At 38.4% G+C, this 57,671-nt stretch carries 50 protein-coding genes and 9 tRNA genes (1 of these 59 running past the window's edge); 42 read left to right on the top strand and 17 right to left on the bottom strand.

Annotation, left to right across the window (positions count from 1 at the left end):
• Positions 1-533: the start of an NAD-dependent DNA ligase LigA gene (gene ligA / locus AC4IF5_RS19530; protein ID WP_490737474.1), read on the bottom strand. The gene continues 1,471 nt to the left of window position 1, outside the view; 533 of the gene's 2,004 nt are visible here — the first part of the coding sequence; its start codon is at positions 531-533; its stop codon lies beyond the left edge, outside the window.
• A 270-nt stretch (positions 534-803) separates the two neighbouring features.
• Here ligA and AC4IF5_RS19525 point away from each other — a divergent pair, with 270 nt between their 5' ends.
• The 8 genes from AC4IF5_RS19525 to AC4IF5_RS19490 all read left to right on the top strand — a co-directional run bounded on the left by AC4IF5_RS19525 (position 804) and on the right by AC4IF5_RS19490 (position 14,050).
• A complete protein-coding gene (locus tag AC4IF5_RS19525) occupies positions 804-3,890 on the top strand; it encodes a TonB-dependent receptor (RefSeq protein WP_490737472.1) in 3,087 nt (1,028 codons plus the stop codon).
• Positions 3,891-4,014: 124 nt separating this feature from the next.
• Positions 4,015-4,761 (top strand): glycerophosphodiester phosphodiesterase, encoded by a 747-nt coding sequence (locus AC4IF5_RS19520; RefSeq protein WP_490737470.1) that lies wholly within the window; start codon positions 4,015-4,017, stop codon positions 4,759-4,761.
• A gap of 425 nt (positions 4,762-5,186) precedes the next feature.
• Positions 5,187-8,159, top strand: a complete 2,973-nt coding sequence (locus tag AC4IF5_RS19515; protein ID WP_490737468.1) for a SusC/RagA family TonB-linked outer membrane protein — start codon at positions 5,187-5,189, stop codon at positions 8,157-8,159.
• A 10-nt stretch (positions 8,160-8,169) separates the two neighbouring features.
• Positions 8,170-9,615 (top strand): SusD/RagB family nutrient-binding outer membrane lipoprotein, encoded by a 1,446-nt coding sequence (locus tag AC4IF5_RS19510; protein ID WP_490737466.1) that lies wholly within the window; start codon positions 8,170-8,172, stop codon positions 9,613-9,615.
• 85 nt (positions 9,616-9,700) lie between these two features.
• Entirely contained in the window at positions 9,701-11,266 is a 1,566-nt protein-coding gene (locus tag AC4IF5_RS19505) for a calcineurin-like phosphoesterase C-terminal domain-containing protein (protein ID WP_490737480.1), read from the top strand.
• Positions 11,267-11,451: 185 nt separating this feature from the next.
• Entirely contained in the window at positions 11,452-12,165 is a 714-nt protein-coding gene (locus AC4IF5_RS19500) for a 3-ketoacyl-ACP reductase (protein WP_490737464.1), read from the top strand.
• 196 nt (positions 12,166-12,361) lie between these two features.
• Positions 12,362-13,189: a 50S ribosomal protein L11 methyltransferase gene (gene prmA, locus AC4IF5_RS19495; RefSeq protein WP_490737462.1), complete on the top strand. Its 828-nt coding sequence runs from the start codon at positions 12,362-12,364 to the stop codon at positions 13,187-13,189.
• Between the two features lie 12 nt (positions 13,190-13,201).
• Entirely contained in the window at positions 13,202-14,050 is an 849-nt protein-coding gene (locus tag AC4IF5_RS19490) for an SH3 domain-containing protein (RefSeq protein ID WP_490737460.1), read from the top strand.
• A 222-nt stretch (positions 14,051-14,272) separates the two neighbouring features.
• On the opposite strand, the gene AC4IF5_RS19485 is transcribed toward AC4IF5_RS19490, so the two are convergent.
• From AC4IF5_RS19485 to AC4IF5_RS19470, 4 genes are all read right to left on the bottom strand, one after another.
• Positions 14,273-14,346, bottom strand: a tRNA-Arg gene (locus AC4IF5_RS19485).
• A gap of 18 nt (positions 14,347-14,364) precedes the next feature.
• Positions 14,365-14,439: transfer RNA gene (locus AC4IF5_RS19480), tRNA-Pro, on the bottom strand.
• Positions 14,440-14,535: 96 nt separating this feature from the next.
• Positions 14,536-14,609 (bottom strand) — tRNA-Arg (locus tag AC4IF5_RS19475).
• 18 nt (positions 14,610-14,627) lie between these two features.
• Positions 14,628-14,702: transfer RNA gene (locus tag AC4IF5_RS19470), tRNA-Pro, on the bottom strand.
• A gap of 325 nt (positions 14,703-15,027) precedes the next feature.
• Between AC4IF5_RS19470 and AC4IF5_RS19465 the strand changes: the two genes are divergently transcribed.
• On the top strand, positions 15,028-15,552 hold the full coding sequence (locus tag AC4IF5_RS19465) for a thermonuclease family protein (protein WP_490737458.1): 525 nt from the start codon (positions 15,028-15,030) through the stop codon (positions 15,550-15,552).
• 118 nt (positions 15,553-15,670) lie between these two features.
• Here the strand turns inward: AC4IF5_RS19465 and AC4IF5_RS19460 are convergent, their stop codons facing one another.
• Entirely contained in the window at positions 15,671-16,495 is an 825-nt protein-coding gene (locus tag AC4IF5_RS19460; RefSeq protein ID WP_490737457.1) for a 5'-nucleotidase, lipoprotein e(P4) family, read from the bottom strand.
• A gap of 242 nt (positions 16,496-16,737) precedes the next feature.
• On the opposite strand from AC4IF5_RS19460, the gene AC4IF5_RS19455 reads away from it, so the two are divergent.
• Positions 16,738-17,100: an LIC11966 family surface protein gene (locus AC4IF5_RS19455; RefSeq protein WP_490737478.1), complete on the top strand. Its 363-nt coding sequence runs from the start codon at positions 16,738-16,740 to the stop codon at positions 17,098-17,100.
• A 251-nt stretch (positions 17,101-17,351) separates the two neighbouring features.
• Here the strand turns inward: AC4IF5_RS19455 and AC4IF5_RS19450 are convergent.
• The 3 genes from AC4IF5_RS19450 to AC4IF5_RS19440 all read right to left on the bottom strand — a co-directional run bounded on the left by AC4IF5_RS19450 (position 17,352) and on the right by AC4IF5_RS19440 (position 17,618).
• Positions 17,352-17,425, bottom strand: a tRNA-Arg gene (locus AC4IF5_RS19450).
• Positions 17,426-17,443: 18 nt separating this feature from the next.
• Positions 17,444-17,518: transfer RNA gene (locus AC4IF5_RS19445), tRNA-Pro, on the bottom strand.
• Between the two features lie 15 nt (positions 17,519-17,533).
• A tRNA-Ser gene (locus tag AC4IF5_RS19440) sits at positions 17,534-17,618 on the bottom strand.
• Between the two features lie 135 nt (positions 17,619-17,753).
• Between AC4IF5_RS19440 and AC4IF5_RS19435 the strand changes: the two genes are divergently transcribed.
• The 4 genes from AC4IF5_RS19435 (at position 17,754) to AC4IF5_RS19420 (ending at position 22,408) form a co-directional block, all read left to right on the top strand.
• The gene (locus tag AC4IF5_RS19435; protein WP_490737455.1) at positions 17,754-18,779 is read left to right on the top strand and encodes an N-acetylmuramoyl-L-alanine amidase; all 1,026 of its coding nucleotides are present in this window, start codon (positions 17,754-17,756) and stop codon (positions 18,777-18,779) included.
• A 71-nt stretch (positions 18,780-18,850) separates the two neighbouring features.
• Positions 18,851-20,251, top strand: coding sequence for an aspartate ammonia-lyase (gene aspA, locus AC4IF5_RS19430; protein ID WP_490737453.1), 1,401 nt, complete (start codon positions 18,851-18,853; stop codon positions 20,249-20,251).
• A 76-nt stretch (positions 20,252-20,327) separates the two neighbouring features.
• A complete protein-coding gene (locus AC4IF5_RS19425) occupies positions 20,328-21,182 on the top strand; it encodes a glycosyltransferase family 2 protein (RefSeq protein WP_490737451.1) in 855 nt (284 codons plus the stop codon).
• A gap of 179 nt (positions 21,183-21,361) precedes the next feature.
• Positions 21,362-22,408, top strand: a complete 1,047-nt coding sequence (locus tag AC4IF5_RS19420) for a hypothetical protein (RefSeq protein WP_490737449.1) — start codon at positions 21,362-21,364, stop codon at positions 22,406-22,408.
• A 42-nt stretch (positions 22,409-22,450) separates the two neighbouring features.
• Here AC4IF5_RS19420 and AC4IF5_RS19415 read toward each other — a convergent pair whose 3' ends face one another.
• From AC4IF5_RS19415 to AC4IF5_RS19405, 3 genes are all read right to left on the bottom strand, one after another.
• Positions 22,451-23,929, bottom strand: a complete 1,479-nt coding sequence (locus tag AC4IF5_RS19415) for a lipopolysaccharide biosynthesis protein (protein WP_490737447.1) — start codon at positions 23,927-23,929, stop codon at positions 22,451-22,453.
• A 9-nt stretch (positions 23,930-23,938) separates the two neighbouring features.
• Positions 23,939-24,733: an FkbM family methyltransferase gene (locus AC4IF5_RS19410; RefSeq protein WP_490737445.1), complete on the bottom strand. Its 795-nt coding sequence runs from the start codon at positions 24,731-24,733 to the stop codon at positions 23,939-23,941.
• Positions 24,734-25,066: 333 nt separating this feature from the next.
• Positions 25,067-25,744: a DUF2461 domain-containing protein gene (locus AC4IF5_RS19405; protein ID WP_490737443.1), complete on the bottom strand. Its 678-nt coding sequence runs from the start codon at positions 25,742-25,744 to the stop codon at positions 25,067-25,069.
• 378 nt (positions 25,745-26,122) lie between these two features.
• Here AC4IF5_RS19405 and AC4IF5_RS19400 point away from each other — a divergent pair, with 378 nt between their 5' ends.
• The 7 genes from AC4IF5_RS19400 (at position 26,123) to AC4IF5_RS19370 (ending at position 33,255) form a co-directional block, all read left to right on the top strand.
• Positions 26,123-27,820, top strand: coding sequence for a DEAD/DEAH box helicase (locus AC4IF5_RS19400; RefSeq protein WP_490737441.1), 1,698 nt, complete (start codon positions 26,123-26,125; stop codon positions 27,818-27,820).
• A gap of 152 nt (positions 27,821-27,972) precedes the next feature.
• Positions 27,973-28,611, top strand: coding sequence for a DUF47 domain-containing protein (locus AC4IF5_RS19395; RefSeq protein ID WP_027374906.1), 639 nt, complete (start codon positions 27,973-27,975; stop codon positions 28,609-28,611).
• 13 nt (positions 28,612-28,624) lie between these two features.
• Positions 28,625-29,767 carry an inorganic phosphate transporter gene (locus AC4IF5_RS19390; RefSeq protein ID WP_490737438.1) on the top strand — a complete coding sequence of 381 codons (1,143 nt, stop codon included), beginning with the start codon at positions 28,625-28,627 and terminating at the stop codon, positions 29,765-29,767.
• Positions 29,768-29,961: 194 nt separating this feature from the next.
• A complete protein-coding gene (locus AC4IF5_RS19385; RefSeq protein ID WP_490737436.1) occupies positions 29,962-30,933 on the top strand; it encodes a polyprenyl synthetase family protein in 972 nt (323 codons plus the stop codon).
• 77 nt (positions 30,934-31,010) lie between these two features.
• Complete coding sequence (locus AC4IF5_RS19380; RefSeq protein WP_490737434.1) at positions 31,011-31,961, top strand: GSCFA domain-containing protein; 951 nt, start codon at positions 31,011-31,013, stop codon at positions 31,959-31,961.
• Positions 31,962-32,501 carry a DUF4269 domain-containing protein gene (locus AC4IF5_RS19375; RefSeq protein WP_490737432.1) on the top strand — a complete coding sequence of 180 codons (540 nt, stop codon included), beginning with the start codon at positions 31,962-31,964 and terminating at the stop codon, positions 32,499-32,501. It begins immediately after the preceding gene.
• A complete protein-coding gene (locus AC4IF5_RS19370) occupies positions 32,494-33,255 on the top strand; it encodes a TatD family hydrolase (protein ID WP_490737430.1) in 762 nt (253 codons plus the stop codon). The genes AC4IF5_RS19375 and AC4IF5_RS19370 overlap by 8 nt, the downstream gene beginning before the upstream one ends.
• A 54-nt stretch (positions 33,256-33,309) precedes the next feature.
• Here AC4IF5_RS19370 and AC4IF5_RS19365 read toward each other — a convergent pair whose 3' ends face one another.
• The 4 genes from AC4IF5_RS19365 to AC4IF5_RS19350 all read right to left on the bottom strand — a co-directional run bounded on the left by AC4IF5_RS19365 (position 33,310) and on the right by AC4IF5_RS19350 (position 37,243).
• Positions 33,310-34,614, bottom strand: a complete 1,305-nt coding sequence (locus AC4IF5_RS19365) for a DEAD/DEAH box helicase (RefSeq protein ID WP_490737428.1) — start codon at positions 34,612-34,614, stop codon at positions 33,310-33,312.
• Positions 34,615-34,916: 302 nt separating this feature from the next.
• A complete protein-coding gene (obgE, locus tag AC4IF5_RS19360; protein WP_490737427.1) occupies positions 34,917-35,900 on the bottom strand; it encodes a GTPase ObgE in 984 nt (327 codons plus the stop codon).
• Positions 35,901-35,956: 56 nt separating this feature from the next.
• Entirely contained in the window at positions 35,957-36,535 is a 579-nt protein-coding gene (locus tag AC4IF5_RS19355) for an adenylate kinase (RefSeq protein ID WP_490737425.1), read from the bottom strand.
• A gap of 153 nt (positions 36,536-36,688) precedes the next feature.
• Positions 36,689-37,243, bottom strand: a complete 555-nt coding sequence (locus tag AC4IF5_RS19350) for a phosphoribosyltransferase (RefSeq protein ID WP_123275533.1) — start codon at positions 37,241-37,243, stop codon at positions 36,689-36,691.
• A 195-nt stretch (positions 37,244-37,438) separates the two neighbouring features.
• Here AC4IF5_RS19350 and AC4IF5_RS19345 point away from each other — a divergent pair, with 195 nt between their 5' ends.
• On the top strand, positions 37,439-39,031 hold the full coding sequence (locus AC4IF5_RS19345; protein ID WP_490737422.1) for an ABC-F family ATP-binding cassette domain-containing protein: 1,593 nt from the start codon (positions 37,439-37,441) through the stop codon (positions 39,029-39,031).
• A gap of 82 nt (positions 39,032-39,113) precedes the next feature.
• Here the strand turns inward: AC4IF5_RS19345 and AC4IF5_RS19340 are convergent, their stop codons facing one another.
• Complete coding sequence (locus AC4IF5_RS19340) at positions 39,114-40,061, bottom strand: alpha/beta fold hydrolase (RefSeq protein ID WP_490737420.1); 948 nt, start codon at positions 40,059-40,061, stop codon at positions 39,114-39,116.
• 227 nt (positions 40,062-40,288) lie between these two features.
• Between AC4IF5_RS19340 and AC4IF5_RS19335 the strand changes: the two genes are divergently transcribed.
• The 20 genes from AC4IF5_RS19335 (at position 40,289) to AC4IF5_RS19240 (ending at position 57,652) form a co-directional block, all read left to right on the top strand.
• Positions 40,289-41,575, top strand: a complete 1,287-nt coding sequence (locus AC4IF5_RS19335) for an adenylosuccinate synthase (protein WP_490737418.1) — start codon at positions 40,289-40,291, stop codon at positions 41,573-41,575.
• A 382-nt stretch (positions 41,576-41,957) separates the two neighbouring features.
• Entirely contained in the window at positions 41,958-42,803 is an 846-nt protein-coding gene (locus AC4IF5_RS19330; RefSeq protein WP_490737416.1) for an energy transducer TonB, read from the top strand.
• A 167-nt stretch (positions 42,804-42,970) separates the two neighbouring features.
• A complete protein-coding gene (locus tag AC4IF5_RS19325; protein WP_490737414.1) occupies positions 42,971-43,744 on the top strand; it encodes a ParA family protein in 774 nt (257 codons plus the stop codon).
• Between the two features lie 69 nt (positions 43,745-43,813).
• On the top strand, positions 43,814-44,704 hold the full coding sequence (locus tag AC4IF5_RS19320; protein WP_490737412.1) for a ParB/RepB/Spo0J family partition protein: 891 nt from the start codon (positions 43,814-43,816) through the stop codon (positions 44,702-44,704).
• Positions 44,704-45,342 carry a DUF5683 domain-containing protein gene (locus AC4IF5_RS19315; RefSeq protein ID WP_490737410.1) on the top strand — a complete coding sequence of 213 codons (639 nt, stop codon included), beginning with the start codon at positions 44,704-44,706 and terminating at the stop codon, positions 45,340-45,342. The genes AC4IF5_RS19320 and AC4IF5_RS19315 overlap by 1 nt, the downstream gene beginning before the upstream one ends.
• A gap of 58 nt (positions 45,343-45,400) precedes the next feature.
• Complete coding sequence (gene dapB / locus AC4IF5_RS19310; protein ID WP_490737408.1) at positions 45,401-46,102, top strand: 4-hydroxy-tetrahydrodipicolinate reductase; 702 nt, start codon at positions 45,401-45,403, stop codon at positions 46,100-46,102.
• Between the two features lie 132 nt (positions 46,103-46,234).
• Positions 46,235-47,878, top strand: coding sequence for a signal peptidase I (gene lepB / locus AC4IF5_RS19305; RefSeq protein WP_490737406.1), 1,644 nt, complete (start codon positions 46,235-46,237; stop codon positions 47,876-47,878).
• Between the two features lie 60 nt (positions 47,879-47,938).
• The gene (locus tag AC4IF5_RS19300) at positions 47,939-48,559 is read left to right on the top strand and encodes a WbqC family protein (RefSeq protein WP_490737404.1); all 621 of its coding nucleotides are present in this window, start codon (positions 47,939-47,941) and stop codon (positions 48,557-48,559) included.
• 73 nt (positions 48,560-48,632) lie between these two features.
• A complete protein-coding gene (locus AC4IF5_RS19295; protein WP_490737403.1) occupies positions 48,633-50,318 on the top strand; it encodes a S8 family serine peptidase in 1,686 nt (561 codons plus the stop codon).
• A gap of 123 nt (positions 50,319-50,441) precedes the next feature.
• Positions 50,442-50,933 carry a hypothetical protein gene (locus AC4IF5_RS19290; protein WP_490737402.1) on the top strand — a complete coding sequence of 164 codons (492 nt, stop codon included), beginning with the start codon at positions 50,442-50,444 and terminating at the stop codon, positions 50,931-50,933.
• A gap of 25 nt (positions 50,934-50,958) precedes the next feature.
• Positions 50,959-51,648, top strand: a complete 690-nt coding sequence (locus tag AC4IF5_RS19285; RefSeq protein WP_490737401.1) for a YiaD family glycine zipper/OmpA-like lipoprotein — start codon at positions 50,959-50,961, stop codon at positions 51,646-51,648.
• Between the two features lie 107 nt (positions 51,649-51,755).
• Entirely contained in the window at positions 51,756-52,643 is an 888-nt protein-coding gene (locus tag AC4IF5_RS19280) for a decaprenyl-phosphate phosphoribosyltransferase (protein WP_490737400.1), read from the top strand.
• Positions 52,640-53,959: an FAD-binding oxidoreductase gene (locus AC4IF5_RS19275; protein ID WP_490737399.1), complete on the top strand. Its 1,320-nt coding sequence runs from the start codon at positions 52,640-52,642 to the stop codon at positions 53,957-53,959. Before AC4IF5_RS19280 ends, AC4IF5_RS19275 begins: the two co-directional genes overlap by 4 nt.
• Positions 53,959-54,684 (top strand): SDR family NAD(P)-dependent oxidoreductase, encoded by a 726-nt coding sequence (locus tag AC4IF5_RS19270; RefSeq protein ID WP_490737398.1) that lies wholly within the window; start codon positions 53,959-53,961, stop codon positions 54,682-54,684. The genes AC4IF5_RS19275 and AC4IF5_RS19270 overlap by 1 nt, the downstream gene beginning before the upstream one ends.
• Positions 54,685-54,688: 4 nt before the next feature.
• A complete protein-coding gene (locus tag AC4IF5_RS19265) occupies positions 54,689-55,276 on the top strand; it encodes an HAD family hydrolase (RefSeq protein WP_490737397.1) in 588 nt (195 codons plus the stop codon).
• Between the two features lie 24 nt (positions 55,277-55,300).
• Positions 55,301-55,768 (top strand): hypothetical protein, encoded by a 468-nt coding sequence (locus AC4IF5_RS19260; protein WP_490737396.1) that lies wholly within the window; start codon positions 55,301-55,303, stop codon positions 55,766-55,768.
• Between the two features lie 2 nt (positions 55,769-55,770).
• Positions 55,771-56,946 (top strand): cysteine desulfurase family protein, encoded by a 1,176-nt coding sequence (locus AC4IF5_RS19255; RefSeq protein ID WP_490737394.1) that lies wholly within the window; start codon positions 55,771-55,773, stop codon positions 56,944-56,946.
• Between the two features lie 82 nt (positions 56,947-57,028).
• The gene (trxA, locus tag AC4IF5_RS19250) at positions 57,029-57,346 is read left to right on the top strand and encodes a thioredoxin (protein ID WP_027374941.1); all 318 of its coding nucleotides are present in this window, start codon (positions 57,029-57,031) and stop codon (positions 57,344-57,346) included.
• Between the two features lie 127 nt (positions 57,347-57,473).
• Positions 57,474-57,547 (top strand) — tRNA-Asp (locus tag AC4IF5_RS19245).
• A gap of 31 nt (positions 57,548-57,578) precedes the next feature.
• Positions 57,579-57,652 (top strand) — tRNA-Asp (locus AC4IF5_RS19240).
• Positions 57,653-57,671: the final 19 nt, after the last annotated feature.

Below are 57,671 nucleotides of genomic sequence, written 5' to 3'. Positions count from 1 at the left end.
TTCTTTCGGGTCAGATAGATTTCTCCGCGCATAAAGAAATGAGAAGGGAAATCTCCTTTTAAAGTTAAAGGAATATCTGAAATAGTACGGATATTCGGAGTGATCTCGTCTCCCTGGAAACCATCCCCACGGGTCACTGCCTGGGTCAGTTTTCCGTTTTCATAAAGAATGGAAATAGAAGCACCGTCGTACTTCAGCTCTGCAACAAACTCTACAGGTCCGTCAATGGTTTTGATAATTCTTTTTTCCCAGTCTTCCAGATCATCAAAATCATAGGAATTGTCAAGAGAGTACATTCTGAATTTGTGCTGAATGTTCGGGAAGACCTTTGTAATTCCGCCCCCTACACGTACTGTAGGTGAGTTCTCATCATAAAACTCAGGATGCTTGGCTTCCAGATTCTGAAGCTGCTCCAGGAGCATATCAAACTCATAATCAGTAATGGTAGGCGTATCCAGAAGGTAATAGTTCTCATTATGTTGATGAAGCTCTTTGCGGAGCTGTTCTATCTTTTGTTGAATGTTTTCAGACATGTGCTGTATATCTTTTGAGCAAAAATAACTAAAGTAACGTGAATACGTAAGGATTTTATTGAGGCAAAATCATCTAAAAAATAACAAAATTCAATTTTATAGCAAAATTAAGGATGCGTAATGTATTTCAATTGGCTGATTACGTGTGAAATAGAATTTATGTTTAAAGTAATTTAACATAACGTTTTGATTTAATTAAAGAAATGTTAAAGCTCTCTTAAATAGTTAACCTTTAAAGTCAAAATACCTTTGCACATCTAATTTGAAGAAATGAGAAAAGTAAAGATTGTACTCGGGTTATTGTTTTTAGGGCTTGGAACAATGGCTTATGCGCAGACCACGCAGGCTTCTATCGTAGGAAAAGTTACCGGGCCGGGAAGTTCAGCTCAGGAAAAAGTGAAAGTGACCATTGTCAACGAATCTACAGGGTTCCGCACAGAAACGGAAACGAACTCAAAAGGGGAGTATATCTTTAAAGAAATTCCTTTGGGTGGGCCTTATACGGTGATTGTAAATGATGATAAGAAAGAAGGCTATAATGTCAACTTCGGAGATCAGGTTACAGTCAATATGGATCTCGGGGGAGAAAAGCAGATTGAAGAAGTGAAAATTACCGGCAACCTGAAGAATAAGATCGGAAACCTTGGGGCTGCTACAGCGATCTCTGCCAAGAACATCAGTATGCTTCCGGTAAACGGAAGGAACTTTACCAACCTTACAGAATTATCCCCATTAAGCGGAAAAGGTGGAAATTTGTCCGGACAGCTTGGATCTTCCACCAACTTTACCATTGATGGAATGACTGCTAAAAACCCGACTTCCGCAGGGTCTACAACCAGCCGAAGCGGAGCTCCTTTCTCTATTTCCATTGAAGCGGTACGTGAATTCAAAATTACTACCAACCAATATGACGTTACTCTGGGAAGAAGTGGTGGTGGAACCGTAAGTGCTGTTACCAAATCAGGAACCAATAAATTTTCAGGAAGTGCCTGGGAATATTTAAGAACCAACTGGCTTTCCAGCCCATACGATATCAGAGGAAACAAAAGACAGAATGATTTCTCAACTTCTCAGTTCGGATTTTCTTTGGGAGGACCAATTATCAGAAATAAATTACATTTTTTCGTAGCCTGGGATCATCAGCTGGATTCAAGACCTTTGGTCATTGCAGACATCAAATCTCCGGATGACGAGAAAAGATTCAACACGACAACAGAGACACTGAATCAGTTCCTGGATATCGCAAGATCAAAATATGGAGTAGGCAATACACCACAGTTCGGAACTTTTGATAAAGTAAGAAATTCTGATGCCGCATTTTTACGTTTAGACTGGCAGATCAATGAGAAACACTTATTGACGTTGAGAAATAACTTCACTTACGATCTTAATAAAAACGGATTGGGTGATAATACCAGTATCAACTTCTTCGAATCTTACGGAAATGACAAAAACCTTGACAACAGTTTGTTATTAACATTAAGATCAAACCTGAAACCTAATTTAACAAACGAATTAAAAGCGCAGTACCTTTATACCTTCCAGGACAGTTACCAGAACAATGAATTAGGGAAGCCTGTTCCGAGAGCGATTGTTGAAGGAGTAGCTTCAAATGTAGGGGCTACAAATATTCAGATCGGCGGACACCGTTTTGCTCAGGAAAGCTTCAGAAATAATGTATTGCAGATTGTAGACAACTTATATTACAATACGGATAAGGTAAAATATACTTTTGGTGCCGACCTGATGTATACGACTGCAAAATCGGTATACGGAAGTGAAGTGAACGGAAGATTCCATTTCCAGGGGCTTGGTAATTTTGATGCGATGACGCCTTACAGGTTTTACAGAGAAGTTCCTTTGATGGAAGATCCATCCGTAAGATCAAACATTTGGAATATTGGTGTTTACGGTCAGTTTCAGACAAAAGTTGCCAAAGGACTTGATCTGATGGCCGGATTAAGATTGGACTACGGAGGCTATCCAAAAGCGGAATTCAATCAGAAGCTGTTTGATGAGATGGGAATCAGAACAGACAATAAGATCAAATCATTTGTGATCCAGCCGAGATTCCAGTTTGACTGGAATATCAATGAGGAGAATAAAGACTTCCTTAAGTTCGGAGCAGGGATATTCTCTTCGGATATTAACAATTATATGATCATCAATAATCTGGTATTTGACGGAAAGCATCTTGCAACGGTAGATGTCAACCCTATAGCTATTGGTCTTACCCCCGATTTTAACGACTATAGAAATAATTACGGAAGTGTACCTGCACTTGCCCAGTATCAGATTCCTACCATCAATTATACAGGGAAAGATGCAAGGATCCCGATCGTGTATAAAGCCAATATCTCCTACACGCATTTCTTCAATGAGAGATTCAGAGCGGGAATAGCAGGATACATGGCATTGGGTAGAAATAATTACTACTATTATGACAGAAACATGGTGGCTAACCCGTTTTTTACATTGGCTAACGAGGGAGGAAGAGGCGTATTTATTCCTACCAGCGCTATTACCAATAATGCTAATAATAGTGTAAGCTTCGACTGGAAAGCAGGAAGAATCAATCCTAATTTCGGCAGAGTCCTTGAATTGGTGAGTGACGGTAAGGTAAATCAGTTCTCATTTGTTGTAGATACAAGTTACCGTTACTGGAAAGATGGAGAGATCACAGCAAGTTATACCTGGTCTGATATTAAAGACAATACTTCCTATAACGGAAACGTAGCCAATTCTGCAACATTATCAACCATGATCCAGAGTGATCCGAGAGATCTGAGAATGACCTATTCTGATAATCAGTTCAGAAACAAGGTGGTGCTCTATGGTAATTCACCTACCGTTGCAGGATTTACATTAGGACTACGATATTCAGGAATCGGGGGTACACGTTTCTCTATGACGGCAGGAGGAAATATTAACGGAGACTTTGTAGACTCCAATGACCTGGCTTATATCTTCCCTGATATTGCCCAGACCATTCTAGATGATCCTCAGGTGGGACAGGCGCTGAAAGATTATATCAGTGAGTATAACGGGAAAATCGCGGAACGTAACGGAGGTAAGAACGCATTCTACGGCGTTTGGGACCTTCGTGTGGCTAAGAAAATAAAATTTGATAAAGTAGGCGCATTCGAGCTTTCTGTAGATATTTTCAATGTAGCAAACCTGCTGAATAAAGAATGGGGGGTGAACAAATCATACGGAAATACATCTTTATACAGGGTAACTAAGTTTAATCAGGACACCAGACAGTTTGAATACGTTAAAAATGTAAGCGGAAGCGGACTGGCTCCTCTGTCGGGAAATCCGTACCAGATCCAGATCGGAGCGAAGTATAGTTTCTGATAATATATAAATAGCAGTAAACCACAAAGGTTTTTATCATAAAACTTTTGTGGTTTTACACTTTTTTAATACCTACCTTTATCAAAAAGTTTCAGGACTTTGTTTTAATTATCTAAATTATATTATGAAAAATTTTATCTTAGGATTAGCAGTTTTAAGTACAGTTCTAATGAAAGCACAAACCCGGATCATCGCCCACAGAGGATATTTTCAGGCTCAGCCGCCCACAACGGAAAACTCTATTAAATCTTTAGAAAATGCTCAGAAATTAAAAGTTTACGGGTCAGAATTTGATGTGAGAATGACGAAAGACGGTGTTCTTGTGATCAATCATGATGAACATCATGGTAAAATGGAAATTTCAGAGACTTCTTTCAAAGAATTGGAGCAGCTGAAATTATCGAATGGAGAAAAGTTTCCCACTTTAAAGGATTATTTAAAGCAAGGTAAAAAAGATCCGTCTGTAAAACTGATTGTTGAGATCAAGCCGGCCAAAACTCCGGAAATAGAAAATGAGATCACCCAAAAGACGATCAAAATGATCAAGGATATGAAGCTGGAATCTCAGAGTGAATTTATTTCTTTCAGCTTAAATATATGTAAAGAGATCAAAAAGCTTGCTCCGGCCTTTAAAGTTCAGTATCTGAACGGAGAATTGTCGCCGGAACAGATCAGGGAAGAAGGATTGGACGGGATGGATTACCATTACAGCGTTTTCCAGAAAAATCCTACCTGGATTGCAGAAGCTAAAGCTTTAAATCTTATTACCAATTCGTGGACAGTGAATGATGTTGCAGTCTATGATGAATTGAAAAAACAGGGAATCGGATTTGTAACAACGAATATTCCTGAACAGCTGAAAGGTGAATAATGCTGGCTGCAAAATGAAAATTTTTGATTTTCATTAATATAATAAGCAAAGGTTTGAGCATTCCCTTCTCCTGAAGGGTGCCGATCAATAAATTCTACAGCCTGTCTCTTTATATAGGGACAGGCTGTAGTTTTTATGTACAATTGGGATCTTTCGACAGCAGATAGAAGAGTTTTTATATTTTAATTTGCTGTAAATTAGTGTTTTGTGTTTTATTTTCTCATGAAAAGACAATAAAATTAAGTAAATAAAGCTGTAAAATGGTATTAAAAATCCTTAATTGTTTAACCTATTATTAACCAGCTCTTTAATCAATGTTATTAAGGTGGAATTAATATACTGTTCAATAATTTTTTAAAAAATGTTAAAATGTTATTAAAATCGTACTCATAATGTCGTTTTAATTTTGCGCAAACAAAAAGGAAATGCGTAAAGAGACACAAAAGCTGCTGGTTTTTTCGCTGTTAGGATTGATCAGCGTCAATCTGGCAGCTCAGCAGAAAGTTAAGAAAGACACTATTAAAGGAATTGACGAAGTGGTAGTCACTGCCTTGGGGATCAAAAGAGAAGACAAGTCTCTGGGGTATTCTACCCAGACTGTTAAATCTGATGAAATTTTGCGAACCCAAAACAATAACTGGGCGCAGGCTTTAGAAGGCAAAGTGGCAGGCTTAAAAATCCAGACGGCCGGAGCAGGGCCTCTTGGGACAAGCCGTATCACACTTCGTGGAGACATTTCTATGAGTATCGGGAATAATGATGCGCTGATTGTAGTCGATGGCGTTCCTTTAAGCGGAAGAAGAACCGGAACCGGAACGGCAGCTTATGGCGCGGGATCAGGAGGTGATCTTCCGATTGACTATGGTGACAGCTTCAACAGTATCAATCCGGATGATATTGAATCCATATCTATCCTGAAAGGACCTACCGCATCTGCTTTATATGGATCCAGAGGATCAAGGGGAGCAATCATGATCACCACAAAATCCGGGAAAACCAGAAAAGGAAAAATTCAGGTTACCTTAAACTCTTATACCAGCTTCGACACCGTTCTGAAATGGCCGGATTACCAGTATGAATACGGGCAGGGAACCCAGCAGAAAGATAAGGACGGAAATTACTATTATTCCTATGGAGCTTCTGCAGATGGTGTGAATACAGGATCTACCAGCAGCGCCTTCGGACCGAAGTTTGCCGGACAGTATTATTTTCAGTATGATCCCACCATAGAAGGGCAGAGCCTGGAAAGACAGCTTTGGAGACCTTATAAAAACAATATCAAGGATTTCTGGCAGGTAGGATCCAACTATTCAAACAGTTTGTCTATTGAACATTCGAATGAAACCACTTCTTTCAGGACCTCACTTTCTTACCTGAAAAACGAATGGATGATGCCCAATACAGGCTTTGACAGACTCAATGCAGCCTTGTCTTTAGACCACAAACTGAGCAGCAGGCTGAAGATCGGAACTAAAATCAATTTCAGCAATACAAAAAGTGATAATCTTCCTGCGACAGGCTACAACAACCAGTCGATCTCCTATTTCATGATTTTCCAGAACCCGAATGTAGACCTTGAATGGTATAAGCCGATCTGGAGAAATGGTCAGGAGCAGGTGGATCAGATACATCCTTTCAGCTCCTATATCGATAACCCTTATCTGATCGCTTACGAAAACCTGAACAGTACAAACAAAAAAATAATAACAGGAAATATCAACGTCAGCTATCAGCTGGCAAAGAACCTGGATATAGCCTATAAAACCGGTTTGGAGTGGAGCAATGAGCTTCGGACGCAGAGAAGGCCGTGGAGTTCCGCCAATTATCTGAAAGGCTATTACAGAGAACAGTACATCAGGTACTTTGACCTTAATAATGATATCTTGCTTACCTATAAAAATAAATTTGGAGATTTTGGAGTGACAGGTTCTGCCGGAGGGAATATCAGGTACCACGAGTATACTATGAATGATTACAGGGCGATAGGACTCAACAGAGCGGGGCTTTATCAGCTTTCCAATGCTACTGCACAGGATTTTAAACTGGCAAGCCCTAATGATAATCAGGTGAATAGTGTGTACGCTTTAGCAAACTTCAGCTATAAGGATATGGCCTTCCTGGATGTGACAGCCCGAAATGACTGGAGCAGCACACTTCCAAGCTATAACAGGTCTTATTTTTATCCTTCAGTGGCCTCTTCTTTTGTTCTGTCTGATATCTTTAAATTGAAATCCGATAATCTAAATCTCTGGAAGCTAAGGCTGTCATGGTCTAAAGTAGGAAATGATACCTACAATTATATGCTTGAAAAATATTATGAAAACAGTGTATTTACAGGATCAGTAGAATCTCCGCTGCTATACCCGAATCCAGACCTGAGACCGGAAATGATCACCAACATAGAAGGAGGGATGGATTTCAACATTCTGAAAAACAGGCTAATCTTCAATTTTACAGCTTATCAGAATAACTCTAAAGATCAGTCGATCATTATTCCTGTGCTGTATGAAACAGGGTATAACAAAAGGATCATAAATTCCGGTGAGCTGAGAAACAGAGGAATTGAAATGTCCTTGAGTGCCTATCCTGTAAAAACTAAAAGTTTCTCATGGAACGTTAATGCCAATTGGTCCATGAACAGAAACAAGATTCTTTCCCTTCCGGAAGAATTTAACGGAACTCCTTATACCATGGGAAGTATAGGAGGTGTGGTGTATTATAATGCCGTAGTGGGTGGCTCTCTTGGTGATATGTATGGCTATGGACTGATGTATTCACCGGATGGGCAGGTGATCTATGGGGCTGACGGTATGACGGCGAAGCCTACTGAAATGAAAAAAATAGGAAATGCTTATCCGAAATGGAGAGCAGGCCTTCAGAATGAATTCAGATATAAAAATCTTACGCTTAGCTTCTCGTTTGACGGCCAGTATAAAGGAGTGGCTTACTCGCAGTCACATCATAAAATGTCTGAACAGGGAAAACTTACCCATACTCTTGCAGGAAGAGACAATCCTGATGGTCTTATCGTAGGACAGGGAGTTGTTCAGAATCCTGATGGAAGCTTTTCACCCAATACCAAAGGAATTCCTGTGTATACCTATTACGGAGATTATTACAGAAGAGCGAATGTGGAAACCAATTCATTCGATACTTCATTCATTAAGCTGAGAGATGCCAGAATCTCTTACTCTTTCCCGAAATCTGTCATTGAACCTTTAAAGGTAACAGATATTACCCTTGCCTTATTTGGAAGAAACCTCTGGATGTGGTCGAAATTCCCATTATTTGACCCTGAAGTGGCAACACTTGATAATGCGACGATTACTCCGGGAGTAGAAATGGGACAGTTACCTCAGGCCAGAACAGTAGGAGTTCAGTTAAACGTTAAATTTTAAAATCAGAAAAATGAAAAAATTAGTCTATATATGCTCATTCCTTGCCCTTGTAAGCAGTACTGTTTCATGTGACAGAAGCCTTGATGAGATCAATAAGGATAAGAGTAGAATTAATGTACCCGTTGCCAGTGCCTTGCTGGTTCCTATAGAATATAATATGTCTGTAGTAGGATACAACAGAGCCAATGATTTTAATTTTGATCTTATGCAGGTTTCCCTTGATTTTCCTAATGAAGGAAACTCTTTGAGCCGATATTATATCACGGAAAATACAGGAGCAGGTTTCTGGAATAATTCCTACAGGTGGCTGAAGCAGGTAGATGACCTGAAAAAAGCTGCCATTGCTGAAGGGGATAAGAACTATGAAGCTATTTCTCTGGTGCTGAATGCATGGATCTATTCCAATCTTACCGATACCTATGGAGATGTTCCCTTTTCGCAGGCATCCCAGCTGGACGATAATATTCTGCAGCCAAAATTTGACAGGCAGAAAGACATTTATTTACGTTTGTTAGATGATCTGAATACGGCCAATTCTCTTTTCATCACCAATAAAATGCTTTCCGGGGGAGACCTGTTCTATAAAGCAGATACAGATCCTAATGGAATTATCAACTGGAAAAAATTCTGTAATTCACTTTCTTTAAGACTGCTGACAAGGATTTTAAGCAGGGAGGGAGAAATAAATGTTAAGGAAAGAATACAGGAAATAATCAATAATCCAACAGTATATCCTGTTTTTCAGGCCAATGCAGATGCTGCAAAGCTTGATATTACAGGAGTTTCTCCGCTGATGCCGCCTATTGCAAGACCTCAGGATTTTACAACAGGAAGAGCGGCTTCAGATTTTTTTGTACAGGCTTTAAAAGCGAACAATGATCCCCGTATGGCAATGTTCTTTACCCAGGCAAAGGATCTGAAAGGAAATAATATCGGGTATGTAGGCGCTCCGTCAGGATATCCTTTCGGAACCGTATTTACTTATCAGCCGTCAAACCTTAACCAAAATCTGGCAAAGGCGCCACTGAAGATCTTTATATATCCATATGCCGAACTTCAGTTTACCCTGGCAGAATTAGCATTGAAAGGAATTATTACGGGAACAGCGAAGACTTATTACGAAAACGGTGTGAAAGCATCTATTGAACAGTGGGGAGCTATAGTGCCTGCCAATTATTTTGACAACCCCAATGTGGCCTATGAAGCAGATCTGAAAAAGATTATGCTTCAGAAGTATATCGCCCTGTTCTTTGTAGATCAGCAGCAGTGGTTTGAAAAAAGGAGAACGGGATTCCCGGTACTTCCTGATAATGGAGGACTTTTGAATAATGGTGAACTTCCTCAAAGGCTAATGTATCCGCCTAACCCTAAAGTATTGAATTCTGCGAATTATCAGGCTGCAGTTCAGCAGATGGGAGGAGATAATATCAATGTGAAAATGTGGTGGAATAAGTAGATTTTTTTAGAATAAAGAATAAAGAATAAAGAATAAAGAATAAAGAATAAAGAATAAAGAGATGAGTATTAAAATAAAACTGATAATGCCTTGTATGCTGATTTCGGCAATGGCATTTTCCCAATCTTCCGTTTCGGGATATGTATACGAAGATGGGAATAAGAACCAAAAGAAGGAAAACCGTGAAAAAGGAATTGAGGGGGTAGCGGTTTCCAATGGGGTTCAGGTGGTACTGACTGATAAAAACGGACGTTACAGCCTGCCTGTTCAGGAAGACCAGACTATTTTTGTGATCAAACCTTCGGGGTATCAGACCGCTTTGAACAGTAATAATCTGCCCCTGTTTTATTACCATCATAAACCCAATGGTTCCCCTGCAGATTTTAAATATAAGGGAGTCGCCCCCACAGGAGAGCTTCCTAAAGAGTTGAATTTCCCGCTTTACAGGCAGAACGAAAGCAAAAACTTTGATATTCTTGTTTTTGGTGATCCGCAGCCGTATACAGAAAAAGAACTCGATTATTTTAAAAGAGGCATCGTAAATGAAGTGAAAAATACCAGGAAAAATGCAGTATTGGGAATCAGTCTGGGAGATCTGGTGGGAGATAACCTAAGCTTGCAGAAACCTTATGCAGACATTATGAAGGAAATTGGCCTGCCATGGTATAACGTCATGGGAAATCATGATATGAACTACGATGCAAAAGAAGACAGACTTTCTGATGAAACTTTTGAATCGAATTTCGGACCGGCTAATTACTCTTTCAACTACGGGAATGTACATTTTATCATCTTAGACGATATTCTTTATCCGGACCCGAGAGATGGAAAAGGCTATTGGGGCGGCTTCCGTGAAGATCAGCTTCAGTTTATTGAGAATGATCTTAAATTGGTGGATAAAAACAAGCTTATCGTAGTGTCTTTTCATATTCCATTGGAACATAAAAACGAAGACAGCTTTAGAAATGCAGATCGTCAGAAACTATTCGACTTTTTAAATCCTTTCCGGAATGTATTGCTTTTATCGGCACATACCCATATTCAGCAGCAGATTTTCTATGGAAAAAAAGAAGGCTGGAACGGGATAAAAGAATTGCATGAATATAATGTTGGAACCACTTGCGGGGATTGGTATTCAGGTACACCGGATGATTCTGGACTTCCTACTTCTACCATGAGAGACGGTACCGCAAAAGGATATTCTTTCATCAGCTTTAGTGATAATCAGTATAAAGTAAAATATAAAACTGCCGGAAAACCGGAAGATTATCAGATCAAACTATACGTTCCGAAAGTCATTCCTTTCCCATCAAAAACATCAGCAAAAGTATTGGCCAATTTCTTTATGGGAAGTAAAAAAGACAAAGTGGAATACAGAATAGACAACGGAAAATGGGAAGAAATGGAGTATGATGAAACCATCGATCCGAATTTTGCCCTTTCTGTATTCAAATGGGATACTACAGAGCAGATTTTACAGGGGAGAAGACCTTCCAATCCTGAAATGTCAAAACATATCTGGGAAGCGGATTTTCCTAAGAAATTATCATTAGGGAAACATAAAGTAGAGGTAAAGGCCGTAGACATGTACGGAAACGAATTCTCAGCTTCAGAAGAATTTGAAGTACAGAATGCCATTCAGATTCCTTAAGTTTTTTATTTTTTTTACTATACCTTTTTTAGATTTTGAAGCCGGCTCATAGTGAGCCGGTTTTATTTTTTGTAAGACAAGATTGAGTTGGCTGCAAAAACCATTAAAAAACTATTAAATCTGTGTTTTCTCCACTCTGTAAAAATGTTCTTTTGTAAATTTGTATCACGAAAAGTATTATTACTATGAATATAAACGGAAAAAATGCCATTGTAACGGGTGGCGGAAGAGGATTAGGTAAAGCTGTAGCATTAGCTTTGGCCAATGAAGGGGTGAATGTTGCCATTACAGGAAGAAACGAAGAGAACCTTAAAAATACAGTTGAAGAAATCCAGAATTTAGGCGTAAATGCTGCCTATGCAGTATTCAGTATCGATGATGAAGCTGCTGTAAAAGCAGGAATTGATACTTTAGCAGAAAAACTAGGAGGAGTAGATATTCTGGTTAACAATGCAGGCATCGGAGACTTCGGAACTCTTGAAGAAATGCCTTCCGAAACATGGGAGCAGGTGATCAGAACGAATCTGTTCGGAGTGTATTACGCTGCAAAAGCGGTACATCCGTTTATGAAGGCTAAAGGAGAAGGTGATATCGTTAACGTAGCTTCTACGGCCGGATTGAAAGGCGGACCTAATATGTCAGCTTATGCAGCCTCAAAAGCGGCTGTTGTTTCTTTATCTCAGTCGATGATGGCAGAATGGAGAAAGCAGAACATCCGTGTAATTACACTGACACCAAGTACCATTGCTTCTGATATGAGCATCCAGGGTGGACTTACGGACGGAAATCCTGATAAAGTGCTTCAGCCGGAAGATTTTGCGGAATGGGTGAGAGATATCTTGAAAATGAACAGAAGAGCGTTGATCGCTAACGGTTCTATTTTCTCTACGAATCCATAGGAGGGTAAAGTTCAGAGTTTAAAGTTGGAGGAAAACTACTTACTGAAAATCAATAGTTTTGAACGACACAAAAATACAAATAAAGCGGGCTTTAGCCCGCTTTATTTGTATCCTATTCCAATGGCTTTAACCAAAAATTACCACTTCCATTTTTTTAGCAATAATAACATTAGTATTTTTGCAGCAAATTACTCACATGCAAAATTATTTAGAATTCAATTTCAAAATTTCTCCATTACAGCCATGGAATGAGATATTAATGGCAGAGCTTATAGAAATAGGTTTTGACAGCTTTACAGAAGAAATTGACGGAATTTTAGGATATATCCAGACTGATTTGTTCAATGAAGACCAGCTGAAGGCTCTTCCGATCTTTGAAAATGAGAATGTAAAGATTGAATATTCTTTTGAAGAGATGCCGAACATCAACTGGAATGAAGAATGGGAAAAGAATTTCTCTCCGATTAATATTGATGATAAGGTGTTGATCAGAGCTGAATTTCATGAATCGGTTCCGGGAATGCATGAAATTATTATTCAACCTAAAATGTCTTTTGGAACGGGGCATCATCCTACCACCCATTTGATGATACAACAGATGATGGATATTGATTTTAATGGTAAAAAGGTCTTGGATATGGGTTGTGGAACGTCTGTATTGGCAATCTATGCAAAACAGCAGGGGGCCGGAGATACGAAAGCGATCGATATTGATGAATGGTCCGTGGAAAACTCAAAAGAAAATGCTGTAAGAAACAATGTTGATCTTGGTATTGAGCAGGGTACAGCTGAGAACCTGGGACAGGAAAATTTTGATGTCATTTTAGCGAATATCAACAGAAATATTCTGATCTCAGATATTCCAACTTATGTTTCAGTGCTTAACGATGGAGGAAAACTATTGCTTTCGGGGCTTTGTTTCTTTGATGTGGACGATATTCTGGAAGTATGTAAAGAAAGCGGTCTTGAACTGAAAAAGCAGCTGCAACGCGAAGAATGGGTGAGCCTGCTGCTTGAGAAATAAAAATAAATACGAATGATGAAAACTTTATGGGCGGCTTTATGTGTACTGACGCTGCAGCTTTTTACAGCACAGGAAAATGAAGTATATGCAGATGGTGTTTTTGGTTTTGAAGAAAATAAGACCCAAAAGATCTTTACGGATTGGACAAGGGTGAGAAAAGCCCCTGATGTCAATGGCCAGATCATAGACTCATTACAGACCAATCAACAGGTAATGATCCTCAAAAAAGAGGAAACGGTCCCGGTTCTGAAGCTGGGAGAAAGAAAAGCCAATTGGTACAAGGTTTCTTATCAGAAGGGAGATACAGCTTCTGAAGGATATGTCTGGGGAGGGAACCTCTGTGTAGGATACCGTAATAAAAACGGGTATGATTTCCTTTTTGGACTTTCAAAAACAGTGGATAAAAAAACAAAACCGTATAATGAGATAGAGAAACAGAACATTGCAGGGATAAAAGTTATGGAAGGCAATAGGCTGATTGATGAGGTGTATTTTAATACGGGAAGAGGTGATGAACTGAGCACGGCTGCCTTCACTATTGAAAGCAATCACCAATTGCGGAATGTTGACTTTACTTTAAAAGCAATGGTTTCCGGTGAAGCCTGCGGCGTGGCAACATATGATCAGTATGTCCTTTTTAAGGATAAAAAGTTGATTACGCTCCCACAATTGATGAATGTAGCTGATGCAGGTGTTTTCTATCACAGTGAAGGATATGTTTTCCCTAATGATAAAGGAGGTATTCCGAATGTATTTATCTTTAAAGCAGAAGACATGGAGACAGATGAGAAAGAGAGGGAAATAAAAAAACAATCCTCAAAAATATATCGCTGGAATGGAAGTTCTTATAAGCTGAAATGACATGACTGCCTTAATATAAATAAAAACCGTTGTATTGTACAGCGGTTTTCTGTTTTATCAGATAATAATGAATCAATAACCATTAATGATGAAATAATGACTTTTATGATATTAAAATCAACAAACCCCAAAGTTTTTAAAATCTGTAGGGTTTACTGAATTCATCAAAATTAATCATGATCTTTAAATCAAAAAGACTCACAATTTCTTGTGAGTCTTAAGTGAGCGCGAAAGGATTCGAACCTTTGACCGTCTGCTTAGAAGGCAGATGCTCTATCCAGCTGAGCTACGCACCCTTAAAATTTTGAAAAAAGTCGGGGCGGCAGGATTCGAACCTGCGACCTCCTGGTCCCAAACCAGGCGCGATGACCGGACTACGCTACGCCCCGGGAAGGTCATCAGTAATGAGTTTTACTTCGTTTTTGCTATTGTAAGAACAATGCTTTTTTGAAACAAAAAACTCACAAGAAAACTGTGAGCCTTAGTGAGCGCGAAAGGATTCGAACCTTTGACCGTCTGCTTAGAAGGCAGATGCTCTATCCAGCTGAGCTACGCACCCTTAAAATTTTGAAAAAAGTCGGGGCGGCAGGATTCGAACCTGCGACCTCCTGGTCCCAAACCAGGCGCGATGACCGGACTACGCTACGCCCCGAGATGGCCATCAATAACGAATTTTATTTCGTTTTTGCGGTTGCAAAGGTACAATACTTTTTGGAATAAAAAAATAAAATATAAGATAATTTTTAATTAATTTTTTGAGCATGCTTTTTTGTTAACTTTACCCAATTAATAACCATTGACTTACCTTATTTAAAAGATGAAGAGAAATTTTCGAGTTATTTTTCTCTCTATCTGAATATTTCGTTCTGGTTACAATTTTAAAGATTGTGATCTAATTTCAAACGGTAAAATCTAAAACAAAAAATGTATAGTATAAGAAGTGCTCTTTTACCTTTTTCTATTCCTATATTTGCCGGATGAAACGATTAATGTTGATGTATTTACTTTTCCCGCTACTGCTGTTCTCACAGACCAGGGGGAAAGTAATAAAAATTTCAGACGGAGATACCATTACCTTACTCTTAAAAGGAAATCAGCAAAAAAAGCTCAGACTTGCCGAAGTCGATTGTCCTGAAAACGGACAGGCGTTCGGAAAAAACGCAAAACAGTTCACTTCTGCTCAGGTGTACGGCAAAACAGTGAGCTTTGTAGAGACTGGTAAAGACCGTTATGGCCGGGCTGTTGCAAAAGTTTACTATGATCATGGCAAATATCTTTCAAAGGAAGTGATCAGAGCGGGAATGGGATGGTGGTATTTCTCTTTTTCAAAAGATGCTTCATTAGGGAAGCTGCAGGAAACTGCCCGGAACAAAAAGATCGGCCTCTGGCAGGATGTTCATGCTATGGCACCGTGGGAATACCGGAAAATGAAGCGTGAGCTCAGAAATAAAAAATATGAGGCTTCCAAAAAGAACGGAACAAAAGCAAAAGGAGTGATATAGAAACGCTCTTTTTGCAATGTCTGCTTAAAACAAATAGGGACTTCCTGGTTTAGCTGCCTTTCCTTCGGATAAACAAATAAAAGCTTACGGCTATGAATATAAAAATGGCAGCGATGTTTTAAGGATTACCCTTCACAGCATTATACATCATTGAATCCTTCTGTTGCTCTGTATAGTCATATTTGTAATTATAAAAAGAGGATTCCCAGTCTCCATAGCCAACGTTAGGAATAATGATGAATTTTTTACCAAAATCTTCTGCCGAGTTTTTCACTGCTGCCGATCGTTCCGATTCTGATTTTTTATCGAATATATCGGAGAAATCAGCAAGGTTGTCACCTAACAGTAAAACAATATTATAATTTTTAGCGATATCCTTTCGTCGGTTTTCCTTACTGCTTTCTTTTGATCGAAGAATAAGGTGGGTGTCATTTTGAAGAGGGAAATTATATTTTCTTAGATTTTTAAGAGTTCCGTCACGTTCCTGTTCCATACGATTAGTAACGTAAAAAACCTGTATACCTCTGCTTGCAGCATACTGATAGAATTCCTGAGAACCGGTAAATGGTTTTGCAATACCTTTGGTAGTCCATTCTTCCCAGGTTTTTTGATCATAACCTTTTCCCATTTTCGCACGCTCAACAGCGTAATATGAATTGTCTAAAAAGGTCTCATCAATATCCGAAATGATGGCTAAAGGTTTCTCAGATTTCTGAGCTAAAGCTTCGTCTAAGCGGAGCTTTGCAATATTGTACGCCTGAAGGCACAGGGCTTCATATTCTGCTGCTCTTTGCTGATAAAATGCAGCATATATTTTTCCGTTATGCCCAAGGTTCTGATAAGACGTCTCCTGTGTGGAAATCTTTGAAGCCGGAGCTGCAGTTTTACATGATACGGCCAAAATAAAGAAGCAGCTTGTGATGATGAGATTAAAATTTTTCATTGAATCAGAATAGAGAAAAACAAAATTATAACAATTTGATTTCTATTGCAACTATTAATTAATAATCAGATTTACTGAGAAAGGTTGAATTTATTACAAGTCAATAAGAAATCTTTTAAATTATATAGAACGACTAAAAAATTTTTATTTGGAGCCCTGGTTATGGGAGTCTTATCATTAACGAGCTGTAGCGGCTCCGGAAACGCAGATCCTGCAGCTTATAACAATGAAATCATTACGGTATCAATGGTAGCGAAACAAACATCAGTGAGATGAATACAGCAATGGCAAGTGCTGACTATGCTAAAGCTGAGGAAGTTTGTGTAAAATGGGACAAGCAATTGGATGCTGATATCAAAAAAATAGAAGAATTGGGCGATTTCAAAGGTGATGCCCAATTTCAAACTGCTGTTTTGAGCGGATTGAAAGGCTATAAGAAAATTGTAACGGAATCTTATCCAAAATTGATAGAAATTAGGAAGAACAATACGAATGATCCTGCTACTGAAAATAAATTGCTCAATGAAATAAATGAAGCATTCCAAAATATGGCAAACGGTTTCAACCAGGCGTCTACAGAGTTTGAAAGCAAATATAAAAAATAATAATCTTTGTAGCTTTGCTTACTTATTCATAAATGAACTAAATTCTCCTGAAGCAGAGGATTTTGATATTGTAAAACAAGGTTTCTGATAGATTCATTGAAGAAAATCAAATTTGCTATTGCTTGCAGATTAGACCTGTCATGTTACCTTTGCTCAAAAGATTTAAAGCGATTTAGGATAAAGAATGTAACAGTGGTGACCCATGAAACTGATATAAACAAAAAGACTCACAATTTCTTGTGAGTCTTAAGTGAGCGCGAAAGGATTCGAACCTTTGACCGTCTGCTTAGAAGGCAGATGCTCTATCCAGCTGAGCTACGCACCCTTAAAATTTTGAAAAAAGTCGGGGCGGCAGGATTCGAACCTGCGACCTCCTGGTCCCAAACCAGGCGCGATGACCGGACTACGCTACGCCCCGAATATATTAGAAGAGCGGAGGGTAAGGGATTCGAACCCTTGCGACACTTTCGCGTCGACAGTTTAGCAAACTGCTCCGTTAACCACTCCGGCAACCCTCCTTATTGTTTATTTTTTAATGATCGTTGTTCTGTTATTGCGAGTGCAAATATAGAACAGATTTCTTTATTTACCAAATAAAATTCAAGAAAAATTTGTGTATTTTTGAGGGAATAAATCATCCAAAAACCAAACTGATGCGTAAAACATTATATATCATCGGATTAAGCACTTTTGTTTTTTCATGTACTTCCCAGCAAAATGTGAAAAAAAATACCTACAAGCCAAAAACCCCCGTAGCACAGACAAAACCGGCCGTTCAGACACAGTCTCCGGTAGCTCCGAAACCAAAAGTTGTATCCGATCATGGAATAGACTTTTTTACTACTAATATAGCAGACCCTGCAAAAAATGATAATACGGCAAGCTATGGTTCTATTGTGTCTGCCAAACCGGGCGGATATAAAGTGGTGAAAACTTATTTCCCTGCTGTTGCACAAAATTTCAGACAGCGTTATCTTGTACTGCATTATACCGCACTTCCGGATGACAAATCGATTACTGTTCTTACCCAGCAGGCTGTAAGTGCCCATTATCTGGTAAACAATACCGGAGATAACGAGATCTATCAGCTGGTAGATGAGAACAAACGTGCCTATCACGCAGGAGTAAGCTCATGGAGGAATGATAAGAATCTAAACGACACTTCCATCGGAATTGAAATTGTAAATACCGGTTACTCTACAGATGGTACAGGCAAAAGAATCTTTGCATCATTCAGTGATGAGCAGGTGAGAAAAGTAGCAGCGTTGGCAAAAGACATTGTTACAAGATATCAGATTCCGCCCACCAATGTGCTTGCGCATGCCGATATTGCACCTACAAGAAAACAGGACCCGGGGCCTATGTTCCCATGGAAAAAGCTATATGACGAATACCAGATAGGAATGTGGTATGATGAAGCTACCAAGCAAAGTTACTTTGATCTTGCCCAGACAGAATTTGTCACAAGATATAGTGAGCCTAGCTTTATTTTTATGATCCAGACTGCATTACAGAAATTCGGGTATGGAATAGAGCTGAGCGGGAAATGGGATGACGCTACCAAGAAAACCATTGAAGCCTTCCAGTATCATTTCCGTCCGCAGAATTATGACGGAGTGATGGATGCCGAAACATGGGCGATACTGCAAGCTTTAAATGTAAAATATCCGGCAAAATAATTCAAATTAAAACGCATCGTTAGATGCGTTTTTGCTATCTTTAAACGATCAAAAACAGTAAAATATCTGTAATGGAAAATTTCAGAAAAGAAAGCGATCTGTTGGGCGAACTGAATGTGCCGCTAGACGCTTATTATGGGGTTCAGACACAAAGAGCTATCAACAATTTCAAGATTTCAGGACAACTTTTGTCTTCATATCCGGATTTCATCAAAGGGTTGGCTTTTGTAAAAAAAGCAGCTGCCAAAACCAATTATGAATTAGGACTTCTGGACGAAAACCTGTATTTCAAGATAGCAGAGGCGTGTGATGAAATTGTAGATGGGAAATATCATGACCAGTTTCCGGTAGACATGATCCAGGGTGGGGCAGGAACTTCAATCAATATGAATGCGAATGAAGTAATTGCCAACATCGTATTGGAAAAACTAGGAAAAAATAAAGGTGAATATGAATTCTGTTCCCCTAATGACCATATCAACCTTTCCCAATCAACCAATGATGCTTATCCTACAGCGATCAAAATGGGATTGCTGCAGATGAACATCGGGCTGGTGGAAAGACTTGAGGAAATTGTAGCCGCTTTCCGTGCCAAAGGCGTTGAATTTCAGGACGTCATCAAGATGGGACGTACCCAGCTTCAGGATGCAGTACCTATGACATTGGGACAGGAATTTGAGGCATATGCAGCTACGTTGGAAGAAGATATTTCCAAATTGAACAACAATGCAAGCCTTTTTGTAGAAGTGAATATGGGGGCAACAGCTATTGGAACAGGATTGAATGCTCCGGTAGGCTATGCAACCCTTTGTGCTAAGAACTTAGCCCAGATTACAGGCTTCCCGATTGTTTCCGCACCGGATCTGGTAGAAGCTACTCCGGATACAGGATCTTATGTGATCTATTCTTCAGCAACCAAGCGTCTTGCAGTGAAATTGTCAAAAATCTGTAATGATCTGAGACTGCTTTCATCAGGTCCGAGAGCCGGTTTTTTTGAGATCAATCTTCCGCCAATGCAGCCGGGATCTTCTATTATGCCCGGTAAAGTAAACCCGGTGATTCCGGAAGTGGTGAATCAGGTTTGCTTCAAAGTGATCGGGAATGATCTTACCGTGACTTTCGCCGCAGAAGCAGGACAGCTGCAGCTTAACGTAATGGAACCTGTACTTTCCCATGCGATTATGGAAAATATCAACTTCCTTTGCAATGCTCTGGATACCCTTCGTGACAAATGTGTGACAGGGATCACAGCCAATAGAGAAGTCTGCCTGAATATGGTAAAGCACAGCATCGGTATTGTAACGGCACTTAACCCTTACATCGGTTACAAACAATCTACACAGATTGCTAAAGAAGCATTGGAAACCGGAAAAAGCGTTTATAATCTGGTTCTGGAGAAAGGAATTCTTTCCCAGGAGAAACTGGATGAAATTCTTGATCCGAAAAATATGCTTAAGCCGCATAATAAATAATAAAAACAATAAGTGGTAAATGATCCCGCCGATAGGATCATTTATCACTTATCATTCATCATTTATATAATAATTCGTGAGGTTTTTAATTATAATTCCTGCCCATAACGAAGAAGATAACCTCCCATTTACCCTTGATTCTTTACAACTGCAGAGCAACAAGAATTTTAAAGTAGTGGTAGTAAATGACGGTTCCACAGACAGAACCCCTGAAGTGATCAGGAAATACATGCAGACTGATGTACGTTTTGAAACCATTGACCTTCAGAAATCTGAACATCAGCCTGGATCCAAGGTCGTTCATGCTTTTAAAAGTGGGCTTCAGACCCAAATTATCGATGAATTTGATATCATCTGTAAATTTGATGCTGATATAATTCTCCCCGAGAACTATCTGGAAACAGTAGCAAACGCTTTTAAAAATAATCCGGAATATGGATTGGTAGGTGGACTTCTGTATGTAGAAAAAGACGGAAACTGGACTTATGAAGGGAATTCAAATAAACATCATGTAAGAGGACCTATGAAAGCGTATCGGAAAGAATGCTTCATTCAGATCGGTGGCTTGAGGGAGACTTTAGGTTGGGATAATATTGACTCTATATTGCTTGAAAACCTGGGCTGGAAAGAAATTGTTCTTCCCGAGCTGCATGTAAGGCTGATTAAAGTAAAAGGAGCAGATTATACCATACGGCCGGCAGATTACTATGGCCGGTACTTTTATTTTCTGGGGCTCAACAGATTCCTTGCTTATATAGCCTCTTCAAAAGAAGCAATGAAAAGCAAATCCGTGACATTTTTCTTTGATATTGTTAAAGCCTATGAAAACTGCAGGTCCACCAAAATGGAGCTTAAAATTACAAAAGAAGAACAGAAAGCTATTAATGACCAGCGCTGGAACATGCTGAAGAAAAAATGGCTGAAGATGTAGAAGTAAATGCGAAAAAGGAGAAAAGTAAAAATGCAATGTAGCTGATAAGTTTACCTCCTATTTGGTCGAAAGATAATGCATATCAATAAAACCATGTTTTCGCCCGCTAATAAAAAATAAAAAACTCAACGCTTTAGCCAAAGCTTACAAAAGTAAAAAGATCTAACTTCCATTAACCTGTGAAAAAAATAGCATACATAGAAATAGACACTCATGCAGAAATTGCCCAGGCTTTCATGGATATCATGGAGGAGACTCAACATTTTGCAGTAGATTATTATTTTTCAAAAAAGATTAAGGATCAGATCAGCAGACATGATAAAGCAGTATATCTGTCAGACAGCTCTATGATTTTAGACCAGCTGAAAGCTAAAGAATATGACCTGGTCATTATTGGAACCGTTCATCGTTTTTTCAACACATTTCTGGTTATTACAGAGAAATATAACACAGCGGTTATTACCCATAATCTCAATTTTACAAAAGCTTCCAGAAAAGATCTGTTGAAAAATATTTTCAAAGGAGATGTGATCTACAGGCTGAAATTGTGGTGGAAAGAAAGCCTGTTCTATTCTTCCGAAGTATATCGGAAAGCAAAATCCCTTTTAGTGCTGGATGAGGCGTTATCATCGGAAAAATATCAGTTTTTTCCCCTTTTTTATACCAGAAGCTTTGATAAGACTGAAAATGAAAAGTGCACGGTCGTTATTCCCGGTGGTGTTTCACAGAAAAGAAGAGATTACAATTATATTTTTAAAACTCTCCGACATTTAGAGACAGATAATCTTTATGAATTCGTTTTTCTTGGAAAGGCGCAAGGCAATGAATTGAAACAGCTTAAAAGCCTATCAGCGCAATTACCGGAAAATATCAGCATTATGTTTTTTTCCGAGAGGGTTTCTTCTGAAAATTTTGAGCAATGGATGCAGAAAGCAGACGTTTTGTGGTGCCCGATTCAGCAGGAAACCGAGTTTTTCAGTATAAAGGAGGTGTATGGAGTTACCAAGATGACCGGAAACCTGGGGGATGCCATCGCTTATGGGAAACTGGCGGTTTTTCCTGAAAATTATCCGTCAAAACTGAAATTTATTCTGCCTGAGAAAGATAATATTCTTGAACAGTGGAATGAACTTTCCGGAATTGATTTTGATTTTCAAAAAAATTATGGCAGGAGAGAAGTACAAAAAAGACTGGAACACCTTTTAAGCCAGCTTATTTCCGCTTAAAACAAAATTTTACAAAACACCTTCTTAGCCTTATCAGCTTCACTATTTGATCTTAAAAACACTCTTAATAAACTTCATATTCAGATAATCTTCTATCGGGAATATTTTTGTGAAATAATTCCCAACGTAGATCAATGCTAAAACGACTGCAGGCTTATAAATAAGGTTGATGAGATTGCTGCTGAAGTTGGGTAGAACGATAGCCACTGTGATAGCAAGGGTACATATAATGGAAACAAAGATCATTTCAATGCTCAATGGCGAAACTTTAAATACAATATAATTGAAGACAATCTTGACAACATTGTAGGTCGTCAGAGAAATAGCTGTGGATAAGGCAATACCGATCAGTTTAAGATCTGTATTCTTGATGAAATAATAATTAAGTCCGATTGTTAGCCCTGCTAATAGAAGCATCACAAGGATATTGAATCTGTAATACTTTGAAAGCGAAATAATATTTCCGTTGAATCCGGTTGCCAGGTCTATAAGGACAGCAGAGCCCCAGATCCATACTACCGGCTCATATTCTCTGAGCATAGTGCCGTTTTTGGGCATAAACTGTGTCAGATAAGGGAATCCAACCATAATGCAGGAAAATAATACAGCTCCTAAAAAGTATAAGGATAAAGAAGTTTTCTTGTGGAATCTGTCAAGCTCTTCCATATCCCCATCAGCAAGGTTTTTACTAATAATAGGAGCAGATATGTTGAATAATCCCAGCTGTGGAATAGAGATGAGGGAAATTAAGGCATACAGAACGGAGTAGATCCCGTTTTCTTCCATTCCCATAAATTCTCCGATCATAAAACTGTTGATCGCCAGATAATTTCCAAATGTTCCAAGAAAGCCAAAGAAACTGTAGTTCAGGAACTCTTTCCAGAAGTCATTTTTTTTGAAATAATCTGTGCTGATATCAAATTGGATTTTCTCAAGCTTATTCGTATAATAAATATACCCGAAAAGCATGAGTGTAAATATCCCGAAGAAGAATGCCAAAGCGATATTTTGAGACAGAGAAAAATAAAAGAAGAGACAGAAAGCTCCCAGATTGGCTATTTTAGGAAGAAGATTGTCAAAAATATTAGAAACAACGATTCTTTTATAGTTGGAAGTATATTTATTGAAAATAGCGCAGAGAGACAATATTAGAATTAAGGGGAGAATAATTTTTTTAATTTTCCAGGCTTCCGAATGAATGAACTTCGGGTAGAAATAAGGAAGAATAAAGAATACCGTGGCAAATATGAGAAAGTTGATCAGAACAGCGACAAGTGAAAGCGATAGCATGTTCTGATTTTTACCATCCTTCTGTAAGGAATTAAAGAACTTTACATTCGCATAAGAAATCCCGAATACAACGAAAGGAACAAGCATCTCGGCGGTCTGCATACTGTAGCGAAGCTTTCCATAAAATTCAAAATCATTCGGAAAAATGAATATTGCGGAAACTGTGCCCAGCAAAAAACCAATATAACCGATAATGGAATATTTGAAGCCTTGTCTCGCTACTACACTCATAAAGTTGTTTTAAAAGTTTTTAGGTATAAAAATAATATTGTTGATGTACTGGGTTTTATTTTTTTCGTCGTTTGTATTTTGTAATAGAATATCTTCTGTAAGCGGTTCCAGCGTGAAGCGGTCTCTGTTGAGATACTTGACTTCATATCCCCAGCTTGCTACTTCAGAGATCTCTTTCCATATCGGGGTTTGGTGGTGTCTTTGTTCCATTTCTACCATTAAGGTGGGAAGGAACCGTTTAATCGTTTCTCTGGCTCCTGAAAGAGTTTTTATTTCGTTTCCTTCAACGTCTATTTTGATGAAATCCAGTCTGTTGAAGTGTTCCAGAGCTGCCCATTCGTCCAGTTTGATAACCTTCACTTTTTCTGTGTAGCTTTTTTCTTCCCCTTTTTCCTTGTAAGAGGTGTTTAAAGTACCACGGGACGCAATTGCTTTGCCATTGATAACCGGAACTTTAAATTCCGCTATCATATTTTCGTCAGAAAGGGCTAAAGGAAGGATGCGCATTAATGGAAACAGTCTTTTTAACCGTCGGTAAAGTTTTTTATTGGGTTCAAAACCATAAATATGTTCATGATCCAATTTGTTTTCCAGCTGATAGAGAAAAGTTCCTACATTTGCTCCAATGTCCAGTATTACAGCATTTTTAGGGAGATATTCCTTGATCCATACCAACTCCGGCTCTACATTGCGTTCTGAAAAATTATCTTTATTAAGATTGTTTAAGTTCTTAAAATATCTTTTTTTATAAAAATCCGGACTTATATATTGTAGCTTTTCTGCTATTTTTTGGTATAAAGACATCCCTAGCTTTTTGACGAACAGCAAAGATAAACAAAAATGTAAAACTTATCTTAAAAAATGTTAAATATAATTTATTGATTTTCAGTATTTAGCGCTTGTGGTCTGTTTTGTAGGTGAAAAATGATTTTTAGCATGTTTTGAACGCATCCCGGGAAGGATTGTCAGCAGATGAATAGATTTTTGAAATGGAGTTTAAAGATTTTATATCGGTGTTTATTGTATCTCTCGCAGATCTTGCGGAAAATGCGGATTTTTGCCACAGATGGTATAGAGTTTAACCCTTATAATCTGCTTAATCATCCAAATCTGCGGGAGATTTGATATTATCTGGATTCAGTTAGAATCTAAAGAAAAAGGAGTATTCAGAAAATCATTGAAAGGCTTCATCAGCCTGAATACTTTTGTCAGGTTTTTTACTGCGTTTTTATCCAAAACTTCTTCATCTTTCAGCGGATATACTACAATAAAGTTTTTAAGCTTCAGGTATTCCGCCATGGGATCTTCTTTTTCAAAACCTTGAGGCACTTTCTTCAGCTTATCATCCTGGTCAAGTTCCGGAAAATGCTTTTTAAAATCTTTATTATTGACAATCTTAAGAAAATCATCGCCATACAGAGAGATCTCTTTGCGTACTTCTTTCAAAACAGAAGATTCGGGCATGTAGATTCCGCCGGCCAGGAAAGACTTTCCAGGTTCCATGTGAAGATAATACCCTCCTTTCTGATTTCCCTTTCCCATTCCCAATGAAGCCCCGAAATTGGTCTTATAAGGAGATTTATCCTTTGAAAACCGGGTATCACGATATATTCTGAACAATGATTTTTTACTGTCGATCTTAGCAAGTTCCTCATCAAAACCGGACATTTCTTTGATCAGCTGGTCCAGAAATGCAACTACATTTTCCTGTGATTCTGTATACAGGTTTTTATTTTCGTTGAACCACTCACGGTTATTATTCTTGCTTAACTTTTTTAAGAAGTCAAATGTTTTGGAAGAAATGCTTGCTGACATAATTTTGCTTGTTTGGTGTTTTTTATTTCTGGTTGCCAGTGAACAATTATTTTGAAAATAATTTTTTTATTCAATTAAAAATCAGCTAAAAATTGACAACCAAATTTACATAATAAGTGGGAATATTAAAAGAAGAAAAAAAATATTTGGTGATTTTATTTTTGATTATTCATAAATAATAAAGAAAAAATCAATCCAATTTAATAAAAAAAAATAATGTTTAACAACTTTTTAACTCAAGGCTTATTTTTTTAGATTTAATTTTCCAAAAATTAAAAATATCTTAAAGGATTCTGAATTTAAGTTTGTATATTTAAAACTTTATTCAAAAACAAATCAAATATTTATTGTATCTTTGCAAAAATTTTAAAATAGTTAATGAATTTATTTACGGAAACCAATTTAAGTCCTGATATTCTTAAGGCAATTGGCGAACTGGGTTACGAAAGCCCAACAGAAATCCAAAAACAGACTATCCCTTTTATTCTTTCAGATATTCGCGACTTGATCGCACTTGCGCAGACGGGGACAGGCAAAACAGCAGCATTTTCGCTTCCGATTTTGGATATGATTGACGATACGAGTCGCAAAATCCAATTATTGGTGCTTTGTCCGACACGGGAATTATGTCTTCAGATTTCTAAAGACATAAAGAATTACTCTAAATACATGAAAGACATCAAAACAACTGCGGTTTATGGTGGAAGTAGTATTGTAGATCAGATGAGATCTTTGAGGGATAAGCCACAGATCATTGTGGGAACTCCGGGAAGAGTAATCGACCTTATCAACAGAAAAGCACTTGACTTTTCTGCCATTCATTGGTTAGTATTAGACGAGGCTGATGAAATGCTTTCTATGGGATTCAAGGATGAATTGGAAACCATTCTGAGCGAAACACCGGAAACTAAACAGACTTTCTTATTCTCTGCAACGATGAACAAGGAGGTGGAAAGAATTTCCAAAAATTACCTTACAAAGCCGCACCGTATTTCAGTAGGTTCTATCAACGAAGTGAAGAAGAACATTACTCACGAATATTATGTGGTAGGGTACCGTCAGAAAAAAGAAGCTTTAAAAAGATTGATCGATGCGAATCCTAACCAGTATTCCATCATCTTCTGCAGAACGAGAATGGAAACTCAGGAGGTGGCAGATTTCCTGATGCAGAATGGCTATGCAGCTGACGCGCTACACGGAGACCTTTCTCAGGCGCAAAGAGATACGGTAATGAAGAAATTCAGATTGAAGAACATCGATATCCTTGTAGCGACAGACGTTGCAGCAAGAGGACTGGATGTAAACTCCCTGACTCACGTTATTCATTTTTCTTTACCTGATGATCCTGAAGTATTCGTTCACAGAAGCGGAAGAACAGGTAGAGCAGGGAAAGACGGTATTTCTATGGCGTTGATCAAGCCGGAAGAAAGCAGAAAACTGAAGCAGATCAAATCTTCAACAAAAATTGAAATTAACGAAAAATTTATACCTACAGGTGATGAAATCATTAAAGCTCAGGTAGGTGGTGTTTTTGAAAAATTATTAACAGAGCACGAAAATCTTTTTGAATTTGATGATAGTTTAATTCCTGATCTGAGCAACTTCTCAAAAGAAGAATTGGTGCACCAGTTGCTACAGTTCCAATTGAGAGACCTCGCTTTATATTACAAAGATAAGCACGATCTTATTGAGCAGAAACTGAGCAGCAGAGATGATGATTACTCAAGAAGAGATCGCGGACGTGACAGAGACAGAGATAGAGGAAGAGATCGTGACAGAGACCGCGGAAGAGACAGAGACCGTGGCGGAAAGCCGAGAAGAAAAGATGAGAACATGGTAAGATTCTTCTTTAATCTTGGAAAGAAAGATCAATTGAAGAAGCTTGATGTTTTAGATATTATCAATAAAGCTACTGCTGGCGGAAAAAGCAAGAAAAGAGCTGAAATAGGTGATATCGAAATTTTAGAGAAATTCTCTTTCTTCGAAGTTGAAAAATCGTTTAAAGACAATGTCTTAAGCAATATTCAATCAATGAAATTCAAAGGAAAAGATATGAGAGCTGAAGTAGCTAACTAATTTCCTTTTCATACCCTACAAAACCGGCAGTAATGTCGGTTTTTTTATTTGATATTCAGGCCGTAAGCTAATGTTAACAAAACTTAATGTTATATAGTTTCACGTACAATCCTTTTTTAAGAAATTTGCACACGAATTATAAATACTAAAAAATGGGAATTGGTAATATTTTCCACGCTTTTCAACCGAAAGATAAAATCTTCTTTGTACTTTTTGAAAAGGTAACTGAAAACCTAGTTGCAATGTCTGAAGAATTCAACACAGGAATCAAGGATTTCGATCTTAATGACGATTCCATGTTGAAAAAAATGAGCGATTTCGAGCACAAAAATGATGAGCTTACACATGAGATCTTCGTAGAGCTGGGGAAAAACTTTATTACGCCTTTTGACCGTGAAGACATTCACACACTGGCAACAGGATTAGACGATATTGCCGATTATATCTACGCTTCTACAAAATATATTTTCCTATACAAATCACCGGAGATGAAGGCGTACTCAGACTTCTCTTTACTGATCCACAAAGCATGTCTTGAAATTCAGAATGCAATGAAAAACCTTAAAGGGTTCAAAAACATGGAGCAGGTGAAAGAAGCTTGTATCAAGGTAAACTCTATTGAAAATATTGCAGATGATCTGCTTTCCAACTCAATGGTAGAATTATTTGAAACCAATGACGCGATCAATATCATTAAGGTTTCATCTGTATTGAACTATCTTGAAATAGTAACAGACAAAGCAGAAGATGTTGCCAACACGATTGAGAACATCATGATTAAATACGCCTAATACATAGCAAAAAATGGAATTTCCGATTTTACTTATAGTTATTATTGCGTTGGCTCTGATCTTCGATTATATCAATGGTTTCCATGATGCGGCCAACTCAATTGCAACTATAGTTTCAACAAAAGTTTTAACTCCATTCCAGGCTGTACTTTGGGCGGCGCTTTGGAACTTTGCAGCCTTCTTTATCGCTGCTTATATTATTGGAGAATTCAAAATTGGTAATACAATTGCCAAAACAGTTAATGAGAATTTTATCACCCTTGAAGTTATATTTTCCGGTCTTATGGCAGCTATTGCCTGGAACCTGCTTACATGGTGGTTCGGAATTCCTTCTTCATCGTCACATACGCTGATCGGAGGTTTCCTGGGGGCAGCTCTTATGCATGCTTTTATGATGGACTATCATGATGTAGTTGCGGCACAGCCGGACCTTGGGACATGGGGAACGATTAAAGAAGCTTTCAGCCAGGTAACCCGCCAGAGCGTAGTAAAGTTTGATAAAGTAATTCCTATTTTCCTTTTCATTTTCATGGCTCCGATTATAGGGATGATCATCTCGATCATTATTACACTAATTATCGTTCATCTTTATAAAAAATCAAATCCGCACAAAGCAGATCAGTCTTTTAAGAGATTACAGCTGGCTTCTTCAGCGTTATTCAGTTTAGGACACGGTCTGAACGATGCACAGAAGGTAATGGGTATCATTGGAGCAGCACTGATCTATTATCATGTTGAGATGCTTCAGGATCCGGTTTATCTGAACATTCCTGCTGCAGGACGTTTTGACTATTTTGCCCAGCATTATCTTTGGGTTCCTCTGGTTTCATTCCTTGCCATTGGTTTAGGGACGATGAGCGGTGGTTGGAAGATCATCAAAACAATGGGGACCAAGATTACAAAAGTAACATCTCTGGAGGGAGTAAGTGCAGAAACTGCAGGAGCGATCACTCTATTCATTACAGACCATTTTGGTATTCCTGTATCTACAACACATACGATCACAGGTTCTATCATCGGGGTAGGATTGACGAAAAGAGTTTCAGCAGTACGATGGGGGATTACGGTAAGCCTTCTTTGGGCTTGGGTTTTAACAATTCCAATCTCTGCGATCGTAGCAGGAATTACCTACCTTCTGGTAAGATTCTTTTCTTAAGATACAAATCAATATAATCATATAGACTTTGTCCGTAAGGGCAAAGTTTTTTTATTTAAATCAGTCTTCATTCACATCACTGAAATGTATGATCAAAATGATGACTTAAACTTCACAAACTTTCGTTAAAAGAGTAGGTGTTTTGTTTTCTGAACCTTTGAAAAATCGTATTTTTGCTCAAACTACTAGATTTTATGGAATTTTTAGACAGATACCAACAAATTGTTGCAGACGCCATCAGTAAATATACTTTTAAAGATAAACCTACGGAATTATATGATCCGATGAACTATATCATCTCTCACGGAGGGAAACGTCTTCGTCCTATTATGGTTCTTATGGCATGTGATTTATTCGGAGGTGATCTTAAGCAGGCGATCAAACCGGCGCTAGCGATCGAATTTTTCCATAATTTCACGCTGATCCATGATGATATTATGGATGAAGCTCCTTTAAGAAGAAACAAACCTACGATTCATACCTTACATGGGATTAACGTGGGAATCCTGTCCGGAGACGGACTTATGCTAAAGGCCTATAAATTCTTTGAAGACCTTGAGCCTGAAATCTTTAAAGCATGTATCAGAATTTTCACCCATACCGGACTTCTATTATGTGAAGGACAGCAGTATGATATTAATTTTGAAACCCAGGAGAACGTTACCTTTGATGATTATATCAGAATGATCACCTATAAAACGGGAGTATTAAGTGCTTCCTCGTTTGAGATCGGAGCTTTGATCGCAAAAGCCGACTTTAAGGATGCTAAAGCGATCTTCAATTTCGGAAAGCATATCGGAATTGCATTCCAGATCATGGATGATTATCTTGACGTATTCGGAGATCAGGCACAGTTTGGGAAAAAGCATGCCGGAGATATCTACGAAAATAAGAAGACCGTATTATACCTGCTGGCAAGAGAACATGCTACGGAGGAAGAAAGAAAAGAGCTTGACTACTGGTATTCTAAAAAGACCGACAATGTAGACAAGATCTATGGAGTAGAAAAGATATTCAGAAGAACAAAAGTAGATGAAAAAGCATTACGCCTGATCGAAAAGCACAATGAGATCGGACAAAGCTACCTTCAGAAAATAGACGTTCCTGAAGAAAAGAAAAAACCGTTTATCGAACTGGCAAACTACTTGCTGAGAAGAGAAAGTTAAATAAGGTAATAGGAAGTAGGGCTTAGGATGTAGGGAAACACTCTGGGCCCTGTTACCTAAATCCTAACCCCTTACACATGAAGTTCAGAACCGAAGTTGATATCCCTGTATCAGAAAAGAAAATAGAGATTGAAGATAAGATATTTTCAATAGGCTCCTGTTTTGCCACGGAAATGACCGATCTTCTGAAAGACGGGCAGCTTCAGACCCTCAATAATCCGTTTGGAACGATCTTTAACCCGTTTTCAATCAATAATGCAGTAGCAAGGCTTCATGATTCGGAATTTTATCAAGAAGAAGAGCTGATTACCTATCACGAAGAATATATCTCTCTGGATCATCATACAAGCTTTGATACCCGGTATATCCATCAGACTTTAGATAAGATCAACAAAGCGATTGAAGAAGGAAATGCATTCCTTCAGGAAGCCGACTGGATCATTATCACCTATGGCTCCTCATTCATCTATGAATTTCTTCCCAAGAAAAAGCTGGTGGCCAACTGTCACAAAATTCCACAGAAGTTTTTTGAAAAAAGACTGCTTTCCCATCAGGAGCTGACAGGCTCTATTTATAATACGATCCTGGAGCTTAAGGATATCTGTAAAGAAGGAGTACAGATTTTATTCACTGTTTCACCTGTAAGGCATACCAAGGATGGCATGATCGAGAACCAGCTGAGCAAATCCAAATTAATTACAGCCATTCATGAATCGATTTCGATGTTTGAAGACTGTCATTACCTCCCTGTCTATGAGATTTTAATGGATGACCTGCGGGACTACCGTTTTTATAAAGAAGATATGATCCATCCAAGTACTCAGGCGGTCAATTATATTTTTGACAAATTTGGAAGTGCTTATTTTTCAGGTGAAACTCAAAGCTTTATTAAAGAGAACTTTAAAATTATCAAGGCTTTGGAACATAAGACCAGTGACAAAAAAGATCCGAAGTATATTGAGTTCAGAGAAAAGCTTGATCAGAGGATTGAAAACCAGCGTAAGAAAGTAAAACATTCTATATTTTAAATGATCGATTTTACAAAAACGGACTATCTGAAAAGTGGTAACGAAAGACAGAAAAGGGCTCACGAAGTTCTTACCCGATATAATGTGTTTGAAAAGCTAAGCCACTATTCTCCGTTATTGGCAGGAACAATTCCTATAGAGATTGATATTGAGAGCAGTGATCTGGATATCATTTGTGAAGTTAAGCCCGGGCTTGAAGAAAATTTTCTGAATGAAATAGCAGCAAGCGGATTAATACCAGCTGATGCTGATTTGAAAATTAACAACAGCATCATTAACGGAGAGAAATGTATCGTGCTGAACTTTATGCTGGAAGAGTTTCCGATTGAGATCTTTGGGCAGAATAAACCTGTAACAGAACAGAATGCTTACAGGCATATGATTGCTGAATACAGAATATTGAAGGAAAAGGGAGAAGAATTTAAACAAAAAATAATAGAACTGAAAAAACAGGGGATCAAAACAGAACCGGCATTCGGAATGCTTATGGGCCTTGAAAACCCTTACGAAGATCTGTTAAAACTATACGAAAATGATTGATACACATACCCATTTATATGCGGAAGAATTCGATGAAGATAGAAAAGAAGCTATTCAGAGAGCTTTAGATAAAGGAATTACAGAATTTTATCTTCCGGCCATTGATTCTGAATCCCATGAGAAAATGCTGCAGCTGGAAACGGAATATCCGGGACATGTATTTTCAATGATGGGATTACATCCTTGCTATGTAAAGCCGGAGTCCTGGGAAAAAGAATTGGAAATTGTAAAAAACTATCTGGATCAGAGACATTTTCCTGCGATAGGAGAGATCGGAATTGATCTGTACTGGGATAAAACGACTTTGGATATTCAGGTGAAAGCCTTTGAACAGCAGATCGACTGGGCCATAGAAAAAGACCTTCCGATCGTAATTCATACAAGAGAAAGCTTTGAAGAAACGTTCGAAGTGCTGGAAAGAAAAAAACATCCGAAACTGAGGGGGATCTTCCATTGCTTTTCAGGAAATCTGGAGCAGGCACGGCATGCTATCGACCTTAATTTTATTTTAGGAATCGGTGGGGTAGTGACCTTTAAAAATGGAAAAATAGATCAGTTTCTGAATGAGATTCCCCTGGATAAAATTGTATTGGAAACCGACTCACCCTATTTGGCCCCGGTTCCGCACAGAGGCAAAAGAAATGAAAGCTCATATCTCGATCTGGTAGCCGGAAAGCTGGTGAACATCTATGGGAAAAGTTTTTCAGAGATAGACCGTATCACTACGGAAAATGCAAAGAATCTTTTTAAGTAACATTTTAAACGATAAAATAAAAACCCTTTTCATTTTTTTGAAAAGGGTTTTATTTTATTTCTTTCTTGTGAAATTCTTGTTCTTAGGTTTTTTAAAACCTACCGAAGCTGTTGCAGAAGGCTTATTACGGTTTTTATTCGATCTGGAGTTATTACCGCCAGAAGTCTTTGGTTTTTCTCCGCCTGCAGGAGCCGGCTTATTATTGGAATCTCTTTTCTGAACAACCAGATCATCAGTATGGAACGGATGATTTTTGATCACAGGAATTTTCTTTCCGATCAGCTTTTCCGTATTCTTTAAATTTAAAAGATCCAGTCCGTCCACAAAAGATATGGAAGTTCCTTCAGCTCCGGCTCTTCCCGTTCTTCCGATACGGTGTACATAGGTTTCGGACACATCAGACAGCTCAAAATTGATAACGAATTTCAATTCATCAATATCAATTCCTCTCGCAGCAATATCTGTAGCAACAAGAACCCTGGTTTTTCCTGATTTAAAGTTGTTCAGCGCATTTTGTCTGGCATTCTGGGACTTGTTACCATGAATGGCTTCAGCAGAAATATTATCTTTCTGAAGTTTTCTTGCAATCTTATCCGCTCCATGTTTTGTTCTGGCGAATACCAATACGGAATCTGAAATATCATTTTGCAGAATATGGGATAATAAGTTCAGCTTGTTCTCCTTTTCAACAAAATACACAGACTGCTTGATCGTATCCGCAGTAGACGAGACAGGAGTAACTTCTACTTTTACGGGATTATTCAGGATTGAATTGGCCAGCTTCTGGATTTCACCCGGCATCGTTGCGGAGAAGAATAAAGTCTGTCTTTTCTGTGGTAAAAGCTTAATGATTCTTTTCACATCATGTACGAACCCCATATCCAGCATTCTGTCTGCTTCGTCAAGTACAAAGATCTCAAGGTTCTTCAGGCTGACAATCCCCTGGGCGATAAAGTCAAGGAGCCTTCCCGGTGTAGCAACCAGAATATCAACTCCTTTTTTCAGAGCAGCTTCCTGATTTCCCTGTTTTACCCCTCCAAAAATAACAAGTTGCTTTAAAGGAAGATACTTACTATAAGCATTAATGTTTTCTTCAATTTGAATAGCCAATTCTCTGGTTGGTGTAAGAATTAATGCTTTTATATGATTGTTAGAAATTTTATTTTTAGATAAATTCTGTAGAATAGGAATGGAAAAAGCAGCTGTTTTTCCGGTTCCGGTTTGTGCACAGCCTAAAAAGTCTCTGCCGTCTAAAATATCAGGAATAGATCTTTCCTGGATAGGAGTAGGAGTTGTGTATCCCTGCTCCTGTATTGCTTTTGCAATAGGTTCTATTAAGTTTAAGTCTGTAAAATTCAAATGAACTATTTTAAAATTTAAATAAAAATTCCTTCAGATTGAAAGAATTACATTTTGCAAAGGTAGTTTAAATATTTTTAAGAATTTTATTCCGCTTTTTTACCCTTAAAAAAACAAAAATGACCACACTAAATTGGATGCTCCAAGGAATGGAAATAATCCCCCATCAAGTTCATGTTTCAATTTCAAAGTATCTTTCAATAGCTATTCCAATCTTGCGGCTGAAAATGGTAAAAAAATAAAGAGAAGCTTTGGTGCCTCCCTTTATTTTATTGTATTTTTTGAATTGAATATCTCGAAACTTATCCGTGTAGATGTTTCCAGATAGCATCCTTCAGCTCTACAAGACCTTCTCCGGTTACTCCTGAGAAGAATAAAGGCTGTTTGTTTTCCGGGAATTCAGCGGCAATCTCCTTTTTCAGTTCATCATCCAGAAGATCGGATTTTGAAATGGAAACAATGAAATCTTTATCTAACAATTCAGGATTATATTCTTTCAATTCATTTTCAAGAATCTTAAACTCCTGGAAGTGATCTTCAGAATCAGCCGGAATCAGGAATAAAAGAATAGAATTTCTTTCAATATGTCTAAGGAATCTGTGTCCCAGTCCTTTTCCTTCTGCAGCTCCTTCAATGATCCCGGGGATATCAGCCATTACAAAAGACTTGTAATTTCTGTAATCTACGATTCCAAGATTGGGAGTAAGCGTTGTAAAGGCATAGTCAGCAATTTTTGGTTTTGCTGCGGATACAGATGCTAAAAGTGTAGATTTTCCGGCATTCGGAAACCCAACCAGCCCTACATCAGCCAGAATTTTAAGCTCGAAGACAATAAATCCTTCTTCTCCGGGAAGACCAGGCTGTGCATATCTTGGTGTCTGATTGGTTGAAGATTTGAAGTGCTCGTTTCCTAAACCTCCTTTACCACCATGCATCAGGATGATCTCTTGCTTATCCTCCATGATTTCGCCGATGATTTCACCTTCTTCATTCTTGGCAATAGTTCCTACCGGAACCTCAATATAAACATCAGCTCCGAAGGCTCCGGTCAGCTGGTTTTTACCTCCGTTTTCACCACGCTCAGCTTTTACGTGACGGGTGTATCGGAGGGGAAGCAAAGTCCATTCATTAGCATTTCCTTTCATGATGATGTGACCTCCACGACCTCCGTCGCCACCGTCAGGACCACCTTTGGGAATATACTTTTCACGGCGAAGGTGGGCAGAACCAGCACCTCCGTGTCCGCTTTTACAATGGATCTTTACGTAATCTACAAAGTTAGACATATAGTTTGTGTTGCAAGTTACGGGTATGGGACACAATTTTGTATCCCGTATCCCGATTATTTAATTTTCTCTACCTCAGCGAAAAGTTTCTGGGAAATCTCATCAATTTCTCCTACACCGTTTACCTCCACATATTTTCCCTGCTGCTTATAAAGCTCGGCTACTTCTGCTGTTTTAGTGTAATATTCTTTAATTCTGTTTTCGATGATCTCTACATTGCTGTCGTCAGATCTTCCGCTGGTTTCACCTCTTTTCAGAAGTCTTTCAACCAAAATCTTATCCTCTACTACCAATGAAAGACAGATATCGATCTCGTCATTCAGCTCTTCTTTAACGATCTTTTCCAAAGCCTCTGTTTGGGCTGTAGTTCTTGGATATCCGTCAAAGATAAAACCGTTGGTATCGGTAGGCTTTCTGATCTCATCGATCAGCATATCTGTTGTTACCTGATCCGGAACCAATTCTCCCTTATCGATATAAGACTTAGCCAGTTTTCCAAGTTCGGTGTCATTTTTCATATTGTATCGGAAAAGATCACCTGTTGAGACCTGCTTTAAATTGAATTTTTCGATGAGATTCTGGGCTTGTGTTCCTTTTCCACTTCCTGGAGGGCCGAACAGAACAATGTTTATCATAATGTTGATTCGCTGCCGGCAATTGGCATTCTGCTTCCGGCTCTCGGCCTTTGGCGACTTGCTTTTTGCTTTTAGCTTTGTTTAGTTAATAATTACTTTTTTAGAAATTTATTTAAAAGCTAATAGCCAGAAGCTAGAAGCTAATAGCCGTTTTTAATGGTTGATTTGTCCGTCTGCTAGTTGATACAAATTAGGTAAGTTTCTTCCTAATTCATCATAATCAAGACCATATCCAAGGACGAATTTATTGGGAATTTCCTTTCCGATGTAATCCAGCTTGAAATCTTTCTTGTAAATTTCAGGTTTCAGTAAGAAACTTGCCAGCTTTACGGATTTAGGACGTTGTGTTTCCTTGAAATACTTGAAAAGACTCTCAACAGTATTTCCTGTGTCAACGATATCTTCTACAAGAATGATGTGACGGTCTTTCACATCTTTAGTCAGTTCCATTTTCTGGTAAACGATTCCTGTAGATTCAGTTCCTACATAAGAACTCATTTGGATGAAGGCAATTTCGCATTCACCCGGGTAGTACTTTAAAAGATCTGAGAAGAACATAATTACCCCATTCAAAACGCCAATGAAAACAGGAACTTCATCCTTGTAATCTTCATAAATTCTTAACGCTGTCTCTTTTACAATTTCCTGAATTTCGGCATCCTCTAAATAAGGAACGAATGTTTTGTCGTGAACTTTAATGCTTTCCATAAAATTTTTAGTAGGAGGCAAAGTTACGGATTTTTGATTTTTGATTAAAATCTTTTTGTGTTTAATCCCGGATTTGTACTATCTTTGTCCTTTCAAAACCCAAAAATACAGACATGTAGGATATAATTTCTTTCAGATTTGATCAGACAATAGCCACAGCGTTATTGGTGTTTAACCATTATTAAGAAAGAAATCATGATTTTACTGCAACATATGTCCTTTGGGTTTCCGGGAGGAAATCTGCTATTCAATTCTATCAATTTTACGATACAATCTCACACCACATCCGCATTGGTGGGAAGTAACGGCACGGGAAAATCGACCCTGCTGAAAATTATAGCTGGAGAAATACAGCCATTAAGCGGAAATGTTAATATTCAGGGGGATGTTTTCTACGTTCCTCAAATGTTTGGAAACTTTAATAACCGGACCATAGCCCAATGTCTGAAAATAGATCAGAAGCTGAATGCCCTTCAGAAAATCACGAATGGAGAGGTGGATGAAATCTATTTTGAGACGTTAAATGATGACTGGGATATTGAAGAACGCTGTAAGAACGCACTGGAGCATTGGGGACTTGGAAGCTTTGAGCTCAGCCAGCCCCTTGAAGATTTAAGCGGCGGTCAGAAAACCAAGGTTTTTCTTGCAGGTATTCAGATCTGCCAGCCTGATGTGATGATCCTGGATGAACCGACGAATCACCTGGATCTTGAAGGAAGAAAATTACTCTATGAGCTTATTCAAAAAACAGAAGCAACAGTTGTCATCGTGAGTCACGACCGTACATTGCTTAATCTTGTCGATACCATATTTGAGCTAAGTAATCAGGGGATTGCGACTTATGGCGGGAACTATGATTTCTATGCCGAACAGAAAGAAATTGAGGAAGAAGCTTTGCATAATGATATTCATGTTAAAGAACGGGCTTTGAAAAAGGCCAGGGAAAAAGAACGTGAAACGTTGGAGCGAAAGCAAAAGCTGGATGCACGGGGAAAAGGGAAGCAGGAAAAATCAGGTGTGGCGAGAATCATGATGAATACATTGCGAAATAATGCAGAGAAAAATTCTTCAAAATTAAAGTCTGTTCATGCAGAGAAGATCAATGATATTTCCGATGATTTGAGGGATTTGCGTTCGTCAGTGAGAAATGCTGACCAGATGAAAGTGAATTTTAATGATTCGAATTTACATTCCGGGAAAATTTTGATTTCAGCGGCGGAAATTAACTTTACATATATCCGGGAAAACCTTTGGAAAGAAAATATCAATCTTGAAATCCGGAGTGGTGACAGAATCTCCATTAAAGGGTCAAATGGTTCGGGGAAAACGACTTTGATAAAACTGTTGTTAGCGAATATTGAGCCCAATGCCGGGAATATCAGCAGAGCGGAATTCAGCAGTATCTATATCGATCAGGAATATTCCCTGATTAATAATGATGAAACCATTTATGATTTTGTTCAGACGTTTAACGATAGTGTACTACAGGAATCCGAAGTGAAAACATTATTGTCCAGATTCCTGTTCGGTAAAGATACCTGGGATAAAAAATGTGGAGTGCTGAGCGGGGGAGAAAGGTTACGCTTGCTGCTGTGCGGATTGTCTATCAGCAATAAAGCTCCGGATATGATTATTCTTGATGAACCTACCAATAACCTGGATTTGCAGAATGTGGAGATTCTGACGAATTCTATCAGAGACTATCAGGGAACCCTGCTGGTCATCTCACACGATGAGGTTTTTCTGGAGGAAATTGGAATTGACCGGGAGATAATAGTAGGTGAATAAGATAGAAATCTCGCAGACTAAGCAGATAGAATAAAACACAGTCATCTGCCTGATCTGCGAGATATTATTAATCTATAAGCATTTATTCACAATGTTTTACAATCCATTCATAGATCCTATGAAGAACCTCTTCTCTGATTTCTTCATTCAGGATCTCATGGCGCATACCGGGATAGAGCTTAAAATCCACATCCCGGAATCCGTCTGCTTTTAAATGATCAACAGTTTCCATCACTCCTTTACTGAAATCACCGATCGGATCATTCTGTCCGCTTATAAACAGAAATGGGAACGATTGGGAGATTGCTGCTGCCCAATCTCTTGCTGTAGCCTTTTTGTAAATGGCAAATAAGGTATAAAAAGCATTATGGGTAAACGGAATTCCGCAAAGCTCATCCTTCTCAAAATCTCTTCTGTTCTTAGGATTTACACTGAGCCAGCTGGTATCGCTGAAGCCTTTATCCTTTTTAAAATGTTTGTTATTGACACGGGTAAAAACAGAGTTCAAAAAAGTACGGTGTCTTGGAGCAATAGTAGTAGCCAGCGACAAATATCCTTTTAATACATTGATTCCAGCTAACGGTCCTCCGGTTCCGGTAATGATGGCTCCCGCAAACTTATTGCCTGCCTTTTGCAGGAGACAACGGGTTACAAAAGATCCCATAGAATGGCCAAGAATAAAATGCGGAACATCCGGATATTGCTCTGCAAGATGCTCTGCCATCATTTCCGCATCTGAAATAAGTCTTTCATCCGGTTTACTAAGCTGGAAGAATCCAATATCCTTTTTCTCTTTCACGGATTTTCCATGCCCTAAATGATCATATGTCAATACAGCAATCCCATAGCTGGAAAAATATTCTGCTATTTCTGCATATCTTCCGCTGTGTTCCTGCATACCGTGAACAATGAGCAGAGTAGCTTTTGCTGTTTCTGGTGAAAAGAGAGTGTAGAAAAGCTGGGACTCGCTATTGATATTGGACGGTAAATAGTCTGATTTTTGGGATAAGGTCATAGCAATTAGGGGCATGTATTGATAACAATCAAAGATAGAAATATATTATTTTAAATTAAGATCAAGTTTAAAACTTATTTAACCTTTTTCTTTTTTAATTTTTCTTTCATGATAATTTAAAAATAAATAAAAAAAATATAATCCCATGATTTTCATCCCAACTCCAAATAAATATTCACTATAATTTGGTCGTCATTTTTTTTAAAAGTAATTTTGCACGAATCTAAAAACAAAAGTAAAATATGTCAACTTATGTAGTTGTAGGTCTTCAGTACGGAGATGAAGGCAAAGGAAAAATAACGGATGTTTTATCAGCAAAATCGGACTATGTAGTGCGTTTCCAGGGTGGAGACAACGCTGGTCACACGGTTTATGTGGGAGATGAAAAATTCGTTCTACACCTTCTTCCTTCAGGAGTTCTTCAATGCAAAGGGAAATGTATCATTGCGAACGGAGTAGTGGTAAACCCTAAATCTTTTATTAAAGAAGTGAATCAGATCGAGAGCAAAGGCTTGAGAACAGATCACATTTTTATCAGCAGAAGAGCGCATGTGATCATGCCTTACCATATCCTTTTGGATACTTACCGTGAAGAGGAGCACGGTGGAACTCAGATCGGAACTACCAAAAAAGGGATCGGACCTTGCTATGAAGATAAAATCGCAAGAATTGGGATCAGAATGGTAGATCTTTTAAACCCTGAGATTTTAAGAGAAAAAATCGAGAAGAACTTAAAAGTTAAGAACTCTCTTTTTGAAAAATACTACGGAAAGCCTGTTTTAGATGTTGAAGAGATCTACAACGAATTCCTAGAGATCGGAAAGCAGCTTCAGGACAGAATCGTTGATACGGAACTGGAACTGAATGAAGCGATCCACGAAGGAAAGAACGTGCTATTCGAAGGTGCTCAGGCATTGATGCTTGATATTGACTTCGGTACATATCCATATGTAACTTCATCCTCTCCGTCTACAGGAGGCGTTTGTACAGGAGCAGGAGTGCCACCGACATCACTTCAGAACCTTATCGGGGTAGCAAAAGCATACTGTACAAGAGTTGGAAACGGACCTTTCCCGTCTGAGCTGGACAATGAATTAGGAGAAAAGATCAGACAGATCGGTGGTGAATTCGGCGCGACTACAGGAAGACCGAGAAGAACAGGATGGTTAGACCTTGTTTCTTTAAAGCATGCTTGTATGATCAACGGAATCAATAACCTTGTGATTACAAAACTAGATGTTCTTACAGGCATTGACAACCTTAAAATCGTTACCCATTACAAAACTGAAGACGGAAAAATTATCGATTACTTTACTTCGTCAACAGAGAAGTTGTATAACTATGAGCCAATCTATCAGGATCTGCCAGGTTGGGAAGAAGATATCACAAAAGCAAGAAGCTATGATGAACTTCCGGACAATGCTCAGAAATACATCGAGTTTATTGAGAAATATTTAGGAATCAATGTGTACCTGGTTTCTGTAGGCCCTGAAAGAAGTCAGAACATCATCAGAAAAGAATTATTCTAATATTCCTGAAAAATAAAATAGTAAGAGATCATCAAACGATGATCTCTTTTTTATGCCGAATAGTCAACTGCAAAGATCACAATTCTTTTAAATGAAAATAGGCACAATCATCTGTGGAAATCTGTGTCATCTGTGGTTTTATTTCAAATTCTTGATGGTATCGTGTGAATTTCCTGTCTGCTGTCTTATTCAAAATATAAAGCAGATTTTGTATAGACTTTCTATTTTTAAAATGTTAAATTTTAAACTTTATCATAATTTTTTCTAATATTATGTTGTTTTGATAAAATTCTGGCAGATATTTTGATATTGAAACATTGCTTATCGATAAGAACTGAAAAACTAATAATCGCTTTTTTTAACAGTTTAAATAGTAATAGTGATGAAACACCAGAATCAAAACCAGGAATTTCGCTTTAACGAAGTTCTTTTTGAGCACCGTAACAAAGAATATGGGGCATATGTATTAAGAAACGAATCAGATAGAATATTAACCAAAGCACTTTTTATAGGTGTAAGTTTAATGGCTGCTGTGTCAATTACACCGTTTGTGATTTCAGCGTTTAAGACTTCAGAAGTGATCACTGATGGTGGATATGTACTTCCTCCACCGATGGTAATTCCTGATGAACCTGAAACACCACCAGTAAAAATTGAACCTGTAAAACCAGCGAGTGCTCCCAATACAAAAACGTTTGATAGCACAGTACCTACACCATCTAGTACTGCTCAGGATAATGTGAAAAAAGATCCTATTCCTGATGACGCTGTAGCAGGCTTTACAAATAATTTTAAAGGAGATCCTGTGACACCTAATACCCATGTTCCGACAACCATTCCGGTTGGAACAGGGCCGGTAATGAATACTCCGCCGCCAGTAATTTCTGATCCGGTGGATAAAACCAGAATTGCAGAGTCAGGAGAACTTGGAGTAGAAGCCAATTTCATAGGAGGTATAGACTCTTTCAGAAATAAAGTGATGAACAACTTTGACGGTTCAGGATTTGAATCAGAAGAGTTGGTGAAAACTACAGTTACCTTTATTGTAGAAATAGATGGAACGATTTCAGGGGTAAAAGCTAATGGAACCAACGCCGATTTTAACAATGAGGCAATAAGAACAATTAAATCGATCTCGAGTAAAGGAAAATGGACTCCCGCCAAAAATAAAAAGGGAGAATCCGTAAGAAGTTATTTCAAATTTCCGATCTCAATGAAGTTTGATTAATTGATCCTGAAAACAAATTTTAAATAGTTATCCACAAAGAATTTTTTTTGTGGATAATTTTTTTAATAGTTAAAGTGCTTATTAACAATATTTTAACTCAATTTTGATTTTCTTCATTCACCGGGAGCAAAGAAAAAAGTGTATTTTTGAAACTTAAAGTTCGAATAATGGCAAAAATCATAGGTATTGCTAATCAAAAAGGGGGAGTTGGTAAAACAACTACCGCTGTAAACTTGGCAGCAGCATTAGGAGTATTGGAAAAGAAAATATTGATCATTGACGCTGACCCTCAGGCGAATGCTACATCGGGTCTGGGCGTTGAAGATGTTCAGTATTCTACATATAATCTTTTAGAGCACAGCGCGGAGACAAGAGTTTGTATCAAAAGAACTGCCACTCCAAACCTGGATATTATTCCGTCACATATCGATCTTGTAGCAGCGGAAATCGAATTGGTAGACAAGGAAGACCGTGAATATATGCTGAAAAAAGCATTGGCCAGCGTAAGAGATGATTATGACTATATCATTATCGACTGTGCGCCGAGTTTAGGTCTTATTACCGTGAATGCCCTTACAGCGGCAGACTCTGTGATCATCCCGATCCAGTGTGAGTACTTTGCATTGGAAGGGCTGGGGAAACTTTTGAATACCGTCAAAAATGTTCAGAAGATCCACAACAAAGATCTTGGGATAGAAGGTCTTCTTCTTACGATGTATGACAGCCGGCTAAGACTGTCTAACCAGGTTGTGGAAGAAGTGAATTTGCATTTCCCTGAAATGGTTTTCGAAACCATTATCAGCAGAAACGTAAGATTAAGTGAAGCTCCTAGTTTTGGAGAAAGTATCCTGAATTATGATGCCGAAAGTAAAGGAGCTGTTCAGTATATTCAGTTAGCTGAAGAAGTTCTTTTAAAGAACGAAAATTTAGTAAAGAATTAAATTAATAATAAATGGCCAATAAGTGAATGTTAGCCATCACTTATCAAACATCATTTATCAATTATATATATGAAGGACAAAAAAAGAGCTATGGGACGAGGCTTGGGCGCTATTTTAAGTGCAGAATCCAAAGCAACTATTAATTCGGCTACTGATGAAGGAGCTGATAAGTTTGTAGGGAATATTGTTGAAGTTGCGCTTGAAGATATTTACCCGAATCCTACGCAGCCGAGAACTTATTTTGATGAAAAAGCACTGAACGAACTGGCACAGTCTATCAAGAACTTAGGCGTAATTCAGCCGATTACCTTAAGAAAAGACGGTGAAAAATTCGAAATCATATCCGGGGAAAGACGTTACAGAGCAACTAAAATTGCTGGGTTAACGACCATTCCTGCATATATCCGTTTAGTAAACGATCAGGAGCTGCTTGAGATGGCTCTTGTAGAAAACATCCAGAGAGAAGACCTTGATGCGATTGAAATCGCTCTGACTTACCATAGACTTTTGGAAGAGATCGGTCTTACTCAGGAGAATCTGAGCCAGAGAATAGGGAAGGACAGAAGTACCATTACCAACTCCATCAGGTTATTAAGACTGAACCCGGACATTCAGAATGCGATCAGAAGCGGTGAAATTTCCGCAGGACACGGAAGAGCGATCATCAGTCTTGAAAATGAAGATGACCAGCAGGTTTTATTCAGTCTCATCATTAAAGAAAAATTAAATGTTCGTCAGGCTGAGCAGGCTGCTGCTGCCTTGAAGAACCCAAAGTCTCCCGCAGCAAAAAAAGCGAGCGTAGAGCTTTCCAATAACTATAAAAAAGCCCAGAAGACTATTGCAGATATCTTAGATGTAAAAGTAGAAATCAAAACTTCTGGAAATGGTAAAAAAGGTAAAATTGTTCTGGACTTCAAAAATGAAGAAGAGCTGGAATATATTTTATCCCATATTAAATAATGAAGAAAGTATTTTTCACATTTTTCTTGTGTATTGCTGCACTGGCTTATTCACAAGTCAGTCCCATTGATACCGTTCGGATGCAGGCTCCTCCGAAAGAGGAAGTTCCTGCCATAAAACCTGGAAAAACAGAAGCCAGGATCATTGAAGATCTGGAAAAAGCCAATGGTCCCACGAAGAAAACCCTTAAGCTGAACCCTACCAGAGCAGGTTTGTATTCTGCAGTTTTGCCGGGTTTGGGACAATTCTATAACAAAAAGTACTGGAAAATTCCAATCGTTTGGGGAGCTGTGGGAGCAGGTGTAGGTATCGCTGTTTGGAATGACAATCAGTACAAAAAATATCGTGAATATTATATCGCTAAGCTTAACGGTACCCCCAATGAATTTGTAGACAGCCATCCCTGGCTGGACAAGAGAGCTTTGGGAACTGCACAGGACAGATCTAAAAGACAAAGGGATTATGCTATTGCTATCACAGGACTGATCTACATTCTGAATATTGTAGATGCCGTGGTAGATGCGCATCTTTATGAAAGCCGTCATGATCCGGATCTGAGCTTTAAGCCATCTCTTATTCAGGATCAGTATGGATACGATGCGCCGAAAACAGGATTCAGTTTAAGCTATAGATTTTAATTACAACAATAAACAGGTTACCGTACATGTTACGGACAATCAGAAAAAGAAAGAGCATATGAAAATAGCATTAGTTGGTTATGGTAAGATGGGTAAGATCATTGATGAGATTGCACAGAAAAGAGGTCATGAAGTAGTGGCCCGCCTGAAAGAAACCCCAACTGCTGAAAATCTTAATAATCCGGATGTTGTGATTGAATTCTCCCTGCCGGAAGTTGCCTTTGAAAATATTAAAGCTTGTCTTGAAAATAAAATTCCTGTAATCTGCGGAACTACAGGCTGGCTGGAGAAAAAAGCAGAAATAGAAAAACTGGCTGTAGAAAATGATACAGCATTCCTATATGGTTCAAACTTTAGCTTAGGAGTCAATCTGTTCTTTGCCTTAAACGAAAAGCTTGCCGACCTCATGAAGAACGTTGATGAATATTCCTGCCAACTGGAAGAAATTCATCATATCCATAAAAAAGATGCACCAAGCGGTACCGCTATTTCCATAGCGGAAGGCATTATTCAGAACAATCCGAAGTTTAAGGCCTGGAAGCTGGAAGAAACTGAAGGTAATCAGCTCGGAATTTTTGCCATACGTGAAGATGAGGTTCCGGGTACCCACAGCGTATATTACAGAAGCGAAGTGGATGAGATCGAGATCAAACATACCGCTTTCAGCAGAAATGGTTTCGCATTAGGAGCCGTAGTTGCTGCCGAATGGATTAAAGATAAAAAAGGGAACTTCGGAATGAAAGACGTTTTGGGGCTTTAATTTGTAACAAAATCTTTATATTGCATACCAATAACAGGAAATGGTGAATAGTGAATTGTAAATAGCCGAAAGCTGTGATCATTTATTACTCATCATTTATCATTTATATCATAAGAATAGGCACAAAAAATTATGAATTATTTTTTAACTTATACAGTGTATGTCCTCATTTTATCTTTATTGATGGGGATTTCAACTTGGAAGCTGTTCAGGAAAATGGGATATAATCCTATATTTGCTTTTATACCTTTCTACAACTATTTCATTATCCTTAAAGAAACAAAACATCCGAAATGGTGGGCTATCCTTTCATATCTTCCGATTGTAGGACCGATCATGATGTCCGTTTTCCACCTTTATTTAGTGAAAAAGTTTGGAAAAACCCTTTTTAAAGATCAGATTCTTACAGTGATCCTGCCGTTTATTTATATGGCTGTGATCAACTATTCTAAAGATGTAGAGCTGGAGGATGAAAATGCCAATGAGCTGTTCCTTACTGATGAGGAGAAAAATGCTCAGAAAAAAGATACATTTATCGGATCTATTACTTTTGCCGTAGTATTTGCAACCATTATTCACGTTTTTGTAACGCAGCCGTTCGGGATTCCTACAGGATCGATGGAAAGAACATTGCTGGTAGGAGACTTTCTTTTCGTAAATAAATGGAGCTACGGATACAGGTTGCCGATGCGCCCTGTGGCAATACCTTTCCTTCAGGGAACGATTATGGATACCGGACAGAAAGGAAACCCGAAAGACGATCCGAAGTCTTATGTGGAAGGAGTAAAATTACCTTATACAAGAATTTTACAATTCAATAAGCCTCAAAGAAATGATGTGGTTGTTTTCAACTATCCTCAGGACTCTGTTCACACGGCGATCGACAGAAAAGATCCCTATGTAAAAAGATGTGTGGCGACAGCTGGTGATACTTTTGAAATGAGAGCCGGAAGACTTTTCGTCAACGGAAAACCGGAAACCGTTTTAGGAGATCAGGAAATACAGCACAGGTATATTGTAACTACAGGAAGCCAGTTGGATATTCCGTCACTATATAATACTTATGGTTTCTTGCCCGTTCAGGAAGTGCAGACGGACAAGGGCTACCTTTACGCTTTCCAGGGCCTTACAGACAAAACGGCCAGAGAAATTAAAGAACTTCCTCAGGTTATTGATATGAACGAAGAAGTTTCTCCAAAAGGAGAAGCTGCCATCTATTATAAAGACGAAGCTAAAACAAGAATAGATACAACCCAGTCTATTTTCCCTGTTAATAAACCTTGGAATCAGGATTGGTATGGCCCTGTAAGAATTCCTAAGAAGGGAGATGTAGTTGCTATTAACAAGGAAACGCTTCCTATGTATAGATGGATTATTTCTGAATATGAGCATAACAGTTTAGCGGAAAAAGATAATCAGATCTTTATCAACGGAAAACCTGCAACCAGCTATACGATCCAGCAGGATTATTATATGATGGTGGGGGACAATAGAGATGCTTCACTGGATGCGAGATTTTTTGGTTTCGTTCCGGAAGAAAATATTGTTGGAAAACCTATGTTTACGTGGATGAGCCTTCAGGGAGCATTTGCTGACAGCAGCTCCAGTTATCAGGCGCCATTTAAGATCCGTTGGGACAGAATGTTTAAGGCAACCAATACAGGAGAAGCCAATAAAACCTCTTACTGGTGGATTGCAGCGATGATCCTGATCTTGTTCTTCGGATGGGAATATTTCGTGAAGCTGTTCAGAAAGAAAAAGTCGGAGAACGATTGATAAATAAAATTAAACTTACAATAGAATGAAGTATTTGAAAAAATACTTCATTTTTACATTATGAATATGAAGAATGTTTTATTACCGGTATTTTATATGCCACCGGTTTCATGGTTTTCGGTGTTTTTAGATGCTGAAAATGAAGTTGTATTTGAACAGCTTGAAAATTTTCCCAAGCAAACTTATAGAAACAGAGCGAATATCTACGGGGCGAACGGGAAGCTGTCACTGATCATTCCTATGAATCACAATGGGAAGAGAGAAATGAAAGATATTGAGATCTCTTACAGGGAAGACTGGAGAAATCTTCACTGGAAATCGATCAAAACAGCCTATCAGAGCTCTCCTTATTTCGAATATTATGAAGATAAGTTCAGAAAGATCTTTGACCTGAAAGAGAAATTCCTTTTGGATTTTAACCTTAAAGGGTTAGAAGTCATCCAACAGATACTGAAAACAGAAAAGGCACACTCTTTGAATGAAGAATATATCAAAAATCCGGAGGCTATCGATTTCAGAGAAAAGTTTTCTGCAAAACATCCTTCAGAATTTGAAATGGAAGAATATTACCAGACCTTCTCAGATAAATTTGGATTTTTGAAAGATTTATCGGTTCTGGACCTTGTTTGTAACAAAGGCCCTGAATCATCTACCTATATTAAAAAAATAAAACAATTGTAGTATAAGATCGTTACCGCACGCAATATAATAAAAGAGTGGCGATTGAATATGACAAAAAATTAAATATCAACATATGAAAAAGGTATTATTAGCTGCCGTTTTTTTAGCAGGTTTTAGTTTCTCTTCTGCGCAGGAGGCTAAAGCTAAAAGTATTGACCCTAAAGAAGACAAGGATCTGATGACCTGGTATCATAAAGATTTTTCCACTTCGAAAGTATATGGGGTGAATACCGAGAATGCTTACAAATATTTAGAATCCAAAGGACTGAAGCCTAAAACTGTTGTAGTTGGAGTTTTAGACAGTGGTGTACAGGTAGATCATCCGGGATTGGTAAAAAACCTATGGACAAATCCTAACGAGGTTCCGGGAAATGGTAAAGATGATGATGGGAACGGGTATATCGATGATGTGCACGGGTGGAACTTTATAGGAGGAAAAAACGGGGATATCGATATTGATAATATGGAGGTGACAAGAGTAGTTGCTAAATATAAGCCTGTTTTCGAAGGCGATGATTCTACAAAGAATAAAGCCAATCAGGCTAAAATGAAGGAAGAGTTTGATATGTATATGAAAGCCAAAGATCTTTTCAATAAAAAAAGCATTGAGGCAAAACAGAACTTCCAGACCTATTCTATGCTGAATGAGCTGATTCCTAATATGGTAAAACTATTAGGAGGAAAGCCTGTAACCGCAGAAACGATTGCAGCCATTAAAGCACCTACAGATCAGAAAGATGCGATCGCTCTGGATTTTCTAAGCCAGATCTCCAGAAATCCTGCTTTTAAAGGAAAATCTTCAGCGGAGTTTGAAAAAGAGATGAAAGGGCAGATGAAAGAGGCTATAGATCATTTTGCCCCGGCTGCAAAACAGTATGATCTGACATATGATCCGAGAAAAGAGATTGTAGGAGATAATTATGATGATTATTCTGAAAAGATCTATGGAAACAACCATTATGAAGGACCTGATGCTGAGCACGGAACTCACGTAGCGGGAATCATAGCAGGACTTCCCCAGGGAAAGGAAATTCAGTATGGAGTGGCATCGAAGGTGGCAAAAATTATGACGGTAAGAACAGTTCCTGATGGAGATGAAAGAGATAAGGATGTAGCCAATGCGATCAGGTATGCTGTTGATAACGGAGCTAAAATTTTAAATATGAGCTTTGGAAAACCTGTTTCTCCAGGGAAAAATGTAGTTTGGGATGCTTTCAAATATGCTGAGGATAAAGGGGTTCTTTTGGTGAAAGCAGCGGGTAACGAAAATGAAGATGTAGCAGAGCACCTGGCATATCCTACTAATTTTAAAAACGTTACTGATGAAAAACCGTTTGTAAGCAATGTCCTTGTAGTGGGAGCAAGTACCAATAAGAATAATGCATTGAGAGCGGATTTCTCTAACTACAATAAAAAGATGGTGAATGTTTTCGCTCCGGGAGAGCAGATTTACTCTACTATTCCTAAAAATGAATATAAATACCTTCAGGGAACTTCTATGGCATCACCCGTAGTTGCCGGGGGGGCAGCGGTTCTGTTGGCGTATATGCCGGATCTTAAACCTTACCAGATCATTGAATCGCTTGTGAAAAGCAGTAATCCAAGCGCTGAAAACGGATTTGCGGACCAGTCTCAGGCCGGTGGCGTTATTGATCTGAAAAAAGCAGCAGAATATGCCTATACTCATTTTTATAATGGTAAGACATCAATAAATACTACTAAACCTTCGAAATCTGCAAAAAAGGCTGTTAAAAAATAATTTGTCTTCCTGTCTTTAAGGAAAAACCATATAGAGTCCGGATTTTTTCGGACTTTTTATTTTTTATTTTCATTTTGGCACGGTTTTTTGTAACTTTATAATAACAAAATAATAAACAACAAAATGAAAAAGTTACTACTTGCAGGGATGTTAGGAACATCGCTTTTTGCAGTGTCTTGTTCCTCCGTGAATAAAGCAGCTACCTCTCAGAATCAAAGAGCAGACTTTCTGAAAATGAAAGGAGACTGGCAGATTGTGAGCGTAGATTACGAAAAAGGATATAAAATCAAACCTTTTGATGAAGGTGCAGATGCCCAGTGTTTCGTAGGAAGCCACTGGAGACTGATTCCCAACAACTGGACAGGGGCGTATACCTTAAACGGAGGGGGAAGCTGCCCGGCAATTACACAACCTATCAAATTTGAAGTAAAAGGCGGTAATACTTTTATGTTTAAAAAAATTGCTGAAGGTACCAAAGCAAAACAAAATACAGCGGGGTATACCCTTACTCTGATCAACCAGACTACAGATCAGTTTTCACTTGAGCAGGATGTTCCGTTTGAAGGAGAAAATGTAAAAGTTGTTTACAACTTCCAGAGAGCAGGGATGAAATAATTTATCAACATAAAGATCAAAAAAAATGAAATTTACTAAAACATACGTAGGAGCCCTTTTCTTGTCATCAGCATTATTATTGACAAGCTGTGAAGCGGTTCAGAATTCTAATCACCAACAGAGAGGTACAGCAGTAGGGGCTGCTTCAGGAGCAGTACTGGGAGGTATCCTTGGAAATAATGTAGGTAAAGGTGGAAACGGAGCTATTGGTGCTGTACTGGGAGGTATTATCGGTGGAGTTGCAGGTAATGTGATCGGTAACAAGATGGATAAGCAGGCAAAAGATATTCAGGAGACTTTGCCTGGAGCTCAGGTAGAAAGAGTAGGAGATGGTATCAAAGTTACCATGAATGAAAGTATTGTAAACTTTGCTTTTGACTCCTCAAACCTTACTTCAGTTGCTCAGACCAACCTTGATAAATTAGCGACAGTATTAAGCAATAACCCGGATACCAACATCAACATCTACGGACACACAGACAGCGTAGGTAAAGATGCTTACAACATGGCACTTTCTCAAAGAAGAGCGGATGCCGTAAAAGCTTATTTGGCAGGACGAGGAATTGCATCAAGCAGAATGTTCACCAAAGGTGAAGGTAAAAATATGCCGGTTGCAAGCAATGATACTGATGAAGGAAGAGCTAAAAACAGAAGAGTTGAATTCGCTATTACTGCTAATGAAAAGATGATTAACGATGCCAAACAAGGGCAGTAATTAATTTAACATATAAATATTTTCGTAAAAGACCGCCCCGGCGGTTTTTTTTGTATTTTTATGCTATAAATTTTGAATTTATTATTTTTGTAATTGAAATAACATAAATGAAGAAATATTTAAAGCTGCTGCGTGTAGAACAATGGGTGAAAAACCTGTTTGTATTTGTCCCTCTATTTTTTTCAGGTAATATTACCAATCTTGATCTGCTTACCAAAAGTATTTTCGCATTTGTGATCTTTTCACTTGCCGCAAGTGTCGTTTATATTCTGAATGACTATAACGATATTGAAGCAGACAGAAAACATCCTGAGAAAAGACGCAGACCTCTGGCAAGCGGTGCGATTTCAAAGTCAAAAGCAATAGGGATTCTTATTGGCCTGGTGGCTGCTGATATTGCTCTTGTATTGTTGGCGCAAACTTACTTTCATGAGCCGTTGTGGAAGTTTGCAACGATCATAGGCTTCTATGTCGTGATGAATCTTGCCTATACTTTCAGACTTAAGCATGTTCCGATCATTGATATCTTTATCATTGCCATAGGATTCGTACTGCGGGTTCTGGCTGGTGGCTATATTACCGGGATCAGCATTTCGCAATGGGCAATCTTATTAACCTTTGTTCTGGCATTGGTGCTGGCAATCGGGAAAAGAAGAGGAGAACTGATCAATGCACAGGTTTCAGGAAAAACAAGGAAAGCGCTGGATGGATATAACGTTCAGTTTGCAGATATAGCATTGTCTATCTCTATTACACTGGCGATTATATGCTATCTGATGTTTACCCTGTCGCCGGAAGTGCAGGCAAGGTTTCATGAAAGGGTTTTCTATACAGTGGTTTTCGTTGTATTTGCATTATTGAGGTATCTGCAGCAGACACTGGTGTACAACAGAACAGAATCACCTACCAAAATCGTATACAGAGACCGCTATATACAGGTCACATTATTACTTTGGGTAGCCACATTTTTAATTCAAATTTACTTTAAAAAATGAAGCCGAACTTCACACAAAAAGTTACAAACTGGGGAAATTTCCCGGTAGTGGAAAAAGAAATGAGATCTGAGGACAGCTTCAAAAAGATAAAAGAATTTGTACTCAGTCACAACGAGATTATTGCCAGAGGAAACGGAAGATGCTACGGAGATGCTTCGTTGGGAGAATCTATATTTTCTACTAAGAAATTAAATAAATTCGTCAGCTTTGACCGGTTAAACGGTGTGATAGAATGCGAATCCGGGGTGCTCCTTTCAGATGTGCTGGAAATAGCTGTTCCCCAAGGGTATTTTTTATATGTTACTCCCGGGACAAAATTTATCTCAGTAGGTGGAGCGATAGCTTCTGATGTTCATGGTAAGAACCATCACGCTGAAGGCTGTTTTTCTGAATATGTCATTGAATTTAAATTAATGACCGAAAGTGGGGAGATCATTACCTGTTCCAGAGAAGAAAATTCAGGGAAATTCTGGGCTACGATTGGTGGAATGGGACTTACAGGAATCATCCTTACCGCAAAATTTAAGCTTAAAAATATAGAATCCGCTTACATCCGCCAGGAAAGCATCAAGGCAGAAAACCTTGATGAGATCTTTAAGCTGTTTGATGAAAGTGAAAGCTGGACTTATACCGTTGCCTGGATCGACTGTCTTCAGAAAGGGAAAAATATCGGAAGAAGTATACTCATGAGGGGTGAACATGCTTTTCAGCACGAGCTTCCTCAAAATCTTGGAAGGGCTCCTTTGAGATTAAAGAAAAAATTACAGCCTACCGTACCTTTTTATTTTCCGGGGTTTGTATTGAATGCCCTGACGGTGAAAATATTCAACTGGCTGTACTATAAGAAACAGTCTAAAAAGGAAGTGAAGAACTTTATCGATTATGAAACGTTCTTTTATCCCCTGGATGCTATCAATGACTGGAATAAGATCTATGGAAAATCAGGTTTTATACAGTATCAGATGGTAATCCCTAAAGAAGCGGGAAAAGAAGGAATGAAAAGAATCCTTGAGACGATTGCCAAAAGTGGAAACGGCTCATTTTTAGCGGTTTTAAAGCTTTTCGGGAAAAACAACCCGCAGGCATACAACTCATTTCCGGTAGAGGGATATACTCTGGCTCTGGACTTTAAAGTCAATTCAAAACTGAAAAAGCTGGTAGACCAGCTCGACAGCATCGTACAGGAATTCGGGGGAAGAATCTATCTTACCAAAGACAGCATGAGCAGATCTTCGCTTACCAATTACCTGAAAAATATTCAAAATCCTAAATTTGTGTCTTTACAGCACAAAAGAATCATAAACAATAACTCATAATGATCGTTCTGGGAAGTACATCTGAAGTGGCACAGGCTTTTGTGGAAAAAGCACTTCAGGAAGGAGAAAAATTTGAAAAAGTCTATCTTTTTACCTCAAATAAAGAAACTACAGAGAGATTTGCAAGGCATATTGATGTGAAGTTTCTGCAGCAATCTGAAGTCATCGAACTGGACCTGACCAAAGAAATTGATTATAATAGATTTGATACTGTCAATTCAAATGTATTATTTTGTGCCGTAGGATATTTGGGGGAAGGAACGGAAGAAGGTCTGTATGATAACAGGAATACAGAACGGATCATTGATATCAATTATTCGAAGCTGGTGCCTGTCATGAACTATTTTGCCCATAAATTCGAAAGCAGGAGGTCGGGAACGATCATTGGGCTTTCGTCAGTGGCAGGAGACAGGGGAAGACAGAGTAACTTTATCTACGGAAGCGCAAAAGCAGCTTTTACGGCTTATCTGAGTGGTCTTAGAAATTACCTTTTTGATAAAAAAGTACATGTTCTGACGGTAAAGCCAGGATTTATGGCAACTAAAATGACCGAAGGACTGCCGTTGAACCCTAAGCTTACAGCAACACCCAAGCAGGCCGCTGCCTGTATTTACAAAGCCTTCACCAGGCAAAAGAATGTGGCATATGTTTTGCCGGTTTGGAGTATTATTATGTTGATTATCAGAAATATTCCTGAGTTTATATTCAAGAAATTAAAGCTTTAAAAAAATGAAAAAATTGTATTGTTTTGATTTTGACGGAACACTGACGTATAAAGATACCATGTTTATGTATCTTAAATTCTACGATTCTACAAAATACCGGATACAATTTTTAAGACATGTACCGCTCTTTATTCTCTTGAAGCTGAAGCTGGCTGAAACAGAAAAGGTGAAGAAAAGCTTTATCGGTTCTATTTTACGGGGACAGACTCAGGAGAAAATAGAGCTGAAGTCCAAACAGTTTTTTGAGCAGCATTATCCTAAGATTGTGAGGGAAAACGCATTGGACTTTATAAAAAATATCGATAGGAATAATACACAAAGTTTATTGGTTACCGCTTCTCTGGATATCTGGGTGAAACCTTTTGCCGATGAACTTAAAATGCAGCTTGTTTCTACACGGGCGGAGTTTAAGAACGGGGTTTTCACAGGAAACTTTATCGGTAAAAACTGTAACGGAAAAGAAAAACTGGTAAGAATAAAAGAAGAAATCAATGATTCTAAATACGACAAAATTATCGCATTTGGTGATACTTCCGGAGATAAGCCGATGTTGAAATGGGCAAATGAGGGACATTACCAATTTTTTCATTAATTTTGGGAGGTAAAAGTGTTAAAAATGAAAAGCTCGTTAATCACATCGATGGTAATCCTGGTGAGTTGTGCAAATGTACCTGCCCAGAAGGAATCTCCTATGCAGAATAAAGCAGAACTTATTGTATCTGAATCGCAGGGCGGGGCAGATCAGCATGGTTTTAGGATCATCAAGGACGAAAAGGATTTTCATAACACGATAAAAGGGAGTTTAGGATTGGTAGAGCTTGGGAAAGAACCTTCCATCGACTATCCGAAATTTCCGAAGAATAAAAAAGTTATTGTATACAATTTAGGCAGCTTCAGATCAGGAAGTCACAGAATAACACAGATCAAAGGTGTATCTGTGAAAGACAATATCCTGTATGTAGAAGTTCCGGAGGGAGAACCTTCCGGTGGAATGGAAATTCAGGTGATCTCCAATCCCTGGTTTATTTTCGCTGTTCCTGCAGATTACCAGTTTACCTCCGTAGAATTAAAATATTCAAAATAGTAATGGATAAAATATATTTAGATAATGCCGCAACCACTCCGCTTGCAGAAGAAGTTATAGATGCAATGGTGGGCACGATGAAGATAAATTTCGGAAACCCGTCTTCAACGCACAGCTTTGGCCAGGAAGCAAAAATCCTTATTGAAAATGTAAGAAGACAGGTTGCAGACTATCTTCATGTAACTCCTGCCGAGATCATTTTCACTTCCTGTGGAACCGAATCGAACAATATGATCATCAAATCCTCTGTAGAACATCTTGGAGTACAAAGGATCATCAGCTCTCCCCTGGAACATAAATGTGTTTCTGAAAGTATCCTGGATATGAAAAGCAGAAAAGGGGTAGAAGTAAACTACATCCGTCCGAATGAAAAAGGAGATATTGATCTTAATAAACTGGAAGAACTGCTAAAAGCTTCAGATAAAAAAACATTGGTAAGCTTAATGCATGCCAATAATGAGATCGGAAACCTTATGGATCTTAAAAAGGTAGCTCAGCTATGCAAGGAACATAACGCTCTTTTCCATTCTGATACTGTACAGACCATGGCTCATATGAACCTTGATCTTTCTGATATTCCTGTAGATTTCGCTTCCTGCAGTGCCCATAAATTCCATGGTCCTAAAGGAGCAGGTTTTGCCTTTATAAGAAAAGCAACGGGACTGAAGGGAATCATTACGGGAGGACCTCAGGAAAGAAGCCTTAGAGCCGGAACAGAAAATGTTTGCGGGATTGTAGGTCTTGGAAAAGCATTGGAGCTTTCTTTAACCCATATGGATGAGTATACCCGCCATATGCAGGAAATTAAAGATTATGCTATCGAAAGGCTTTCTGCCGAAATAGAAGGAATAAAGTTCAACGGAAGAAGCGCTGAAAAAGAAAACAGTCTTTATACTGTATTAAGCGCTTTATTACCTTATAAAAACCCATTGATTGGTCTTCAGCTGGATATGAAAGGTATCGCTATCTCACAGGGCAGCGCATGCTCTTCAGGAGCTTCCAAGCCTTCCATGGTTATGATGATGGTGCTTTCTGAGGACGAAATGGATCATTGTACACCATTACGGATCTCCTTCAGCCATATGACAACCAAAGCGGATATCGATAGATTGGTAGATGCCTTAAAGGAAATTTCAAGCGATTACACTATAGAAAAAACTAATGTTGAGCATAGATAGTCTTATGATGTAAAAATCGTAATTTTGAAGACTCAATAGAGGGAAACAAGAAAATAATATTAATTAAAATAAAAGAGACAAAATGGCTTTAGAAATTACAGACAGCTCATTTCAGGATACGGTTTTGAAATCAGACAAACCGGTATTAGTAGACTTCTGGGCAGTATGGTGCGGACCTTGCAGAACGTTAGGACCGATCATTGAAGAAGTGGCATCAGATTTTGAAGGTAAAGCAGTAGTAGGGAAAGTGGATGTAGACAACAACCAGGAAATTTCAATGCAGTATGGTATCAGAAATATTCCTACAGTTCTTATTTTTAAGAACGGAGAAGTAGTAGACAAATTAGTAGGTGTCGCTCCAAAAGAGGTAATCGCTGAAAAACTAAGCGCACACTTATAAAAAAATAAGTTTGATAATGAATGCCTTCCATGATTGGGAGGTATTTTTTTTTGAAATAATTTGCAGGTAATAAAAAAAGATGTAATTTTGCAACCACGAAAAAGAAACGAAGTTCTTTATAAAATTTGATCCGGTAGTTCAGTTGGTTAGAATGCCGCCCTGTCACGGCGGAGGTCGCGGGTTCGAGTCCCGTCCGGATCGCAGAAGTTTTCTCAATTTCTTTTAAAAAATTGATCCGGTAGTTCAGCTGGTTAGAATGCCGCCCTGTCACGGCGGAGGTCGCGGGTTCGAGTCCCGTCCGGATCGCAGAAGTTTTCTCAATTTC

Source organism: Chryseobacterium sp. UF-290 (assembly GCF_058245615.1).
The sequence above is the reverse complement of the archived record's forward strand: the minus strand, read 5'-3'. Positions and strand labels throughout refer to the sequence as shown.

What these genes read in the sequence shown, in the direction of transcription:
- AC4IF5_RS19525 (WP_490737472.1), top strand. Translation starts at nt 804, where the DNA reads ATGAGAAAAGTAAAGATTGTACTCGGGTTATTGTTTTTAGGGCTTGGA.
- AC4IF5_RS19520 (WP_490737470.1), top strand. Translation starts at nt 4,015, where the DNA reads ATGAAAAATTTTATCTTAGGATTAGCAGTTTTAAGTACAGTTCTAATG.
- AC4IF5_RS19515 (WP_490737468.1), top strand. Translation starts at nt 5,187, where the DNA reads ATGCGTAAAGAGACACAAAAGCTGCTGGTTTTTTCGCTGTTAGGATTG.
- AC4IF5_RS19510 (WP_490737466.1), top strand. Translation starts at nt 8,170, where the DNA reads ATGAAAAAATTAGTCTATATATGCTCATTCCTTGCCCTTGTAAGCAGT.
- AC4IF5_RS19505 (WP_490737480.1), top strand. Translation starts at nt 9,701, where the DNA reads ATGCCTTGTATGCTGATTTCGGCAATGGCATTTTCCCAATCTTCCGTT.
- AC4IF5_RS19500 (WP_490737464.1), top strand. Translation starts at nt 11,452, where the DNA reads ATGAATATAAACGGAAAAAATGCCATTGTAACGGGTGGCGGAAGAGGA.
- prmA (WP_490737462.1), top strand. Translation starts at nt 12,362, where the DNA reads ATGCAAAATTATTTAGAATTCAATTTCAAAATTTCTCCATTACAGCCA.
- AC4IF5_RS19490 (WP_490737460.1), top strand. Translation starts at nt 13,202, where the DNA reads ATGATGAAAACTTTATGGGCGGCTTTATGTGTACTGACGCTGCAGCTT.
- AC4IF5_RS19465 (WP_490737458.1), top strand. Translation starts at nt 15,028, where the DNA reads ATGAAACGATTAATGTTGATGTATTTACTTTTCCCGCTACTGCTGTTC.
- AC4IF5_RS19460 (WP_490737457.1), bottom strand. Translation starts at nt 16,495, where the DNA reads ATGAAAAATTTTAATCTCATCATCACAAGCTGCTTCTTTATTTTGGCC.
- AC4IF5_RS19435 (WP_490737455.1), top strand. Translation starts at nt 17,754, where the DNA reads ATGCGTAAAACATTATATATCATCGGATTAAGCACTTTTGTTTTTTCA.
- aspA (WP_490737453.1), top strand. Translation starts at nt 18,851, where the DNA reads ATGGAAAATTTCAGAAAAGAAAGCGATCTGTTGGGCGAACTGAATGTG.
- AC4IF5_RS19415 (WP_490737447.1), bottom strand. Translation starts at nt 23,929, where the DNA reads ATGAGTGTAGTAGCGAGACAAGGCTTCAAATATTCCATTATCGGTTAT.
- AC4IF5_RS19410 (WP_490737445.1), bottom strand. Translation starts at nt 24,733, where the DNA reads ATGTCTTTATACCAAAAAATAGCAGAAAAGCTACAATATATAAGTCCG.
- AC4IF5_RS19405 (WP_490737443.1), bottom strand. Translation starts at nt 25,744, where the DNA reads ATGTCAGCAAGCATTTCTTCCAAAACATTTGACTTCTTAAAAAAGTTA.
- AC4IF5_RS19400 (WP_490737441.1), top strand. Translation starts at nt 26,123, where the DNA reads ATGAATTTATTTACGGAAACCAATTTAAGTCCTGATATTCTTAAGGCA.
- AC4IF5_RS19395 (WP_027374906.1), top strand. Translation starts at nt 27,973, where the DNA reads ATGGGAATTGGTAATATTTTCCACGCTTTTCAACCGAAAGATAAAATC.
- AC4IF5_RS19390 (WP_490737438.1), top strand. Translation starts at nt 28,625, where the DNA reads ATGGAATTTCCGATTTTACTTATAGTTATTATTGCGTTGGCTCTGATC.
- AC4IF5_RS19385 (WP_490737436.1), top strand. Translation starts at nt 29,962, where the DNA reads ATGGAATTTTTAGACAGATACCAACAAATTGTTGCAGACGCCATCAGT.
- AC4IF5_RS19380 (WP_490737434.1), top strand. Translation starts at nt 31,011, where the DNA reads ATGAAGTTCAGAACCGAAGTTGATATCCCTGTATCAGAAAAGAAAATA.
- AC4IF5_RS19375 (WP_490737432.1), top strand. Translation starts at nt 31,962, where the DNA reads ATGATCGATTTTACAAAAACGGACTATCTGAAAAGTGGTAACGAAAGA.
- AC4IF5_RS19370 (WP_490737430.1), top strand. Translation starts at nt 32,494, where the DNA reads ATGATTGATACACATACCCATTTATATGCGGAAGAATTCGATGAAGAT.
- obgE (WP_490737427.1), bottom strand. Translation starts at nt 35,900, where the DNA reads ATGTCTAACTTTGTAGATTACGTAAAGATCCATTGTAAAAGCGGACAC.
- AC4IF5_RS19355 (WP_490737425.1), bottom strand. Translation starts at nt 36,535, where the DNA reads ATGATAAACATTGTTCTGTTCGGCCCTCCAGGAAGTGGAAAAGGAACA.
- AC4IF5_RS19350 (WP_123275533.1), bottom strand. Translation starts at nt 37,243, where the DNA reads ATGGAAAGCATTAAAGTTCACGACAAAACATTCGTTCCTTATTTAGAG.
- AC4IF5_RS19345 (WP_490737422.1), top strand. Translation starts at nt 37,439, where the DNA reads ATGATTTTACTGCAACATATGTCCTTTGGGTTTCCGGGAGGAAATCTG.
- AC4IF5_RS19340 (WP_490737420.1), bottom strand. Translation starts at nt 40,061, where the DNA reads ATGCCCCTAATTGCTATGACCTTATCCCAAAAATCAGACTATTTACCG.
- AC4IF5_RS19335 (WP_490737418.1), top strand. Translation starts at nt 40,289, where the DNA reads ATGTCAACTTATGTAGTTGTAGGTCTTCAGTACGGAGATGAAGGCAAA.
- AC4IF5_RS19330 (WP_490737416.1), top strand. Translation starts at nt 41,958, where the DNA reads ATGAAACACCAGAATCAAAACCAGGAATTTCGCTTTAACGAAGTTCTT.
- AC4IF5_RS19325 (WP_490737414.1), top strand. Translation starts at nt 42,971, where the DNA reads ATGGCAAAAATCATAGGTATTGCTAATCAAAAAGGGGGAGTTGGTAAA.
- AC4IF5_RS19320 (WP_490737412.1), top strand. Translation starts at nt 43,814, where the DNA reads ATGAAGGACAAAAAAAGAGCTATGGGACGAGGCTTGGGCGCTATTTTA.
- AC4IF5_RS19315 (WP_490737410.1), top strand. Translation starts at nt 44,704, where the DNA reads ATGAAGAAAGTATTTTTCACATTTTTCTTGTGTATTGCTGCACTGGCT.
- dapB (WP_490737408.1), top strand. Translation starts at nt 45,401, where the DNA reads ATGAAAATAGCATTAGTTGGTTATGGTAAGATGGGTAAGATCATTGAT.
- lepB (WP_490737406.1), top strand. Translation starts at nt 46,235, where the DNA reads ATGAATTATTTTTTAACTTATACAGTGTATGTCCTCATTTTATCTTTA.
- AC4IF5_RS19300 (WP_490737404.1), top strand. Translation starts at nt 47,939, where the DNA reads ATGAATATGAAGAATGTTTTATTACCGGTATTTTATATGCCACCGGTT.
- AC4IF5_RS19295 (WP_490737403.1), top strand. Translation starts at nt 48,633, where the DNA reads ATGAAAAAGGTATTATTAGCTGCCGTTTTTTTAGCAGGTTTTAGTTTC.
- AC4IF5_RS19290 (WP_490737402.1), top strand. Translation starts at nt 50,442, where the DNA reads ATGAAAAAGTTACTACTTGCAGGGATGTTAGGAACATCGCTTTTTGCA.
- AC4IF5_RS19285 (WP_490737401.1), top strand. Translation starts at nt 50,959, where the DNA reads ATGAAATTTACTAAAACATACGTAGGAGCCCTTTTCTTGTCATCAGCA.
- AC4IF5_RS19280 (WP_490737400.1), top strand. Translation starts at nt 51,756, where the DNA reads ATGAAGAAATATTTAAAGCTGCTGCGTGTAGAACAATGGGTGAAAAAC.
- AC4IF5_RS19275 (WP_490737399.1), top strand. Translation starts at nt 52,640, where the DNA reads ATGAAGCCGAACTTCACACAAAAAGTTACAAACTGGGGAAATTTCCCG.
- AC4IF5_RS19270 (WP_490737398.1), top strand. Translation starts at nt 53,959, where the DNA reads ATGATCGTTCTGGGAAGTACATCTGAAGTGGCACAGGCTTTTGTGGAA.
- AC4IF5_RS19265 (WP_490737397.1), top strand. Translation starts at nt 54,689, where the DNA reads ATGAAAAAATTGTATTGTTTTGATTTTGACGGAACACTGACGTATAAA.
- AC4IF5_RS19260 (WP_490737396.1), top strand. Translation starts at nt 55,301, where the DNA reads ATGAAAAGCTCGTTAATCACATCGATGGTAATCCTGGTGAGTTGTGCA.
- AC4IF5_RS19255 (WP_490737394.1), top strand. Translation starts at nt 55,771, where the DNA reads ATGGATAAAATATATTTAGATAATGCCGCAACCACTCCGCTTGCAGAA.
- trxA (WP_027374941.1), top strand. Translation starts at nt 57,029, where the DNA reads ATGGCTTTAGAAATTACAGACAGCTCATTTCAGGATACGGTTTTGAAA.